This is a genomic window from Pseudomonas sp. YuFO20, from assembly GCF_035064975.1.
In the GTDB taxonomy this organism is placed as follows: domain Bacteria; phylum Pseudomonadota; class Gammaproteobacteria; order Pseudomonadales; family Pseudomonadaceae; genus Aquipseudomonas; species Aquipseudomonas putida_AE.
Map to the genome: position 1 here is coordinate 1 of NZ_JAXDEO010000055.1, position 44,638 is coordinate 44,638.

Here is a 44,638-nt window from a genome sequence, read left to right on the forward strand (position 1 = left end):
CGTCGAGATGAAAGAGTTCGAACTGGCCAAAGACAAGATCATGATGGGCGCCGAGCGCAAATCCATGGTCATGTCCGAGAAAGAAAAGCAGAACACCGCTTATCACGAAGCCGGCCATGCCATTGTCGGTCGCGTCGTGCCTGAGCATGATCCGGTGTACAAGGTCTCGATCATTCCGCGCGGTCGTGCGCTGGGTGTGACCATGTTCCTGCCGGAAGAAGATCGCTACAGCCTGTCCAAGCGCGCACTGATCAGCCAGATCTGCTCGCTCTACGGTGGCCGTATCGCTGAAGAAATGACCCTGGGCTTCGATGGCGTCACCACCGGTGCGTCCAACGACATCATGCGTGCCAGCCAGATTGCGCGGAACATGGTGACCAAGTGGGGCCTTTCCGAGAAGCTCGGTCCGCTGATGTACGCCGAAGAAGAGGGCGAAGTGTTCCTCGGTCGCGGCGGCGGTGGCCAGAGTGCAAGCTTCTCCGGTGAGACAGCCAAGCTGATCGACTCCGAAGTGCGTAGCATCATCGACCAGTGCTATGGCACGGCCAAGCAGATTCTCACGGACAACCGTGACAAGCTCGACGCCATGGCCGATGCCCTGATGAAGTATGAAACCATCGATGCCGAGCAGATCGACGACATCATGGCTGGGCGCACCCCTCGCGAACCTCGCGACTGGTCGGGCGGTACCGGTACATCCGGCACTCCTCCGGCGGTGCAGGGCGAACGTCCGGAAACACCTATCGGCGGTCCCGCTGCTGACGTTTAAGGTTTGAAATGACTTTTGTTCAGTCCTCGACCCGGTTGCCTTGCGGCAACCGGGTTCTTGATTTGGCCCAGACGCATGTCATGGGCATTCTCAATGTCACTCCCGATTCTTTCTCCGATGGTGGCAAATTCAGCCAGCTCGATGCGGCGTTGCGCCATGCGGAAGCCATGGTTGCGGCCGGCGCCACATTGATCGATGTCGGCGGCGAGTCCACTCGCCCGGGCGCCAGGGCGGTTTCTCCGCTCGAAGAGCTGGAGCGCGTGGCGCCGATCGTCGAGCGGATCCACCGTGAGCTGGATGTGATCATCTCGGTTGATACCTCCACACCCGCGGTCATGCGCGAAACAGCGCGACTCGGTGCCGGCTTGATCAATGACGTGCGTTCGTTGCGCCGCGAAGGAGCGCTGGATGCGGCGGCGGCTACCGGCTTGCCCGTGTGCCTGATGCACATGCTCGGTGAGCCGGGTGACATGCAGGACAACCCGCACTACCAGGACGTCACCCAAGAGGTGGGCCAGTTTCTTGCCGAGCGCATGGCTCAATGCGCAGCGGTGGGCATTCCGGCTGAGCGGATCATTCTCGATCCGGGTTTTGGCTTCGCAAAAAACCTGCAGCACAATCTAAGCTTGTTCAAGCACATGGAGGCCTTGCATGCCTTGGGGCGCCCGCTGTTGGTTGGGGTGTCGCGCAAGAGCATGATCGGTCAGGCGTTGAATCGTCCCGTCGGGGAGCGCCTGTACGGCGGTCTTGCCCTCGCGGCGCTGGCATCGCACAAAGGTGCGCGTATATTGCGTGTCCATGACGTAGCTGAAACAGTTGATGTGGTGAAAATGATCACCGCCGTGGAATCAGCCGAATAAGAAAGATGGAGTAATTATGACTAAGAAATATTTTGGCACCGACGGTATTCGTGGTCGGGTCGGCGTTTATCCGATCACTCCTGACTTCATGCTCAAGCTGGGCTGGGCTGCCGGCATGGCGTTCCGCAAGATGGGTGCGTGCAAGGTGCTGGTAGGCAAGGACACGCGGATTTCCGGGTACATGTTCGAATCGGCACTCGAGGCCGGGCTGACGTCGGCGGGTGCCGACGTGATGCTCCTGGGCCCGATGCCGACGCCGGCCATCGCTTACCTGACGCGTACCTTCCATGCTGAAGCCGGCATCGTGATCAGTGCGTCGCACAATCCCCACGACGACAATGGCATCAAGTTTTTCTCCGGGAAGGGCACCAAGCTTCCCGATGAAATCGAGCACATGATCGAAGAGCTGCTCGATACCCCGATGACCGTGGTTGAGTCGAGCAAAATCGGCAAGGTCTCGCGAATCAACGACGCCTCCGGTCGCTACATCGAATTCTGCAAGAGCAGCGTGCCGACCGGCACCAGCTTTGCCGGCCTGAAGGTCGTCATCGACTGCGCCCACGGTGCCACGTACAAGGTGGCGCCGAGCGTATTCCGCGAGCTGGGTGCCGAGGTCGTGGTCCTGTCCGCGCACCCCAATGGCCTGAACATCAACGACAACTGCGGTTCGACCCACATGGGCCAGCTGCAGGCTGCCGTGCTGGCCGAGCATGCCGACCTGGGTATCGCGTTCGACGGTGACGGCGATCGCGTGCTGATGGTCGATCACACCGGTGCCATCGTCGACGGCGACGAACTGCTGTACATCATCGCTCGCGATCTGCATGAGCAGAACAAGCTGCAAGGCGGTGTGGTCGGTACATTGATGAGTAACCTGGGGCTGGAGCTCGCCCTGGCGGACCTGGCGATTCCCTTCGTGCGCGCCAACGTCGGTGACCGTTATGTGATCGCTGATCTGCTGGAACGCAACTGGCTGGTGGGTGGCGAGAACTCGGGGCATATCGTGTGCTTCCATCACACCACCACCGGTGACGCAATCATTGCCGCGCTGCAGGTGCTGATGGCATTGAAGACTCGCTCCCAGGGCCTGGCAGAGGCACGCCAGGCATTGCGCAAGTGTCCTCAGGTGTTGATCAACGTGCGTTTCGGTGGCGGTGCAAACCCGCTCGAGCATGCGTCGGTCAAGGAGGCCAGCGAGCGTGTTACCCAGGCCATGGCGGGTCGCGGGCGGGTTCTGTTGCGCAAGTCCGGGACAGAGCCGCTGGTGCGTGTAATGGTCGAAGGCGAAGACGAAACCCTGGTTCGCGGCTACGCCGAAGAGCTGGCAAAACTGGTTACTGAAGTTTCTGCCTGAATTCGGCTTGCCAGCCTCGATTGTGTTGGGTAACATCTGCGCCCACTTTGACCGACGAGGTACAGCATGCGTCGCCCTATGGTAGCTGGTAACTGGAAGATGCACGGTACCCGCGCCAGCGTCGCTGAGCTGATCGACGGCCTATGTGACTTGGCCTTGCCGAGCGGTGTTGAGGTAGCGGTATTCCCGCCTTTGTTGCATATCAGCCAAGTGGTTGATGGCTTGAAAGGAAAGTCGATTTCGATCGGCGCGCAGAATTCTGCGGTGGAATCCGGACAAGGTGCACTGACCGGTGAGGTCTCGCCAAGTCAGTTGGTGGATGCAGGTTGTTCCCTGGTGCTTGTCGGGCACTCCGAGCGCCGCCAGATAATGGGCGAGCAGGACGAAATGCTGATTCGCAAGTTTGCAGCGGCACAGGCAAGCGGCCTGGTTCCGGTGTTGTGCATAGGGGAAACCCTGGAGCAGCGTGAAGCCGGCAAGACCCTTGAAGTTGTCTCGCAGCAACTGGGCAGCATCATCGACGAGCTGGGTGTCGGTGTGTTTGCCAAGGCAGTAATCGCTTACGAGCCGGTCTGGGCCATTGGCACCGGGCTGACTGCTTCGCCGCAACAGGCGCAGGATGTGCACGCAGCCATTCGCGCGCAGTTGGCGGCAGAGAATTCTGAAATCGCACAAGGTGTGCGGCTTCTATACGGCGGCAGCGTGAAGGCGGCCAATGCGGTCGAACTGTTCGGCATGCCGGATATCGATGGGGGCCTCATTGGTGGGGCTTCCCTGAATGCAGATGAGTTCGGTGCGATTTGTCGCGCCGCGGGAAACTGAAAAAATGCTGGAAACAGTCGTAGTCGTTTTTCATCTGCTGGGTGCATTGGGCGTAGTAGCTCTGGTTTTGCTGCAGCAGGGTAAAGGTGCGGACGCTGGCGCGTCTTTCGGAGCAGGTGCTTCAAATACTGTGTTCGGAAGCCAAGGTTCCTCTACCTTTCTTAGTAAGTTTACTGCTATACTTGCCGCAGGTTTCTTCATAACCAGCTTAGGGTTAGGTTACTTTGCTAAAGAGAAAGCTCACCAGCTGACTCAAGTAGGTTTGCCAAACCCGGCAGTGTTGGAAGTTCCAAAGCAACAACCGGCTTCTGATGATGTACCGGTGCTTCAAGAGCAAAAGTCGGCTACTCCAGCGACTGACGTACCTCCAGCTCAAGAGCAGAAGTAAGAAGGGTTTCAAACGTAGTATTGCCGAGGTGGTGGAATTGGTAGACACGCAACCTTGAGGTGGTTGTGCCCATAGGGTGTAGGGGTTCGAGTCCCCTTCTCGGTACCAATTAGTCAGGAGAGCCCGCTGTTGCGGGCTTTCTTGCAGGTGGAAGGTTACATTGACCCTGTAGGGGATCGGTCGTATACTTCCGCCCCAGCTTTGTCGCGGGGTGGAGCAGTCTGGTAGCTCGTCGGGCTCATAACCCGAAGGTCGTCGGTTCAAATCCGGCCCCCGCAACCAGTTTAAGGAGCCCCTTTTAAGGGGCTTTTTGTTAGCTGGACACTTCCAGCGCCGCTGTTCGACGGCGTTTCAAGGATGGGCGTTTCGCCCATTTTTTTATTTTGCACAGCATGCACATACATGCACGAGGGGGTTCAGGTGTCGAGCAAGCTAGAAGAGTTGCAGGCCTTGCTGGCCCCGGTGGTCGTGGCCCTAGGCTATGAATGCTGGGGTATCGAGTTTTCGGCTCAGGGTCGTCACTCGATGTTGCGCGTTTATATCGATAAAGAGGGCGGTGTGCTGGTGGACGATTGTGCCATCGTCAGCCGTCAGATCAGCGGTGTACTGGATGTTGAAGATCCGATCTCCGTTGAATACACCCTCGAAGTTTCCTCGCCAGGCATGGAACGCCCGCTGTTCACTCTTGAGCAGTTTGCAAAATTTGCCGGTGAACAAGTGAAGATCAAGCTGCGCTCGCCTTTTGAAGGACGACGCAACTTTCAGGGCCTTCTGCGCGGTGTAGAAGAGCAGGACGTCGTGGTGCAGGTAGATGACCATGAGTTCCTGTTGCCGATCGATATGATCGACAAGGCCAACATTATTCCCAGTTTTGACTGAGGCGTGCCAGATACTGCGGATCCCGCGGATCCAATGGCTTGCGAAAGGCGAGGCGTACGATGAGCAAAGAAGTACTGCTGGTTGTTGAGTCGGTATCCAATGAAAAGGGTGTACCGGCAAGCGTAATTTTTGAAGCGCTGGAGCTGGCTCTGGCCACGGCTACCAAAAAGCGTTTTGAAGACGAAGTTGATCTGCGTGTGGAAATCAACCGCCACACCGGTGCTTACGAAACCTTCCGTCGCTGGACGGTCGTCGAAGAAGAAAACCTGGACGATCCGGCCATCGAAACCTGGCCGAGCAAGGTTGCTGAAACGCACCCTGGCGCCAAGGTCGGTGACGTTGTAGAAGAGAAGATCGAATCGATCGAGTTCGGCCGCATCGCTGCACAGACTGCCAAGCAAGTCATCGTGCAGAAGGTTCGCGAAGCCGAGCGCGCCCAGGTTGTTGACGCTTACCGCGAGCGCCTGGGTGAAATCATCTCCGGCACCGTGAAAAAAGTCACCCGCGACAACGTGATCGTCGACCTGGGTAACAACGCTGAAGCGTTGCTGGCCCGTGAAGACATCATTTCTCGCGAAACTTTCCGGGTTGGCGTGCGCTTGCGTGCGCTGCTCAAGGAAATCCGCACCGAGAACCGCGGCCCACAGTTGATCCTGTCGCGTACCGCGCCGGAAATGCTGATCGAGTTGTTCCGCATCGAAGTGCCGGAAATTGCCGAAGGCCTGATCGAAGTAATGGCTGCGTCCCGTGATCCGGGTTCGCGCGCCAAGATCGCCGTGCGCTCCAAGGACAAACGCATCGACCCGCAGGGCGCTTGCATCGGTATGCGCGGTTCGCGCGTCCAGGCAGTGTCGGGCGAGTTGGGCGGTGAGCGTGTGGACATCGTCCTGTGGGACGATAACCCGGCTCAGTTCGTGATCAACGCCATGTCCCCGGCCGAGGTTGCGGCAATTATCGTTGACGAAGATGCCCATGCAATGGACATCGCCGTTGGCGCAGACAATCTGGCTCAGGCCATCGGTCGTGGTGGTCAGAACGTGCGTCTGGCCAGCCAGTTGACTGGCTGGACCCTGAACGTGATGACCGAATCGGACATCCAGGCTAAACAGCAAGCAGAAACCGGCGACATCCTGCGCAACTTCATCGACGAGCTGGAAGTCGACGAAGAGCTGGCACAGGTGCTGGTCGATGAAGGCTTCACCAGCCTGGAAGAGATTGCCTACGTACCGTTGGAAGAAATGCTCAACATCGACGGCTTTGACGAAGAAATCGTCAACGAGCTTCGCGCTCGTGCCAAGGATCGTTTGTTGACCAAAGCCATCGCTACTGAGGAAAAGCTGGCAGACGCCCATCCGGCCGAAGACCTGCTCTCGCTTGAGGGTATGGACAAGGATTTGGCGATGGAACTGGCGGTGCGCGGCGTAATTACCCGCGAAGACCTGGCCGAGCAGTCTATTGACGACCTGCTCGACATCGACGGCATTGACGATGATCGTGCCGGCAAGTTGATCATGGCCGCCCGAGCCCACTGGTTCGAGTAATTAGGCGCGGCCTGAGGAGAGAAGTGCATGACGCAAGTCACGGTGAAACAACTGGCCGATGAGGTCAAAACACCGGTAGAGCGCCTGTTGCAGCAGATGCGTGAGGCAGGTCTGCCGCACACCGCCGCCGAAGAAAGTGTGACTGACAGTGAGAAGCAATCGTTGCTGACTCACTTGAAAAGCAGCCACAAGGCGAAAGTGGAAGAACCACGCAAGATTACGCTGCAGCGTAAAACCACCAGCACCCTGCGTGTTGCTGGCAGCAAAAGCATCAGCGTTGAAGTACGCAAGAAGAAAGTCTTCGTACAGCGCAGCCCGGAAGAAATCGAAGCCGAGCGCAAGCGTGAACTGGATGAACGTCGCGCAGTAGAAAATGCTGCACGTCAGAAGGCTGAAGAAGAAGCCAAGCGCCGCGCCGAAGAAGAAGCGCGTCGCCAGCCTGCTGCTGCGCCGACCGCTCCAGCCCAACCCGTTGCAGCGCCCGCTGCGGTGGCCGAGCCTGTGCGCGAAAGCGCACCGGTCGTGGCAGCCGCTCCGGCACCTGCAGCCGATGCCCGCAAGCGTGACGAACAGCGTCGTCCGGACAAACCACGTGCCGACGACAGCAATCGTCGCGGTAGTGGCGATGGCGAGCGCAAAAACGCTCCGCATCGTGCTTCGGTCAAGGAAAAGGCGCCAGCGCCACGTGTTGCCCCACGTACTACCGACGAAGAAAGCGATGGCTTCCGTCGTGGTGGTCGCGGCAAGGCCAAGCTGAAGAAACGCAACGCCCACGGTTTCCAGAGCCCAACCGGCCCTGTCGTGCGCGAAGTGAAGATCGGCGAAACCATCACTGTTGGCGATCTCGCCCAGCAGATGTCGGTGAAGGCTGCTGAAATCATCAAGTTCATGTTCAAACTGGGTACCCCAGCGACCATCAACCAGGTACTGGACCAGGAAACTGCCCAGCTGGTTGCCGAAGAGCTGGGCCACAAAGTGACCCTGGTCAGCGACACCGCCCTGGAAGATTCCCTGGCCGAGTCCCTGAAGTTTGAAGGCGAGGCTGTTTCCCGTGCACCAGTCGTGACCGTAATGGGCCACGTTGACCACGGTAAGACTTCCCTGCTCGACTACATCCGTCGTGCCAAGGTAGCTGCTGGCGAAGCCGGTGGTATCACCCAGCACATCGGTGCCTACCACGTTGAAACCGACCGTGGCATGGTGACGTTCCTCGACACCCCTGGTCACGCCGCGTTTACCGCCATGCGTGCCCGTGGTGCCAAGGCGACCGACATCGTGATCCTGGTGGTTGCAGCGGACGACGGCGTGATGCCGCAGACCATCGAAGCTGTTCAGCACGCCAAGGCTGCTGGCGTTCCGCTGGTTGTCGCGGTGAACAAGATCGACAAGCCAGGTGCTGACCTCGATCGCATCCGTAGCGAACTGTCGGTACACGGCGTGACCTCGGAAGAGTGGGGTGGTGACACTCCATTCGTACCGGTTTCGGCGAAGATGGGTACTGGCGTCGACGAACTGCTCGAAGCCGTTCTGTTGCAGGCCGAAGTCCTGGAACTGACCGCTACCCCATCGGCTCCTGGCCGTGGTGTCGTGGTTGAGTCCCGCCTGGACAAGGGCCGTGGCCCGGTGGCTACCGTGCTGGTTCAAGACGGTACCCTGCGTCAAGGCGACATGGTTCTGGTCGGTTCGAACTACGGCCGTGTACGTGCCATGCTCGACGAGAACGGCAAGCCAATCAAGGAAGCCGGTCCGGCCATCCCTGTCGAGATCCTCGGCCTGGACGGTACCCCGGACGCTGGCGACGAGATGAGCGTGGTTGCCGACGAGAAGAAAGCCCGTGAAGTGGCTCTGTTCCGTCAAGGCAAGTTCCGCGAAGTCAAGCTGGCCCGTGCTCACGCCGGCAAGCTGGAAAACATCTTCGAGAACATGGGCCAGGAAGAGAAGAAGACGCTCAACATCGTCCTCAAATCCGACGTCCGTGGTTCGTTGGAAGCGTTGAACGGCGCCTTGAACGGCCTGGGTAACGACGAAGTGCAAGTGCGCGTGGTCGGTGGCGGTGTCGGTGGTATCACCGAATCCGACGCCAACCTGGCACTGGCCTCCAACGCTGTACTGTTCGGCTTCAACGTGCGTGCCGATGCTGGCGCGCGCAAGATCGTCGAGCAGGAAGGTCTGGATATGCGTTACTACAACGTGATCTACGACATCATCGAAGACGTCAAGAAAGCCCTGACCGGCATGCTCGGCAGCGATGTTCGCGAGAACATCCTGGGTATCGCCGAAGTGCGTGACGTGTTCCGTTCGCCGAAGTTTGGCGCGATCGCCGGTTGCATGGTGATCGAAGGTGTCGTTCACCGTAACCGTCCAATCCGTGTACTGCGTGAAGACATCGTTATCTTCGAAGGCGAGCTGGAATCCCTGCGCCGCTTCAAGGATGACGCGTCGGAAGTACGTGCCGGCATGGAATGCGGTATCGGCGTGAAGAGCTACAACGACGTCAAGGTCGGTGACAAGATCGAAGTCTTCGAGAAGGTTCAGGTTGCTCGCAGCCTCTAACTCGCGCACTTCAAGAGCCGTGATGGCCAGCCGCATGCAATTGCGCGGCGCATCGCCCGGACTCTAAACGCAACGCCCGGTCTGGCTTTTGTCAGGCCGGGCGTTTGCCGCTTTCAGACCACACGGGTTTCACCGTGGGGCAGTAACAGGTAACAAGACATGGCAAAAGAATACAGCCGTACCCAACGTATCGGCGATCAGATGCAGCGCGAGCTGGCACAACTGATCCGTCGTGAAGTCAAAGACCCGCGCGTCGGCCTGGTCACCATTACCGCTGTGGAAGTCAGCCGTGACGTCGGTCACGCGAAGATCTTCATCACCGTAATGGGCCAGGACAGCCACGAAGACATCGCGCAAAGCATCAAGGTGCTCAACTCCGCCGCCGGTTTCCTGCGCATGCAGCTGGCTCGCGAGATGAAGCTGCGCAGCGTTCCGCAGTTGCACTTCCACTACGATGAAAGCGTCGTGCGCGGTGCTCATCTGTCGGCCTTGATCGAGCGTGCAGTAGCCGAAGACAACCAGCACTCGGTTGCGGCACAAGCCGAAGACACCAAGGAGTAATCGGTGGCTCAGGTCAAACGTATCCGTCGTAACGTCAGTGGCATCATCCTGCTCGATAAACCGCTGGGGTTCACCTCCAACGCGGCCTTGCAGAAGGTCCGCTGGTTGCTCAACGCCGAGAAGGCCGGGCACACCGGCAGTCTCGATCCGCTGGCCACTGGCGTGTTGCCGCTGTGCTTCGGTGAGGCCACCAAGTTCTCGCAGTACCTGCTCGATTCCGACAAGGGTTACGAAACCCTGGCGCAGCTGGGCAAGACCACCACCACGGCCGATGCCGAGGGTGAGGTTTTGCAGGAGCGCCCGGTGACCGTTGGTCAGGCCGATATCGAAGCCGTACTGCCGCAATTTCGTGGGCAAATCAGTCAGATACCGCCGATGTACTCGGCCCTCAAGCGTGACGGGCAGCCCCTGTACAAGCTGGCCCGTGCAGGTGAAGTAGTGGAGCGCGAAGCGCGTTCTGTTACTATTACGCGCTTGGAATTGCTGGCCTTCGAAGGGGATACTGCGCGGCTTGCGGTGGATTGCACCAAAGGCACCTATATCCGCACCCTGGTGGAGGATATCGGTGAGCAACTCGGTTGTGGCGCTTACGTTGCAGAACTGCGACGTACCCAGGCCGGGCCTTTCACCCTGGCGCAGACCGTTACCCTCGAAGAGCTGGAAGCGGTACATGCCGAAGGCGGCAACGAGGCGGTCGACCGCTTCCTGATGCCATCGGACAGCGGCCTTCTGGATTGGCCACTGTTGCAGTTCTCGGAAGCGAGTGCGTTCTACTGGCTCAACGGCCAGCCGGTACGCGCCCCGGATGCCCCGAAGTTCGGCATGGTACGGGTACAGGATCACAATGGTCGCTTCATCGGTATCGGTGAAGTGAGCGAAGACGGGCGCATCGCGCCGCGTCGACTGATTCGGTCAGAATGACCGAACGAGTGTGGCTGTTAGCAGGCACGGTCACTACTCATTTTTAGATACAGGGATTTGTCCCTGGCCTGTTGAAACTGTTTTTGAAACAGTTTCCTGATAAAAGGATTGCCACATGGCTCTCGACGTTCAAGAAAAAGCTCAAATCGTAGCTGACTACCAGCAAGCTGTTGGTGACACTGGTTCGCCAGAAGTGCAAGTTGCACTGCTGACCGCCAACATCAACAAACTGCAAGGTCACTTCAAGGCTAACGGTAAAGACCACCACTCCCGTCGTGGTCTGATCCGCATGGTTAACCAGCGTCGTAAGCTGCTGGACTACCTGAAAGGCAAAGACGTGAGCCGTTACAGCGCTCTGATCGGTCGCCTGGGTCTGCGTCGCTAATAAGCGATTGCGCTAGAGGTTGGTTGTCTGTCGTGCGTCAGCGGTTTTCCGCCGGCGCGTGGCAGGCTCCCAGCCTCAAGTTTTATCTGGATATCCGTTTTGCCTGTGTGACACCCAGGACAACCGGTCGGGCCGATTCCCGGCGTTGCCCAAGAATTTCGCAAGAACCCAGTTTCCCCAAGAGCCACAAAAGAAGGTAGGACACCGTGAACCCGGTAATCAAAAAGTTCCAGTTCGGTCAGTCGACCGTCACCCTCGAGACCGGCCGTATCGCCCGTCAGGCCTCCGGCGCAGTATTGGTCACCGTTGACGACGACGTCAGCGTATTGGTGACCGTCGTTGGTGCCAAGCAAGCCGATCCAGGCAAGGGCTTCTTCCCTCTGTCTGTTCATTACCAGGAAAAGACTTACGCTGCCGGTAAGATCCCTGGCGGTTTCTTCAAGCGCGAAGGCCGTCCTTCCGAGAAAGAAACCCTGACTTCCCGACTGATCGACCGTCCGATCCGTCCGCTGTTCCCTGAAGGCTTCATGAACGAAGTGCAGGTCGTCTGCACCGTCGTGTCCACCAGCAAGAAGACCGATCCGGACATCGCTGCGATGATCGGTACCTCGGCTGCCCTGGCCATCTCCGGCATTCCTTTCGATGGCCCGATCGGCGCAGCCCGCGTTGCTTTCCACGAAAGCACCGGCTACCTGCTGAACCCGACTTACGAACAGCAGGCTGCTTCTAGCCTGGACATGGTCGTTGCCGGTACTTCGGACGCCGTGCTGATGGTTGAATCGGAAGCCAAAGAGCTGACCGAAGACCAGATGCTGGGCGCGGTACTGTTTGCTCACGACGAATTCCAGGTTGTGATCAACGCTGTTAAAGAATTGGCCGCTGAAGCTGCCAAGCCAACCTGGACCTGGGCTCCTGCGCCAGAAGCCACCGAACTGCTGGGCGCTATCCGTGCCGAGTTCGGCGAAGCGATCTCCCAGGCCTACACCATCACCGTCAAGGCCGACCGTTACGCTCGCCTGGGCGAGTTGAAGGACCAGGTCGTTGCCAAGCTGTCCGGCGAAGAAGGCCAGCCTTCCTCCAGCGAAGTCAAAGCGGCTTTCGGCGAGATCGAATACCGCACCGTTCGCGAAAACATCGTAAACGGCAAGCCACGTATCGACGGTCGCGACACCAAGACTGTACGTCCGTTGAACATCGAAGTCGGCGTTCTGCCAAAGACCCACGGTTCGGCTCTGTTCACCCGTGGCGAAACCCAGGCCCTGGTAGTCGCGACCCTGGGCACCGCCCGTGACGCACAACTGCTGGACACCCTGGAAGGCGAGAAAAAAGACCCGTTCATGCTGCACTACAACTTCCCTCCGTTCTCGGTGGGCGAGTGTGGTCGCATGGGTGGCGCTGGTCGTCGCGAAATCGGTCACGGCCGTCTGGCCCGTCGTTCGGTTTCGGCCATGCTGCCTGCCGCTGACGTGTTCCCGTACACCATCCGTGTAGTGTCGGAAATCACCGAATCCAACGGCTCGAGCTCGATGGCTTCCGTTTGCGGCGCTTCCCTGGCCCTGATGGACGCTGGTGTGCCGATGAAGGCGCCGGTTGCCGGTATCGCCATGGGCCTGGTTAAAGAAGGTGAGAAATTCGCCGTCCTGACCGACATCCTGGGTGACGAAGACCACCTGGGCGACATGGACTTCAAGGTAGCCGGTACCGCCAAAGGCGTCACCGCGCTGCAGATGGACATCAAGATCAAGGGCATCACCGAAGAGATCATGGAGATCGCTCTGGGCCAAGCCCTGGAAGCGCGCCTGAACATCCTCGGCCAGATGAACCAGATCATTGGCCAGTCGCGTACCGAACTGTCGGCCAACGCTCCGACCATGATCGCGATGAAAATCGACACCGACAAGATCCGTGACGTCATCGGTAAAGGCGGCGCGACCATTCGTGCGATCTGTGAAGAGACCAAGGCTTCGATCGACATCGAAGACGACGGCTCGATCAAGATCTTCGGCGAAACCAAGGAAGCTGCAGAAGCTGCTCGTCAGCGCGTCCTGGGTATCACCGCTGAAGCCGAAATCGGCAAGATCTACGTCGGTAAGGTTGAGCGCATCGTCGACTTCGGCGCATTCGTCAACATCCTGCCTGGCAAGGACGGTCTGGTTCACATCTCCATGCTGAGCGATGCTCGCGTTGAGAAAGTGACCGACATCCTGAAAGAAGGTCAGGAAGTGGAAGTACTGGTACTGGACGTGGACAACCGCGGCCGTATCAAGCTGTCCATCAAGGACGTAGCAGCAGCGAAGGCTTCGGGCGTTTAATTACTCCCGCGTCTGACCGCTGAACAACAAAACGCCCCGACTGGTTCGGGGCGTTTTGCTGTGCGCAGATCGCAGCTTATGCAGGAGCTGCCGCAGGCTGCGATCTTTTGATTTTAAACGTGTTCGAAGTTGCCTGACTCCATGGTCAGTGCTAGGTTTAGCCCACTGCCCGTGTAGCTCAGCCGGTAGAGCAGCGCACTCGTAACGCGAAGGTCGCAGGTTCGATTCCTGTCTCGGGCACCAGCGACACGTTGTTTTCAGATGATCCCGAATGGTTCTGAAGGCCAGAAAAACCGGGTTTCAAGCGGTTTTTTTGCGTCAGAGAGATCCTTGATGATCCAGATCCATCTTCCATTCCCCCGATCTAAGAGAACGCCATGACCGTTAAAGAGATGTCCCAGGAAGCAAGGCACGTAGAAGCACTGAAGAAATACGTGTTGGATGCGCCAGAATTGATGGACGAGATCAAGGACCTGCCCGCCGACGATCAGAAAGACCAGATCCAGTGGGCGTTCGAGGATGAAGCCGAAGCCCAGGGCTTGCAGCCGTGGGAACTGACGCTCAAATACACATCAACCCCCGAAGAGTACGAGGCCGAGCGCCTGAAACTGCATAAGGAAGCGGCTGAAGTGTTGGGTGTCGAGTGGGATGAGTACTGCGAGATGAACAATCTCGTCGTTTGACGAGAGCTACTAGCTCCAAGCCGCAAGCTACAAGTCAAAGCGGGACCGCTTTAAGCTTGTAACTTGCCGCTTGTGGCTCGCAGCTCCTCAGAGGCTCAGTCGCATCGACAGATCCACAGCCTTCACATCCTTGGTCATCGCCCCAATCGAAATGTAATCCACCCCGGTTTCGGCAATCGGCAGCAATGTGCTTTCGTTGATCCCGCCGCTGGCCTCCAGCTTTGCCTTGCCATCGTTCAGGCGCACGGCTTCGCGCATGTCATCCAGGCTCAGTTCGTCGAGCATGATGATGTCGGCCCCGGCCGCCAGGGCTTCCTTGAGTTCATCCAGGCTTTCCACTTCGATCTCTACCGGCTTGCCCGGTGCAATCTTGTGCGCGGCGGCGATGGCCTGGGGGATGCCTCCGCTGGCGGCGATGTGGTTTTCCTTGATCAGGAAGGCGTCATACAGGCCGATGCGGTGGTTGTGGCAACCGCCGCAGGTGACCGCGTACTTTTGCGCCAGGCGCAGCCCCGGCAAGGTCTTGCGGGTGTCGAGCAGTTTCACCCGGGTTTCGGCAACGAAGTCTGCCAGTTGCTGCGCGCGAGTGGCGACACCAGAGAGCATTTGCAGGAAGTTCAGCGCGCTACGTTCGCCCGTCAGCAGCGAGCGCGCCGGCCCTTCGAGGTGGAACAACACCTGGTTGGGCTTTACGCGCTCGCCATCGGCGACCTGCCAATGCACCGCCACCCGTGGGTCCAGCTGCCGGAACACGGTATCGACCCAGGCAGTGCCACAGATGACGGCGGCGTCGCGGGTGATGATGGTGGCTTTGGCCAGGCGTTCGGCCGGGATCAGCTGCGCGGTGATGTCGCCGCTGCCGATGTCTTCGAGCAGCGCGCGGCGCACGTTGGCTTCGATTTCGGCGTTCAAATCGGCGAGACGTAGATTCGGCATAAGCAACTCCACAAACAAAGTGGTCCGATTATAGGGCCATGCTACCGGGCAACCCAAGGCATCCGCATTGTTCCCGGTCGATTCCGTGCCTGATCGACATCCGTGAGACTGTTCTTTTCATGCGCAGCGAGCGTCGGGGTGGCGTTAGGGCTACCTTTATCCGATAATTCGCCTTGGATTTGACGTCACGACTTTGACGGCTGCAGATTTCAGGAGGCTGGATGCACAACGACGGGAATGTGGTGCCTTTGCGCAGGGTCGCTACCGACCAGACGACGCACCCGCCACTCGCCCGCCTGCCTGTCATCGTCCTGCAGGTTCGCGACAAGGCTACTCAACAGCTCAGGCAGGGCTTGCAGGCGCTGTTCGATAATGCCGACGATAGCCTCTTCGAAATGGCTGACCGGGCACTCGATGACGTCGAGCAGAACCTGTTGTTTGAGGCGATGCGCGATTTGCGCTTGAAGCGCAAAAGCATCGAGCGGTTGTTTTTCGAGCAATTCTTCGAGGCGTTCATCAGCCTCGGTCACTGCGACCTCGCTTACAGGGCCCTGCCTCGGTCATTGTCTGCCGATACCCGTGGGGCGCTGCCGGATGACGGGCTGGAGCGTAACCAGGCTTTGGATGCGATGGTCAATCAGGTGCTCTATCGCGACGGATTTGCCCTTGACCAACTCACCGCCCGCCTCAGCACGTTGCTGGGCAGGACGCTGATCGAGCAGAACAATCCCCTGGGGCCGACGATGCTCTGCCAGTGCTTCCTTGGGGCCGGACGCCACCTGGGCGTGGACATCAAGGTCAAGCTGATTATCCTCAAGCTGTTTGATCGCTATGTGCTCAGTGGCGCCGGCCAGCTTTACGCCCAGGCCAACCAACTGCTGGTCGCCACCGGTGTTCTGCCTGGCCTCACGCCCGCCCCGACCATCTCCACAACGGATAACGCCAGCGCCGGTACGGTTGCCACGCCAGCAGATCCGCAGGCTGATGAGATCGTGCCCGCGGTACTGGCGGCGCTGCAGGACCTGTTGTTGCAGGTGCGCGCGAGCATTGCCAATTCTCCTGGGGCCGAGGCCGGTGATCATGAGCGCGACAGTCTGTACCGGCGCATCGAGCAAGTGGTGCAGCGTTTTTTGGACGAGTTTGTCGACGACCCGGCGATATTTTCTGAACTGCTGAATGAGTTCCTTGCGTTCGCCCGTGACGAACGCCGTCGCAGGGAATTGCTTGAGCAGCGGATTCGTGATGCCGAGGAAAGTCTCGGCAGAACCGCTTTGGCCCGCCAGCGAGTCGAGCAGGCTTTGAATCAGGCGCTGCTGGGCAAGAAATTGCCACAAAGTGTGCTGGGGTTCGTGCAAGACGCCTGGAGCAACGTTTTGCTGATGACCTGCCTCAAGCATGGCCATCTGTCGCTGCCGTGGCAGGCTGATGTGCAGACCATGGTGCAATTGATCTGGAGCGTCCAGCGTCATGACCTGCCCGATGCACGAGAGCATTTGTTGACGCTGGTCCCGGGGTTGCTCAAGTCATTGCGCGAGGGACTGAGCAGTTCGGCGTTCGATCCGTTTGCCACGAGCAAGTTTTTCAGCGAGCTGGAACGCTTGCACGTTCAATTGTTCGAGCATCCAGGGCATTCAGCAGGTGCGACGGCGATGGTCGAGGTGTTGGAGCCATTCACTCTGCCTACGGCTGGGGAAAGTCCCGCCGACACTGCTCGCGTGCTCGAGGATAGCGCATTGTTTGAACGCGCCCTGGCGTCGGTGATCGCAAAACTGCAGCGCCTCAATCGCGTCTAGTGATCGCCCCCGGTGGGCTATCGCGGCATACTGGGTGCCAACACAGTCGTCGTGAAGGAACCTGTATGCAGCTGGACCCCGCGAGCGGTTGGTGCAAGGGTGTGCATTTATGCCCCTCGCCCAACTTCAATGCGCGCCCCGAGGGCGAAATTTCCCTGCTGGTGATTCATAACATCAGCCTGCCGCCAGCGCAGTTCAAGACTGGCAAGGTGCAGGAGTTTTTCCAGAATCGTCTGGATGTCACGGAGCATCCCTACTTTGCAGGGATTGCCGATTTGCGGGTGTCTGCGCACTTCCTGATCGAGCGTGACGGGACCGTCACTCAGTTTGTCTCTTGCCTTGAGCGTGCCTGGCATGCGGGTGTTTCGAGTTTCGAGGGGCGGGAAACCTGTAACGATTTTTCCGTAGGCATCGAACTCGAAGGCACGGATGATCTGCCATTCGACGATGCGCAATACCGAGCGTTGACGACCCTGACGCGCCAGCTGCAGTCGGCGTTTCCGGCAATCACCACGCAACGTATCTGCGGGCACAGCGACATCGCCCCCGGGCGCAAGACTGATCCGGGGCCCGCGTTCGACTGGGCACGCTATCGGGCAGCCCTGGCACAAGAGGAAGGATAATGAGTTTTCTGGTGTTGCTGTTGGCGGTGTGGATCGAGAAATTTTCGGCCCTGCGCCATCGGGTTCAACGCGACGCTGGCTGGATTCGCGAGCTGCACAAGCTTGAACTCGGCCCGCGCCTGGTGAACCGTCCGTGGCTGGTCCTGGCGGTGCTGGTGTTGTTTCCGGTGGCGTTGCTGGGCTTGCTGCTGGTGGTGCTCGACCCAGTCGCCTACGGCCTGTTGGCGCTGCCGGTGCATTTGCTGGTGGTGATCTACAGCCTGGGTCGCGGTGATCTGCTGGCCGGTCTCGGTCCCTTCCGCGATGCCTGGCGTCGCGAAGACCTGCAAGCGGCGGCCCATGTGGCCAAGCGTGACCTGGACATCTGCGCCGACAATGCCGAGCAACTGCTGGAGCGGGTCGAAGGGCATTTGCTGTGGGAGGCCTACCAGAGCTTTTTCGCGATCATTTTCTGGTACTTCCTGCTGGGGCCGGTCGCCGCGCTGAGCTATCGATTGCTGGCCCTGGCCGAAGAACACGGGCAAAACCCCGCCGTGGTCGAGCGCGCCGCGCAACTGCGCCATGCATTCGACTGGGTGCCGGTGCGTTTGTTGGCTGCGAGCCTTGCCCTGGTTGGCAATTTTGTCGCGGTGAGTCGGGTGATGTTGCACGAACTGCTGAACTGGAACATCAGCGCCGCCCAACTGATCGAAAGGGTCGGACTGGTGGCCGGAGAAATCCCCGCCCCGGTGGTCGGGCCTGAGGGCATCCACAATCTTGACCGTATCTGGGAGTTGCTGCTGCGGGCGGCAGTGCTCTGGTATGCGGGGTTTGCGTTGTGGACGGTGTTGCCGTAGGAGCCGGCTTACCGAGTCGCCGCATGCTCGCGGATGCACCCGACCCACTGTAGGAGCTGGTTTGCCAGCGATGGAGGTCAACGATGACGCGTGGAGCCTGACACCCTGCGGTGTTCTCAGGTTTTTCGCGAGCAAGCTCGCTCCTACAGAGTTAACCGGGTTGCCCACAGCGCAGAACCTGGTACACGGTTCCCTGCCTGCGCCAGCAAGAATTTGTGCGCACCGTTAACCTTAAGTTACAAAACATCCCCCTGATTTACGCTATACAGAGATAGCGCCGAATAGTGGCTATCTGCTCTCTCGCTGCGCCCACCCATAAAAATAAGAAATCCAAGGGAGACTTCCAGTGAAGAGCTTGCTCTATCCCGCCGTCGCGCTGATGAACCGCCTGAGTTTTGGCATGAAGTTCAGCCTGATCAGCGTACTGTTCCTGGTGCCAATGCTGGTCACCAACTTCTACCTGGTGCGTGACTCCTATCGCGAATTCCAGGGCACCCGGGTCGAACTGCAGAGCCTGGACCTGTTGGGCAGTAGCCTCGCACTGCGGCGTGATCTGGAGACCCTGAACAATCTTGTGCAGATCAACGTCGCCCTGGGCCAATCCGGCAAGGCGGCGAATCTCGAGGCGCAGATCAATACGCTGGAACAAGGCGTTCTGGCACGCTTGCAGGGGTTGACGGCGATGGCCACCGACCCCGAGCAGATCGCATTGTTCGATGGCAAACGCGATGAAATGATCAGCGCGTTCAAGGCCCAGCAGACGGAAAAATCCCTGCAAAGCAAAAGTGCACTGATCGGCAAACTGGTCGGCAATGCCCAGGTCTTCGGCCAGATTATCGCCAGCCAGGCCGGCCTGAGTCACGACAGCCAGAGTGACATGCGCCAGCTGAGCGAACTCGTCACCAACATCACCCCGCGCATCACCCAGATGCTCGGCGAAGGCCGTGCATTGGGCTCCGCTTCGCTGGGCCAGGGGTTTCTCAATTCGTCGTCGAGTACGCGTTTCGATGAATTGCTCGCGCAAATCGAAAAGCTCCAGGCCGAGTATGGCCTGAAGCTGCAGGACGCCACGGGCTCCAGCAATGCCGCGCGTGAAGCCCTGGCTACCCCGGCTGACAGCAGCAAGGCCTCGTTGAAAAAGGCCAGTGAACTGTTCGAAGAGCAAGTGGTGATGGCCGACACGCTCGATGCACCGTGGCTGGCCTTTTACGATCAGGTCTCGACGCTGATGGGCCAGACCTACCAGCTCAATGAAGCCACCTTGAAATTTCTCGGTACCCAGTTGCAACAGCGCCTGGACCAGAACCGCACGCACATGATCCTGCAGGCCGTTGCGCTGTCGGTGGTGTTCGTACTGATCTTTTATCTTTACGGCGCCTTCTACGCCTCCACCCGCACCACCCTCAAGCGCCTTGGCGCGGTCATGGACAAGGTGGCGGCTGGCGACATGACGGTCACCTTCAATGCCCACAGCCGTGATGAACTGGGTGAGTTGGGCGAGGTGTTCAACGGTACCGTGAAAAAGATCCATGACTTGATCGAGCGTGTCGGGCAGACCGTCGGCGAAGTCGAGCGCCAGGCCGGGCAAGTCGAGAGTGTCTCGGCGCAAAGCAACCAGGCCGTGGCCGGGCAGCGCTCGCAGATCGAGCAGGTCGCCACGGCGATGAACCAGATGTCGGCCACTTCCCTGGAGGTGGCGCGCAGCGCGGCCGCCGCTGTCAGCAGCGCCCACAGTGTCAACGACGAAACGGTGAGCGGTCGTGGGCTGGTGCAGTCGCAGCAGGGCAGCATCGCGGCACTGGCCAGCGAAATCGACCAATCGGTGCAGGTGATCAACCAGTTGGCCAGCGACAGTCAGTCCATCAGCCGTGTGCTGGAGGTGATAAAGAGCATCGCCGAACAGACCAACCTGCTGGCGCTCAATGCCGCCATCGAGGCTGCCAGGGCGGGTGAGCAGGGTCGCGGGTTTGCGGTGGTGGCGGATGAAGTCCGCACGCTGGCCAAGCGCACCCAGCAATCGACCGAAGAGATCGAACAGATGATCGCCAAGCTGCACGGCGGTGTCGGGGCCGCGGTCAAGGCGATGGGCGTCAGCCATGAGATGGCCAGCGGCACGGTGGGGCAGTCGGAAAAGGTCCAGCAGGCCCTGGAAAATATCCTTGGGGCGGTCGGCATGATCGTCGACCAGAACCAGCAGATCGCCGCGGCTGTGGAACAGCAGACCGCAGTCGCCCATGACATTGACCAGAACATCGTCGAGATCAACCGTGCCGGAGAACGCACGGCCGAAGGTGCGCACCAGACCGAGGATGCCAGTCGAGCGCTTTCGGCGCAGGTGGTGGAGCTCAAACAGCTGATCAGCGCGTTCCGGGTCTGAAAGCTCTGTAGTACCTCTTCCCAATGCCTGGAGGAAACCTCCTGTTTTCCTCCGGGCTCTGGTTTTTCGGCTTCAATGAAGGAGTATCCACTTCACTGACCGCTTGGAGGAGGCACGGTTATGGCTGTTGCAACACTTGGAATCCAGGGTCGCTGTGCACATTGCCAGCGCACGCTGTTGCTTAAACCCTGGCAACTCAATGCCATTGCAATCAACGAAGCATTCACCTGTTCGCACTGCCAGAAAACCCTGCAACTGTGCGACCCGAAACAGATCAGGCGCTTCAAGTCCCTGGACTCGATAGCCATGTTGAAGGCAAGCCTGTTGGTCACGATTTGCACCACATTGCTGGTGGTGCTGGTACTGGAATGGATCGGTATATTCAGCGTCGTGGAACAGCTGAATTTTTCGCTGGGCGCGATTTTCGTCTACTTCGTTGCCCTTCGATTTGCCCGTCAGCGTCAGCACATGACGCTGATTCTCGAGGCCGCCAAGGCCCACGTCGACTGATCACCAGTTGAACAGTTCACGGGCATTGGCGGTGCTGGCGGCGGCCAGTTGTTCGGGGGCGAGCGACATGATTTGCGCCAGCGCCGTGCAGATCGCCGGCAAGTGCGCCGGGCTGTTGCGCTGGCCGGGGAACATCGCCGGTGCCATGTCCGGCGAGTCGGTTTCCAGCACCACCGATTCCAGCGGCAACCGCGCGAGCACCCGGTGCATGCGCAGTGCCTGGGGCCAGGTCGCCGCGCCTCCGAGACCGAGCTTGAAACCGAGCTTGATGTATTCGCGGGCTTCTTCCTGGCTGCCGGCGAAGGCATGAATGATCCCGGCGCGTTTCAACTTGAAGCGTTTGAGCGTGGCAATCACGGCCGCATGACTGCGGCGCACATGAATCAGCGCGGGCAGGTGGAAATCCACCGCCAGTTGCAGTTGCGCGTCGAACAGCGCTTGCTGACGTTCGCGATCCAGGGTTTCGATGAAGTAGTCCAGGCCGATCTCGCCCACAGCACACAGCTGGCGATGGCCAGCCAATCGCGTCAGCCAGTCGCCCAGCTCGGTAAGGTGCTCAGGAAGATGATCCTCCAGATACACCGGGTGCAAACCCAAGGCCGCATGCAGGTCCGGATCGTTTTGCACCAGGTCCCAGACACGCTGCCAATTGCCCTGATAAACCCCCAGCACCACCATCTGCCGCACCCCGAGTGCGCGGCTTTCGGCCATCAGCGCCTGACGATCCGCGTCGAAGTCGGGGAAGTCCAGGTGAGTGTGGGTGTCGATCAGGTCCATGGCTCAGTCCTGGCGAATACGTTGTTTGAACGTCCGCGCGATGGCCTGCACACCGGGTTGGTAATCGGATTGCTCGATGGCCGCCAGGGCGAGCGCGAGTGCCTTGTCGGCAATCAATTGGTGTTGCTGCGCCATGGCATTCACCGGCAGCGGCAGGAAATCCAGCAACTGGGTGTCACCAAATGTGCCGAGGCGCAGCGGGCGGGTTTTCAGCGGGAAGTCGTGCAATGCATCGAACACGCCCTGCAGCAGGACATAGGACGTGGTCACCAGGGCTTCTGGCAAATGCCCTACGCGCTGGAGCAATTCTTCCATCAACTGTTTGCCGCATTCACGGCTGAACGAATCACCGTGTTCGATCAGGACCTCGCCGTCGTACCCGATCAAGGCCTCCTTGAAGCCGGCGGCCCGTTCCTGGCTGATGCTCAACTCGGGGCGGGCACCGATCAAGGCGATCTGTTTGGGCAGCGGATCAAGCAGGCTCTGGGTCAGGTGCAGGCTGGCCTCGCGGTCGTCGCTGATCACCGAGCAGAAATACTCGGGCTCCATGACCCGGTCGATGGCGATGATCGGAATGCCTTTGGCTTGCAGCAGGCGATAGCTGTCGTCGCCCGGCGGCAGGCAACTGGCGACGATCAGGGCATCACAGCGACGGGCGCGGAACAATTGCAGCAGTTGCCGTTCACTGTCGGGTGCATCGTCGGAGCTGGCGATCAACAGCTGATAGCCACGCGCCCGGGCACCTTGTTCCAGGAGCTTGGCGATCCGCGCGTAACTGGGGTTTTCCAGGTCCGGCAGAATGAAGCCCAAGGTTCGGGTGTGGCGACTGCGCAGGCCGGCCGCCTGGGGATTAGGCGTGAAGCCATGTTCTTCGACCACCGCGCGCACGCGCTCGACGGTAGCGCTGCTGATGCGTTGCTGTTCGGCCTTGCCATTGATGACGTAGCTGGCGGTGGTGACAGACACACCGGCCAGCTGGGCTATATCACTGAGTTTCAACCCGCTATTCCTTGTTTTCTCGAGCTAGCCTCGACATTTTCACCAATCCTACCCGATTCAGGCAGGCGACCTTTGTCACAACGCATCCGACAAGTTGGGCTTCAACGATGCAACATTATCGAGTAACGTGCCAATCACTCTAGATTAAACGATTCAGCAAGCGTATTTTCTACATTAATGGCTGCTTTGGCCGGTTCTGCCGCGAAACCACCAAAGATTGTTTAAAGACAAAGGCCTAAGCTGAATCATTCAAAAACAATACCTGGCGCCCCAAGGGTGCCAACAGGAGAAAGCATGCTCGAGCTCACCATAGAGCAGATATCCATGGGCCAGTCGGCTGTGGATAAGTCCGCCGCGCTGCAACTGCTGGCCCGGCACCTGGTTGCCGATGGCCTGGTTGACGAGGGCTACCTCGCCGGCTTGCAGGCACGCGAAGCCCAGGGCTCGACCTTTCTCGGACAAGGTATTGCCATCCCCCACGGTACGCCCGAAACCCGCGATCAGGTGTTTTCCACAGGCGTACGCCTGATGCAATTCCCCGACGGCGTGGACTGGGGCGACGGACAGATTGTCTACCTGGCGATTGGTATTGCCGCCAAGTCAGACGAACACCTGCGCCTGTTGCAACTGCTGACCCGTGCCCTCGGAGAAACTGATCTGGGCCAGGCCTTGCGCCGCGCCGGTTCCGCCGAGGCCCTGCTGAAATTGCTGCAAGGGGCGCCGCAGGAGCTGGCGCTGGATGCGCAGATGATCGGCCTGGGCGTTGCCGCCGAAGATTTCGAGGAGTTGGTCTGGCGCGGCGCGCGTTTGCTGCGCCAGGCCGACTGCGTCAGCAACGGTTTCTCCGCCGTGTTGCAGCAGGTTGAAGCGCTGCCGCTGGGCGATGGCCTGTGGTGGCTGCACAGTGAGCAAACGGTCAAGCGCCCGGGCCTGGCGTTCGTCACCCCGGACAAACCGCTGCGTTACCTCGGCCAACCGCTGAACGGTTTATTTTGTCTGGCCAGTCTTGGCGAGGCCCATCAAGCGTTGCTCGAACGGCTGTGTGCGTTGCTGATAGAAGGTCGCGGCCATGAGTTAGGCCGCGCCACCAGTTGCCGCGCCGTGCTGGAAGTGCTGGGTGGTGAGCTGCCAGCCGATTGGCCGAGCGCGCGCATAACGCTGGCCAACGCCCACGGCCTGCATGCCCGTCCGGCGAAAATCCTCGCGCAACTGGCGAAGAGTTTTGAGGGTGAGATTCGTGTCCGCATCGTCGATGGCCAGGACAGCGCGGTGTCGGTCAAGAGCCTGAGCAAACTGCTCAGCCTCGGCGCCCGTCGTGGCCAGGTGCTGGAAATCATCGCCGAGCCAGGCATTGCTGCCGACGCCTTGCCCGCCTTGTTGGCCGCCATCGAAGAAGGCCTTGGTGAAGAAGTCGAGCCGCTGCCACCGATGAGTCAGCCGCGTGAAGAGATTGTCGAGGTGGCCCAGGTGCTGCTCGCCCCGGCGTCCGGCAGTCTCGTGCAGGCCATCGCGGCCGCCCCGGGAATCGCCATCGGCCCGGCGCATATCCAGGTGCTGCAAACCATCGATTACCCGCTGCGCGGAGAATCCGCCGGCATCGAGCGTGAGCGTCTCAAGCAAGCATTGGCGCACGTGCGTCAGGACATCGGCGGCTTGATCGAGCGCAGCAAGGCCAAGGCGATTCGCGAGATTTTCATCACCCACCAGGAAATGCTCGACGATCCGGAATTGACCGATGAAGTCGACACCCGTCTCAAGCAGGGCGAAAGCGCGGAAGCGGCGTGGATGTCGGTGATCGAAGCCGCCGCCCGGCAACAGGAATCCTTGCAGGACGCCCTGCTCGCCGAGCGCGCCGCCGACCTGCGTGATATCGGTCGACGGGTGCTGGCGCAACTCAGTGGTGTCGAAACCCTGAGTGAACCTGAACAACCGTACATTCTGGTGATGGACGAAGTCGGTCCGTCCGACGTGGCGCGGCTTGATCCGACCCGGGTCGCCGGCATTCTCACCGCCCGGGGTGGCGCCACCGCCCACAGCGCGATTGTGGCACGGGCCCTGGGGATTCCAGCGCTGGTCGGCGCCGGTGCCGCGGTGTTGCTGCTGGCGCCGGGTACGCCGTTGTTGCTCGATGGCCAGCGCGGTCGCCTGCATGTAGACGCTGATGCCGCCACGTTGCAACGCGCCACCGTAGAGCGCGACACCCGCGAACAACGCCTGAAAGCCGCCGCCGAGCAACGCCATCAACCGGCGTTGACCACCGACGGTCACGCCGTCGAAGTGTTCGCCAACATCGGCGAAAGCGCCGGCGTCACCAGCGCGGTGGAGCAGGGCGCCGAAGGCATCGGTCTGCTGCGCACCGAGCTTATTTTCATGGCCCACCCGCAAGCGCCCGACGAGGCGACCCAGGAAGCCGAATACCGCCGCGTGCTCGATGGCCTGGCCGGTCGGCCGCTGGTGGTGCGCACTCTGGATGTGGGCGGCGATAAACCGCTGCCGTATTGGCCGATCGCCAAGGAAGAAAATCCGTTCCTCGGCGTGCGCGGTATTCGCTTGACCCTGCAACGGCCGCAGATCATGGAAGCGCAGTTGCGCGCCTTGCTGCGCGCCGCCGACAACCGCCCGCTGCGGATCATGTTCCCGATGGTCGGCAGCGTCGACGAGTGGCGCCAGGCGCGAGACATGACCGAGCGCCTGCGCCTGGAAATCCCGGTGGCGGACCTGCAATTGGGGATCATGATCGAAGTGCCATCGGCCGCCTTGCTGGCGCCGGTGCTGGCCAGGGAAGTCGATTTTTTCAGCGTCGGCACCAATGACCTGACGCAATACACCCTGGCCATCGACCGTGGCCATCCCTCCTTGTCGGCCCAGGCGGATGGCTTGCATCCGGCGGTGCTGCAACTGATCGACATCACCGTGCGCGCGGCCCATGCCCATGGCAAGTGGGTGGGCGTGTGCGGCGAGCTGGCGGCCGATCCGCTGGCGGTGCCGGTGCTGGTCGGCCTGGGTGTGGATGAGCTCAGTGTCGGCGGGCGCAGCATTGCCGAGGTCAAGGCGCGGATTCGCGAGCTCAGTCTCGCCCAGGCCCGCACGCTGGCCCAACAAGCCCTGCTCGTGGGCAGCGCCAATGAAGTACGTGAATTAGTGGAGGCCCTGTAATGGCCAAGATTCTGACCCTGACCCTGAACCCTGCGCTGGACCTTACGGTCGAGTTATCGCGCCTGGAGGCCGGTCAGGTCAACCGCAGCGACGCCATGCACACCCACGCCGCCGGTAAAGGGGTGAACGTGGCGCAAGTGCTGGCAGACCTGGGGCATCAACTGACGGTCAGCGGCTTCCTCGGCGAAGACAATCCGCAGGCGTTTGAAACCCTGTTCGCCAAACGCGGTTTTGTCGATGCCTTTATCCGGGTTCCCGGTGAGACTCGCAGCAATATCAAACTGGCGGAAAGCGATGGGCGCATCACTGACCTCAATGGTCCGGGCCCGCTGGTCAGTGCTGAGGCGCAGCAGGCCTTGCTCGAGCGACTCGAGCGGATTGCACCGGGGCATGACGCGGTCGTGGTGGCCGGCAGCCTGCCCCAGGGCATCAGCCCGCAGTGGTTGCAGGCGTTGATCGTGCGCTTGAAAGGCCTGGGCCTGAAGGTGGCCCTCGACACCAGTGGGCCGGCCTTGCGTGCCGCGCTCAAGGCCGGTCCATGGTTGATCAAGCCCAATGCCGAGGAGCTGGCTGAAGTGCTCGGTGGCGAGGTGGTGTCGGTGATGGCCCAGGCGCAAGCCGCCAGCCGTCTGCACGGCCAAGGCATTGAACATGTGGTGATCTCCCACGGCGCTGAAGGCGTGAACTGGTTCAGTGTCGGATCGGCGTTGCACGCCACGCCCCCCAAAGTCAGTGTCGCCAGCACGGTCGGAGCGGGTGATTCGCTGCTGGCCGGCATGCTGCATGGCCTGGTCAGCGCCGACACGCCGGAGCAGACGTTGCGCACCGCCACGGCGATCGCCGCGATGGCGGTCACCCAGATCGGTTTCGGTATCAGCGATGCGGCGCAACTGGCGCAGCTCGAACAGGGTGTGCGCGTGCGCCCCCTGACAGAACAATAAGAGGGTTGGTCATGAAGTTAGCCATTGTTACTGCCTGCCCGAACGGCATGGTCACCAGTGTGCTGTGTGCCCGCTTGCTCGATGCGGCGGCCCAGCGTCAGGGCTGGAGCACCAGTGTCGAGATCAGCGATGCGGCGCACCCCGAACGGCAATTGTCGGCGGCCACGATCGACGCGGCCGAATGGGTGTTGCTGGTGACCAGCGCGCCTGTGGATATGTCGCGCTTCGTCGGCAAGCGCTTGTTCCAGAGCACCCCGGCCCAGGCGCTGCAAGATGTCGAAGCGGTGCTGCGTCGTGGCGCTGAAGAGGCTCAGGTGTATGTCGCACCTCAAACCGTGGTCGAGCCGGTGGCCGTGGTCAAGAACGCGCCGCGACTGGTTGCCGTGACGGCCTGTCCGACCGGTGTCGCCCACACCTTCATGGCGGCCGAAGCCTTGCAGCAAGCGGCCAAGCGCCTGGGCTATGACTTGCAGGTGGAAACCCAGGGCTCGGTCGGCGCACGCAACCCGCTGAGCAGCGACGCGATTGCCGACGCCGATGTGGTACTGCTGGCGGCGGACATCGAAGTCGCCACCGAGCGTTTTGCCGGCAAGAAGATTTACCGTTGCGGCACCGGCATTGCTCTCAAGCAGGCTGAGGCAACGCTGAATAAAGCGCTGGCCGAAGGCAGGCAGGAAACCGCTTCGACCGGTGCCAAGGGGCCGGCCAAGCAAGAGAAGACCGGGGTCTACAAACACCTGTTGACCGGCGTGTCGTTCATGTTGCCGATGGTGGTGGCGGGCGGCCTGATGATCGCCTTGTCGTTCGTGTTCGGCATTACCGCGTTCAAGGAAGAGGGGACGCTGGCGGCGGCGCTGATGCAGATCGGCGGCGAGACTGCGTTCAAGCTGATGGTGCCGTTGTTGGCGGGTTATATCGCCTACTCGATTGCCGACCGTCCGGGCCTGGCGCCGGGGATGATTGGCGGGTTGCTGGCGAGTACCCTGGGCGCCGGGTTCATCGGCGGGATCATCGCCGGTTTTATCGCCGGTTACGCGGCGCAGGCGATCAATCGTTATGCACGGTTGCCGCAGAGTCTTGAGGCACTGAAACCGATCCTGATCATCCCGTTGCTGGCGAGCCTGTTCACCGGCCTGGTGATGATCTACGTGGTCGGCAAACCGGTGGCGGGCATGCTCGCCGGGCTTACGCACTTCCTCGACAGCATGGGCACCACCAACGCGATTCTGCTCGGCGTGTTGCTGGGCGGCATGATGTGCGTCGACCTCGGCGGGCCGATCAACAAGGCTGCCTATGCGTTTTCGGTCGGGTTGCTGGCGTCGTCGAGTTATGCACCGATGGCGGCGACAATGGCCGCCGGCATGGTGCCGCCGATCGGCCTGGGCATCGCCACTTTCATCGCCCGGCGCAAGTTCGCCCAGACTGAACGCGAGGCGGGTAAGGCGGCGCTGGTGCTGGGGCTGTGCTTCATCTCCGAAGGCGCAATTCCGTTTGCCGCGAAGGACCCGCTGCGGGTGATCCCGGCGAGCATTGCCGGCGGTGCGCTGACCGGTGCGTTGTCGATGTATTTCGGCTGCAAGTTGATGGCGCCCCATGGCGGGTTGTTCGTGTTGGCGATTCCGAATGCGATCAACCATGCGCTGCTGTATCTGCTGGCGATTGTTGCCGGGAGTTTGTTGACGGCGGTGGTGTATGCGCTGGTCAAGCGGCCGGAGGTGGTGGAGTTGGCGTTGGAGCCCGTCAAGGCATAGATCAAAAGATCGCAGCCTTCGGCAGCTCCTACATTGGAATGCTTTCCCCTGTGAGCTGCCGAAGGCTGCGATCTTTTTTCCGGGAGAACACCATGAGCGAATTCGACTCCGGTCGGCGGCGTGTCATCCAGGCGCTCGGTGCCGGTTTGTTGATGCCGAGCCTGGCACCGGCGGTGATCGCTTCGGTCAAGGATCGTCCGCAACTCACCGATGGCGTGCAGTCCGGCGACTTGCAGGGCGATAAAGCGATCGTCTGGAGCCGCTGCGATCGCCCCGCACGCATGGTGGTGGAGTGGGACACCCGCAGTCTTTTTCCCAACCCCCGGCGCTTCGTCTCGGCGCTGACAGACGCCCGCAGCGACTTCACGGCGCGGGTCGATCTCACCGGCCTGCCCGCCGGCCAGGCGATTTTCTATCGCGTGCAATTCGAAGACGCCCAGAGCGGCGTCGCCAGCGAGCCGTGGTTCGGCCACCTGCGCAGCGTGCCCCAGACCCGGCGCGACATTCGTTTCGTCTGGAGCGGCGACACTGCTGGCCAGGGCTACGGTATCAATCCAGACATCGGCGGCATGCGCATCTACGAAGCGATGCGCCTGCGCCTGCCGGACTTTTTTATCCACAGCGGCGACACCATCTATGCCGACGGCCCGATACCGGCGCAGCTCCTCACCGAGGGCGGCCGGGTGTGGCGCAACATTACCAGCGAGGCGAAGAGCAGGGTCGCCAAAAGCCTCGACGATTTCCGTGGCAACTACCGCTACAACCTGATGGACGAAAACATCCGCCGCTTCAACGCCGAAGTCCCGCAGATCTGGCAATGGGATGACCACGAAGTGGTGAACAACTGGTCTCCGGGCACAGCGCTGGGTGTACGCTACGCCAACAAAGATATCCACAGCCTGGTCAGTCGTGGACGTCAGGCCTGGCTTGAATATGCACCGATGCGCTGGCAGTCCGCCGAGGGCGGCAAACGGATTTATCGTCAACTGAGTTACGGCCCGTTGCTCGATGTGTTCGTGCTCGACATGCGCAGTTATCGCGGGGCCAATGACGCCAACCTTGGCGATGCCAAGCCGTTTCTTGGGCGCGAACAACTGGACTGGCTGAAGGCTTCGTTGAAAGCGTCCAAGGCCCAATGGAAAGTCATCGCCGCTGACATGTCGATTGGCCTCGGCGCACCGGATGGCAAGGTCAGCCCCGGCGTGACGCGCTGGGAAGCGGTGGCCAACGGTGACCCCGGACCGGCTCAGGGGCGGGAGCTGGAAATCGCCGAGCTGCTGGGTTTTCTGCGGGCGCAGCAGGTGCGCAATTTTGTCTGGCTGACGGCGGAGGTGCACTATTGCGCGGCGCATCACTATCACCCTGACCGTGCCGCGTTCCAGGACTTCGAACCGTTCTGGGAGTTTGTCGCGGGGCCGCTGAATGCGGGGAGCTTCGGCCCGGACACGCTGGACAGAACCTTCGGTCCTGAAGTGGTGTTCGAGAAAGCGCCACCGGTGCACAACATGTCGCCGTTTGGCGGATTCCAGTTTTTTGGCGAGGTGAACATCGACGGGCAGAGCGGGGAGTTGAGTGTGGTGTTGCGGGATCTGGAGGGGGTGGGGGTGTTCGAGCAGAAGTTGCAACCTCTGTAACAACACCAATCCCATCCTCCTGTATGAGCTGCCGCAGGCTGCGATCTTTTGATGTTGAAAAAAAATCAAAAGATCGCAGCCTGCGGCAGCTCCTACAAGGGCGTGCGGGTCAGTAGACGTCGCGGCGGTAGCGGCCCTGTTCGATCAGGCGCTCGACCTCGGCAGCGCCGAGTACATCGTTGAGCACTTGATCGACGCCTGAGGCCATGCCCTGCAGGCTGCCGCAGATGTAGATCACCGCACCGTCCGCCAGCCATTTCTTCAGCTCATTGGCCGATTCGCGCAGGCGATCCTGCACGTAGATCTTCTCGGCCTGGTCCCGGGAAAACGCCAGGTCCAGGCGCTCGAGATCGCCGGCAATCAACCACTCTTGCAGTTCATCGCGACACAGGTAGTCGTGCTCACGATTGCGCTCGCCGAACAACAGCCAGTGACGCTGTTGGCCATCGGCAATGCGCGCCTTGAGCAGGCTGCGCAAGCCGGCGAGGCCGGTGCCGTTGCCCAGCAGGATCATCGGCACCGGTTCATTGGGCAGGTGAAAGCCGCTGTTGCGCCGCACCCGCAGGCTGATGCTGCCGCCCACGGGGGCGTGTTCGGTCAGCCAGCCGGAACCGACGCCAAGGCTGCCATCGGGATGCAGCTCCTGGCGCACGATCAGCTCCAGGACACCATCGGCGGCAATCGAGGCGATGGAGTATTCGCGCATCGCCAACGGCACCAGCGCATCCACCAGCGCCTGGGCATGCAAGCCGACTAGGTGCGTACGGTTCTCGGGCAGTTGGCGACCGGCGAGGGCCTGCTCCAGGGTTTGCGCCAAGCCATCGAGTTCAATCGTGGCGCGGCCGTCGATCCCCAGGCCGTCGAGGAAGTGTTCGATGGCCCAAGGGCAATTGCGTGGCAGCACTTCCACCAGGTCACCAGCCAGCCAACTGCTGGTGGTGGGGGCGGCCAGGCCAAGCAGGTACACCGGGGCACCGCTGCTGTCCGGGTTGAGCAGCTCGCGACGGGTCAGGGTCCAGTTGTCGTAACGCGGGGCCTGCCAGGTGTCGATCGGCGCCTGGCCGGTCAGCTGGCCGAGTTGCTGCTGCCAGTGACGCAAGGCATAGGGGTCGCCACTGTCGACTTCCACCGGTGCGAACAAGGTCTTGCCGCCGTGCTCGCCCAGCCAGTTGTGCAGGCGGTGGGCGAACCCGCAGAAGTGCTGATACTGCCGGTCGCCGAGCCCAAGCACGGCGTAGTTCAGGCTCTCGAGGCTCAACGCACGGCCCAGCACCTTGCGTTCGAAACCGCGGGCGCTGTCCGGGGCCTCGCCGTCGCCAAAGGTACTGACCACGAACAGCGCATTGCTTGAGCCCTGCAGATCCTGCTCGCTGACAGTGGCCAACGGCTGCACGTTGACTGGCAGGCCAGCAGCCTGCAACTGGCCGGCGGTCTGCCAGGCCAGTTGCTCGGCAAAGCCACTCTGGCTGGCGAAACCGATCAGCCATGCCGGGGTGTCGACGGCGGGTTGGGCCAGGCCTTTGCGGGCGTCCTTGATCTGGCGTTTCTTGCGCCGGCGATCCAGGTACAGCAGCCAGCCGGTGATGAAGAACAGCGGCATGCTCAAGGCCGTGAGGGTCAGGATGATGCGTCCGACGATGCCGAAGTAGCTGCCCACGTGCAGCGCATAGATGCTGGTCAGCAGTTGCGCTTTGACGCTCTTGTCGCTGTAGCGGTCATGGCGTTTGATCGCGCCGGTCACCGGGTCGAGGCTGATCTGGTTCAGCGCACGGTCGTGGGGCGAGTTTTTCAACAGGTAGAAAACGGTCGCCGGTTGCCCGGCCACGGGGGGCATGCGCGTGTTGTAGAAGCTAAGGTCGGGACCGGCGGCGCTGTAGATGCTGCTCCACATCGCCGAATAATCGGCCGTCGGCGCCGGACCGCTTGGCCCAGGGCCGCGTCCGCCGCGCACACGTTCGTTCTGTGGCGAATCGGAGAGCAATCGGGTCAGGCCCTTGTTGTACCACTCGTAGGACCAGGACAGCCCGGTCAACGCGGCCAGGAGGTAAAACACCAGGCACCAGGTGCCGGCAATCGAGTGCAGGTCCCAGTTGAAGCTGCGGCCTTTTTTCTTCCAGTCGAGGGTCAGCCAGGCGCGCCAGCTTTTCCACTGGCGAGGCCAGCGCAGGTACAGGCCGGACAGGCAGAAGAACACCAGGATCAGGGTGCAGGCACCGGTGATCTGCCGACCGGTATCGCCCATGGCAAGGAAGCGGTGCAGTTGCAGCATCAGGCCGAAGAAGCCCTGGCCGGTGGCGTCGCCCAGCAGTTCACCGGTGTAGGGGTCGAAGTAACGCATGGGGCCGCGCCGCTCGCCCGCTGGCGGAGTGAAGAACACTTTGGCGGCAGTGTCGCTGTCGATGCCCACCGAGAGCATTGCGACTTTCATGCCCGTCGTCGCTTCGATCTTTTCCACCAGATCGGCGGGTGGCAGCACGCCAGCGACTTGCTTCTGGACTTGCAACACGGAAGGGTTCAGCGCGGACAGGATCTCATCCTGAAACGAGACCGTCGCACCGGTGATGCCCATCAGGGCCAGGACCAGTCCGGCAGTGATGCCAAAAAACCAGTGCAACTGGAACAGGGTTTTCTTCAACACGTCGCTCGCCTTGTTCGTTCAAAAGTAATCATCACGGCGCGCATTATGCCGTGGGTTGTCGAGAAACATTCCCTTTGCACACAAAAGCCCCGTTCACCTGGATGAACGGGGCTGGCCCCCTGTGAGCTGCCGAAGGCTGCGATCTTTTGATCTTGAAAAACAAAATCAAAAGATCGCAGCCTGCGGCAGCTCCTGCAGGTGAGTACGCATTGCCCTGTAGGAGCTGTCGAGTGCAACGAGGCTGCGATCTTTTAAAAGGCAGCGCCTACAGGTTTCAGTTATCAGAAGTGGAAGTTGGTACTCAGCAACGCAGTCCGGCCCGCCGCCTGGTTGGCGAAGTGCGTGGAGAACGCCTTGTCGTAGTAGGTGACGTCGGTCAGGTTCTGCACGTTCAGTTGCAGGTCGATGTTCTTGGTCAGCTTGTAGGCGGCCATCGCGTCGTAACGCACATAGTCGTTGACCATGGTGGTGTTGGCCACGCTGCCGAACACGTCGTCGACATAGAACGCACCGCCACCGATGGTCAGCTTCGGCGTGACCTGGTAGGTCGTCCACAGGCTGGCGCTGTTTTTCGGCGTGTTAGGCAGTTCGTTGCCATCGTTGGCCGCACCCAGCGGACCACCGTCAACCTGCTCGCTGTCCATGTAGGCGTAACCGGCGAAGACTTGCCATTTGTCGGTGAGCTTGCCGGTGGCCGACAGCTCGACACCTTGCACGCGGGTCTTGCCGGCGTTTTCGTACGAGGTGGTATCGACCTGCACACGGGCGTTGTCTTTCTCGGTGCGGAAGATATCCGCGGTCAAGGACAGACGATCGTTCAGCAGATCCCACTTGGTACCGATTTCGTAGTTCTTGGTGGTTTCCGGCTCCATGTCGCTGCTCAGCAGGTTGCCGTTACGATCCGGAGTGCCGCCCAGCGGGTTGCCGTCCTGACCTTCGCCAAGCGTGGAGCCCGGAGGCGTCGCGGACGTTGCGTAGGACGCATAGATACTGCCGTTTTCCGCGGGTTTGTAGACCACACCGAACTGACCGGTAACGAACTCGCTGACGTCATCGCCCTTGGAAGTCGTGGTGCCGGCGGCATTATAGGTCTTGTAGTCGGTGTCGAAATGGTCGTAGCGCAGGCCCATGTTCACCAACCACTGATCGGACAACGTCAGGGTGTCGAACACGTAAAGCGCGTAGGTTTTACCCGTGGTGTCGGTGCCGGCGTAGTTGCGGCTGATCGAACCGTTCCATGGATCGTTCGGGTTCGGGTTCGCCAGCGAGGTGCAGTTGTAGCCACTTGGTGCGCCGATGATTGCCGGGTTGCAAGTGGTGGTGGCTGCGGGTGTCCCCGGCGTGGTGTCGGTGTTGACGGTGTACGAGGACTTCTTGCTTTCCTCGCGGCTCAACTCGATACCGGTCGCGAAGCTGTTCTTGAAGCCGGCGATGTAGACATCACCGAACAGGTCGGTCTGGTTGGTGGTGGTATCGGTGTTGCTGACACGGGTGTTGGCCCGACGCCAGACGGTGCCGTTGTTGACGTTGCCCTTGCTGTCGTCCGGCTGGGTCAGGATGTAGTCCTGCATGCTGCTACCGTGGCGCAGGGTGTTCTTGACGGTCAGTGCGTCGTTCAGGTCGTGCTCGACGGCGATGGTCGCGGTGTCGGTACGGCCCTTGCGGAAGTCACGATCGGTCAGGCCGTAGAAGTTGCTGCTGTCGCCGCCGGCGTAAGGCTTGTCCGGATTGGACTTGGTACGGGCAGCGGAGCCACCGGCCGGGATGGTGTAGGGAATACCCGAGTCCGGCGTGTCGTTGCTTTCCAGGTGGTAGTAGTCAAGGTTGACGCGGGTGTCGGTGCCAAGGCCAAAGGCCAGCGATGGTGCGACGCCCCAGCGATCGTAATCGACGCTTTCACGGCCGGCGACGTTGCTTTCGTGGCTCATCAGGTTCAGACGACCGGCAGCGGTGTCGGAGAACTGGTAGTTGCCGTCCATGGTGTAGCGCTGGGTCTGGTCCGAACCCCAGGTAAAACCACCGTCGAACGAGTCGCCCAGGTGCGCTTTCTTGCTCACCAGGTTGATGCTGCCGCCGGCAGCGCCGCGACCGCCAATGGCCGAGTTCGGGCCCTTGCTCACTTCGATCGATTCAACGGCGAAGATTTCGCGGCTCTGCGAACCGGTATCGCGCACGCCGTCCAGGTAGGTGTCCCCCTGGGCATCGAAGCCACGGATGAAAGGACGGTCGCCCTGTGGGTTGCCGCCTTCGCCAGCACCGAAGGTGATGCCTGGAACGGTACGCAGTGCGTCCTGCATGTTCAGGGCACCGGTGTCCTTGAGGACCTGCTGCGGGATGACGGTGATCGAGCGCGGAGTGTCTACCAGCGGCGCGGTGTACTTGGGCGAGGAGGCTTTCTCGACGTTGTAGGAGGTCTCGTCCTGGGCTTCGCCGGTGATCGCGGTAGCGCCCAGCGAAATGGTGTTGCTCGGCGCTTTCTCGTCGGTTTTTTCAGCGGCGAAAGCCATGTGGCCCGCAGAGCCGGCCGTGATTGCCACGCCAATGGCGCAAGTGAGCAGACGCGGTGAACTGACCGGTAGTTGTGGGTGCTGACGTGACATTTTTTATTCCCCTCCCCAAGGATTTGAGGCGGCGGAATATAGGGTAAACACGTATTCGTATCAATTGCGAAACATTACTATTCGCACTGAATTTACATTCTTTACAATTTAACCTTACGGTTTTTGCTGTTTCATTCGTCTGGCGGGTTTTACACAGGCAATAAGAATCAATACCATTGGCACCCTTTTGCTTTCAGGTGCTTGCCCCATGCTGCTGCACATTCCCGGCTTGTTCGAAAAAGAAGAAGTGCAGCGCATTCGTGAGGCCCTGCAACAGGCCGATTGGGCCGATGGCAAGATCACCGCCGGCTATCAATCGGCCAAGGCCAAGCACAACCTGCAGCTGCCGGAAGGTCATCCGCTGGCCAAGGAAATCGGCGCGGCCATGCTGGAGCGGCTGTGGAAGAATCCGCAGTTCATGTCGGCGGCATTGCCGCACAAGGTGTTTCCGCCGTTGCTGAACTGTTACACGGCCGGCGGCAGTTTCGACTTCCACATCGACAACGCCGTGCGCCAGCCCAAGGGCAGTATCGAACGGGTGCGCACCGACCTTTCTGCCACGCTGTTCTTCAGCGAACCCGAGGACTACGACGGCGGCGAACTGGAAATCCAGGACACCTACGGCACCCAGCGCGTGAAGTTGCCGGCTGGGGACATGGTGCTGTACCCCGGCACCAGCCTGCACAAGGTCAATGCGGTTACCCGAGGTACACGTTACGCCTCGTTCTTCTGGACCCAGAGCCTGGTGCGCGAAGACAGCCAGCGTGCCCTGTTATTCGAGATGGACGGGGCGATCCGGCAGTTGACCGAGGACGTGCCGGATCACCCTTCGCTGATTCGCCTGACCGGTACCTATCACAACCTGTTGCGTCGCTGGGTCGAGGTATGAGTTTTCAATTGCGTCGCGAGGAAGTCTTCGACGGCGATGCGCTCAAATCCATGCTTGATGAAAGCCCGGCCCGTGCTGCCCAAGCCATTTTGATGGCTGCCCGCGAAAACCTCCTCGATGCCCAGGCGTTGCTCGGGCAGATTCTGCTGGACGGGCAGGGGATCGCCCAGGATCAGCCGCTGGCCGTGCGCTGGTTTGACATCGCCGCCCGGCGTGGACATCTGATGGCGCGCAACATGCTCGGGCGTTGTCATGAGCATGGTTGGGGCTGCGAGGCGGATGCCGCTGTTGCCGCCGTACACTATCGCCAGGCTGCAGAAGCCGGGCTGGATTGGGCGATGTACAACTACGCCAATCTGCTGGCGACCGGGCGTGGGGTGGTTGAGGATCAACTGCAGGCGCTCAACCTCTATCGCCGCGCGGCTGAGCTGGGCCACGCGAAGTCGATGAATCTGCTGGGGCGATATCTGGAAGAAGGGCAGGTGTGCCCTGCGGACCCGGCGGCGGCCCGTGACTGGTATCGGCGTTCGGCCGAGGGTGGGGATTTTCGCGGGCAGTTCAGCTTTGCGGCGGTGTTGGCTGATGAAGGGAATGTCGATCAAGCGCTGGTTTGGCTACGTAAGGCGCTGATCACCGGGAATCTGAATTTTCTGCGGGTGGCGAGCGGGGCGCTGATGAGCGCCACGGATCCGCGCATCCAGATGCTGGCGAACGATTACCGCCGCCGCTGCACCGAACTCGCCTCGGTCCTGTAGGAGCCGGCTTGCTGGCGATTAACGGTCACGCGGTATATCTGGTTAACCGCGGTGCCTGGATCGCCAGCAAGCCGGCTCCTACAGGGTTGTGGTGGGTCGATATTTTGTAATCACCCACAAAAAAGCCCATGACACGTCATGGGCTTTTTGATTTCTGCGTGCAGTCTTACACGTAGAACGACTTCAGCGGCGGAAAGCCATTGAACTCGACGGCGCTGTAGCTGGTGGTGTACGCACCGGTCGACAGCCAGTACAGGCGATCACCGATGGCCAGGTTCAGCGGCAGGCCGTACTTGTAGTTCTCGTACATGATGTCGGCGCTGTCGCAGGTAGGACCGGCGATGACGACTTCTTCCATCTCGCCTTTCTTTTCGGTCCAGATCGGGAACTTGATGGCTTCGTCCATGGTTTCGATCAGGCCGGAGAACTTGCCCACGTCCGTGTACACCCAACGCTCGACGGCGGTACGGGATTTACGCGCGACCAGCACCACTTCGCTGACCAGGATTCCGGCGTTGGCGATCAGCGAACGGCCCGGCTCCAGGATGATTTCCGGCAGGTCGTCGCCGAAATCTTCCTTGAGGAAGCGAATGATTTCTTCGGCGTAGGTTTCCAGGCTGTTGGTGCGGGTGATGTAGTTGGCCGGGAAGCCACCGCCCATGTTGATCAGCTTCAGGACGATGCCGTCTTCTTCCTTCAGGCGCTCGAAGATCACCTTGACCTTGGCGATCGCGGCGTCCCAGACGCTGATGTCGCGCTGCTGCGAGCCAACGTGGAAGGAGATGCCGTACGGCACCAGGCCCAGGTCACGGGCGAGGATCAGCAGGTCCATGGCCATGTCGGTCTGGCAGCCGAATTTGCGCGACAAAGGCCAGTCGGCGGTGGTCGAGCCTTCGGTCAGGATACGTACGTAGACTTTCGAACCCGGTGCGGCCTTTGCGATGTTGCGCAGGTCGGCTTCGGAGTCGGTGGCATACAGGCGCACGCCCTTCTCGTAGAAGTAGCGGATGTCCTTGGATTTCTTGATGGTGTTGCCGTAGCTGATCTGGTCGGCGCTGACGCCGCGGCTCAGCACTTTGTCCAGCTCGTAGATCGAGGCGATGTCGAAGCTCGAGCCTTTCTCTTTGAGCAGGTCGATGATTTCCACGGCCGGGTTGGCCTTGACCGCGTAGTAGACCTTGGCGAATTCGAAACCGGCGCGCAGGTCATCGTAGGCCTGGCTGATCATCGCGGTGTCGATCACCACGAACGGGGTTTCTTGCTTGTCGGCGAACGCCTTCATTTTCTGAAAGGTTTCGCGCGCGAAATAATCTTCGACCTGGATCGACATGCTGGGAACTCCTACTGGCAAACTGAAATTATCAATGGGTGCAAATGAACGTCCTCCGTATCCCCACTTTGGTTCGCCTACTTCCCAAGGCATGTCGCCGAAAGCAAAAAGGCCATGGGGAAGCGCTGCTTTCCCTTGGCCTTGCTGTCTCGTCGTCAGTACTTGAGCCGGATGGATCGTTTCCAGCATGGACGTTCGGCGCGAACTTTAGGGCGTGAGGGGCTTGAGATCAACAAAAAATGTCGCGTTTTTACACGCATCCGTCGTGCGGTCCCCGACAGCTACTGGTGTAAAGGACCTATGTGACGGTGTGATGTTCCCGTTGCAGGGAGATTTGAGGTGTTTCAGGGGGATTTGTGGTGTGCCATTCGCGAGCAAGCCCGCTCCCACACTCAACCGCGTTCACTCATCGGAGTGCGGGCGAAATGTGGGAGCGGGCTTGGTCCGGGCGGCGTTCCGACGAAGGCGTCAGATCAGGCGACAGCAGTTTCTGCTGGCGAAACAATACTGGTCTTGCCCCCACGGGACTTGCCAGAGCTCAAGTATTCGGCAATCGACTCCTGAGTCACCTCACCCAAAAACACCCGCTCGGCATCCATCACCGGCAACCACGAGCGATTGAACTCATACATGCGCGACAACAGGATGCGCAAATGCTCGTCATACGCCGCCGTGGCGTTGAACTCACGCAGATACTGCCCGCAAGTGCCGCTCTGACGGTGCAGGTCGCGACGACGCACATAACCCAGCGCCTTGTTCTCGGCACAGGTGACCACCACATAGCGACGGTCATGCTCGTCCATCAATTCCAGCGCATCGGCCACCGGCGTTTCCGGGCTTACCGACGGCGCGTTGTCCGCCGCATCTTCGGCTTTCACCAGCAACAGACGCTTGAGGGTGCTGTCCTGGCCGACGAAATTGCTGACGAAATCGTCCGCCGGGTGCGCCAACAGGGTGTCCGGATGGTCGATCTGCAGCAGTTTGCCGGCGCGGAAGATCGCGATCTTGTCGCCCAGCTTGATGGCTTCGTCGATGTCGTGGCTGACCATGATCACGGTCTTGTTCAGCGCTCGCTGCATCTCGAAGAACTCGTTCTGGATCATCTCGCGGTTGATCGGGTCGACCGCGCCGAACGGTTCGTCCATCAGCAACAGCGGTGCATCGGCGGCCAGTGCGCGAATCACGCCGATCCGCTGTTGCTGGCCACCGGACAGTTCCCGCGGGTAGCGATGCAGGTACTGCTTGGGTTCCAGCTTGATCATGCTCATCAACTCGCGGGCGCGGTCGTGGCATTTCTGTTTGTCCCAGCCAAGCAGCTTGGGCACCACGACGATGTTTTCTTCGATGGTCATGTTGGGGAACAGGCCGATCTGCTGGATCACATAACCGATGTTACGGCGCAGGGTCACTTCGTCGAGGCCGGTGGTGTCTTCGCCATTGATCAGGATCTTGCCCGAGGTCGGTTTGATCAGGCGGTTGATCATCTTCAGCGTGGTGCTCTTGCCGCAACCCGATGGCCCGAGGAACACGCAAATCTCGCCTTCATTGACGGTCAGGCTCACCGAGTCCACGGCTTTCACGTCTTTACCGTTGCTTTGGAAGGTCTTGCTGAGGTTTTGAAGTTCGATCATTTGAGCAGTCCTTTTGGAGTCAGCGAGCGTTGCAGCCATTGCAGAAGCAGGTCGGCGAAGATGGCCAGGAGGCTGACCAGCACGGCGCCGACGATCAGCATCGACATGTCGCTGCGGCTGATGGAAGCGAGGATGAGTACGCCGAGGCCACCGGCGCCGATGGTGGCGGCGATGGTCATGACGCCGATGTTCATGACCACGGCGGTGCGCACACCGGCGAGGATCACCGGCACGGCAATCGGCAGTTCGACCATGCGCAGGCGTTGGCCGAAGGTCATGCCGATGCCGCGCGCGGCTTCGCGGATGCCCGGTTCGACGTTGGTCAGGGCCAGGTAGGTGTTACGCATGATCGGCAGCAGCGAATACAGGAATACCGCGGTGATGGCCGGCATCGGGCCCAGGCCTTGGCCGAACTTGGAGTAGAACGGCAGCAGCAGGCCGAACAGGGCAATCGACGGCACGGTCAGCAGCACCGTGGCGCTGGCCTGGAGCGGGCCGGCGAGCGTCGGGAAACGCGTCATCAACACGCCCAGCGGCACACCGACCACGATCGCCAGGGTCACGGCGATGCCCACCAGGGTGATGTGTTGTCCGGTCAGGTGCAGTACCTGTGCCCAGTCGAGGTGGGAAAAGGCGTTGAGAAATTCCATGGCTTTTCCTCCTTATTTGATTGGATGCTGGCGCAGGAAATCTGCGGCAACGGACGAAGGACTTTGGTGATCCACGTCGACCCGTGCATTGAGCTCGCGCATGGTGTTGTCGTCGAACAGTTCAGCCAGCGGCTTGAGCTGTTCGGCCAATTGCGGATGCGCATCGAGGTAGGCCTGGCGCACCACGGGCGCGGCGGTGTAGTCGGGGAAGTAGTGCTTGTCGTCTTCCAGCAGCTTGAGCTTGAAGGCGTTCAAGCGACCGTCGGTGGTGTAGACCAGACCGGCGAATACTTGACCGTTGCGCAGGGCGGTGTAGACCAGGCCGGCGTCCATCTGGCGGATGTTCTTGCGGGTCAGGCTCATGTCGTACAGCTTGACCATGCCATCCAGACCGTCGGAACGGTTGACGAACTCGGTGTCCAGCGCCACCAGATTGTTGGTCCTGGCTTCATCGCGCAGCACCTTGTTCAGATCGCTGATGCTGTGGATCTGCGGGTATTTATCCGCGACGTTTTTCGGCAGGGCGAGGGCATAGGTGTTGCTGAATTTCGACGGGGTCAGCCAGACCAGGCCTTTTTTCCCGTCGAGTTCTTTCACCCGGGCGTAGGACTGTTCGCTGTCGAGTTTTTCCGTCACATGGTTGTAGGCCACCAGCGACACGCCGGTGTATTCCCAGAGCATGTCCAGCTGTCCGCTTTCGTGGGCGCTGCGGGCCAGATTGCTGCCCAGGCCGCCGGTCACCTGCACGTCATAACCCTTGGTGCGCAGGTACTGGGAGGTGATCTCCGCCAGCAGCGTCTGTTCGGTGAACACCCGGGCGCCGATGCGGATCAACGGTTTTTCCGCGGCTTGGGCAAATCCTGCGAACAGCAGGACGCAGCCCAGTAAAAAGCTTGAAGTCTTCATGATGATTCCTTTGCCGAGGCTTAAGACGGGCGCAAACCGCGTTCGAGCCAGAGACGGCTGGCGATTGTCACCAGGCCATCGAGCAGCAACGCCAGCAGGGCGGTGCAGGCCGCGCCCAGCAGCAGTTGCGGCTGGTTGTTCAGGGCGATGCCGGGGAAGATCAGGCTGCCCAGGCTGTTGGCGCCGATCAGGAACGCCAGTGGCGCGGTACCCACGTTGATCGCCAGGGCCACGCGCACGCCACCGATGATGATCGGCACGGCATTCGGCAGTTCGACCCGCCACAGCACTTGAGACGGGGTCATGCCGATGCCGACGGCGGCTTCCTTGAGCGAACCCTGGACGTTTTTCAGGCCTTCGTAGGTGTTGCGCACGATGGGCAACAGTGAAGCGAGGAACAGGGCGAAGATCGCGGGGCCGCTGCCGATGCCGAGGATGCCCAGGGCGATGGCCAGTACGGCGAGAGGCGGCACGGTGTTGCCGATGTTGAAGAGCTGCATGAAGCGCTCGGCGCGGCCCACCATGCTCGGGCGGCTGAGGAAGATGCCGGCGGGGATGCCCACAACGAGGGCGGCCAGCATGGAAGCGAGGACGAGAATCAGATGAGCTTGCAGGTAAAACAACAAATCGTCGCGGTAGTGTTCGATCGTGTTGATGCCGATCCAGTGGATCAGCAGGGCCAGAAGGGCGATTACCAGCGCGCCTCCTATCAGCCCTTTGCCATAGCGAATAGCCACAGGCGGACTCCTTTTTTTCAGTCGGCGAACACTTTCCCGTGTGGCAACGCCATTCCTGGCTGCCGAAAAAGTGATCGCGAGATGCAGCTCATGCCGAGCGCTTTCCACTGTAGGAGCGAGCTTGCTCGCGATGGGCGTCAACGATAACGCTGGGTACCTGAATGTACGCGTTGTCTGGACGTTTTTCGCGAGCAAGCTCGCTCCTACAGAGGGCTAGCGCACGGCTATCGAGCCATGAGCACAGCCTCGTCAGGCTGAAATGCGGGTGTTTCAGGCCCCCGACGAGTGGTCGTTACGGGGGAGTGGACGTCTCCGTGCTTTAAAAGGTTCCCATCTACGGCAGCATTTGGCCACCCCTGATGTGCTCAACGGTTCGGTTATTGACTCAACTTGGGCTATAATCTGCGCCCTTTTTTGAATCACCTGCCAGGCGATTTCCCATGACCAAACAGGCCGCCGAAGTCGCGAAACGCCGCACTTTCGCCATTATTTCCCACCCCGATGCCGGTAAGACCACCATCACCGAGAAGCTCTTGCTGATGGGCAAGGCGATTGCGGTAGCCGGTACGGTGAAATCTCGTAAATCCGACCGCCATGCCACCTCCGACTGGATGGAAATGGAAAAACAACGGGGTATTTCCATTACTACGTCGGTCATGCAGTTCCCGTATCGCGAGCACATGATCAACCTGCTCGACACCCCGGGCCACGAAGACTTCTCCGAAGATACCTACCGCACCCTGACGGCAGTGGACTCGGCCTTGATGGTCCTCGACGGCGGTAAGGGCGTTGAGCCACGGACCATCGCCCTGATGGACGTCTGCCGTCTGCGCGACACGCCGATCGTCAGCTTCATCAACAAACTCGACCGTGACATCCGCGACCCGATCGAACTGCTCGACGAAATCGAAGCGGTCCTCAAGATCAAGGCCGCGCCGATCACCTGGCCGATCGGCTGCTACCGTGACTTCAAAGGCGTGTATCACCTCGCCGACGACTACATCATCGTCTACACCGCCGGTCACGGCCACGAGCGCACCGAAACCAAAATCATCGAGAAGCTCGATTCCGATGAAGCCCGCGCGCACCTGGGTGACGAATACGAGCGTTTCATCGAGCAGCTGGAGCTGGTGCAGGGTGCCTGCCACGAGTTCAACCAGCAGGAATTCCTCGATGGCCAGCTGACCCCGGTGTTCTTCGGTACCGCACTGGGCAACTTCGGTGTCGACCACGTACTCGACGCCGTCGTTGACTGGGCGCCACGCCCACTGGCACGGGTTGCCAACGAGCGCACCGTGGAACCGGTGGAAGAGAAGTTCTCGGGCTTCATCTTCAAGATCCAGGCGAACATGGACCCGAAACACCGCGACCGTATCGCCTTCATGCGCATCTGCTCCGGCAAGTACGAAAAAGGCATGAAGATGCGCCACGTGCGCACCGGCAAGGACGTGCGCATCGGCGATGCGCTGACCTTCTTCTCCTCCGAGCGTGAGCAACTGGAAGAAGCGTTTGCCGGGGACATCATCGGCCTGCACAACCACGGCACCATCCAGATCGGCGACACCTTCAGCGAAGGCGAAGTCCTGGGTTTCACCGGCATCCCGCACTTCGCGCCGGAACTGTTCCGCCGCGTACGCCTGAAGGACCCGCTGAAATCCAAGCAACTGCGCCAGGGCCTGCAACAGCTGGCCGAAGAAGGCGCGACCCAGGTGTTCTTCCCGGAACGCAGCAACGACATCATCCTCGGCGCCGTCGGTGTGCTGCAGTTCGACGTGGTCGCCAGCCGCCTGAAGGAGGAATACAAGGTCGAGTGCTCCTACGAGCCAATCACCGTTTATTCCGCGCGCTGGATCGAATGCAGCGACAAGAAGAAGCTTGAGGAATTCTCCAACAAGGCCGTGGAAAACCTGGCACTGGACGGCGGCGGTCACCTGACCTACCTCGCGCCTACCCGGGTCAACCTGGCCCTGATGGAAGAGCGCTGGCCGGACGTGAAATTCCGCGCGACGCGCGAGCATCACTAAGCGCTACAGCAAAGGCGAAGCTTTCTGGCTTCGCCTTTTTTACAATCAAAAGATCGCAGCCTCCGGCAGCTCCTACATTGATCCGTGTAGGAGCTGCCGAAGGCTGCGACCTTTTGA

The 44,638-nt window shown here is 60.5% G+C and carries 34 protein-coding genes, 3 tRNA genes and 1 pseudogene; 28 read left to right on the forward strand and 10 right to left on the reverse strand.

What is annotated here, in order from left to right; genetic code table 11:
• The 16 genes and pseudogenes from SOP85_RS25045 to SOP85_RS25120 form a co-directional block, all read left to right on the forward strand.
• Nucleotides 1-769, forward strand: a pseudogene (locus tag SOP85_RS25045) (ATP-dependent zinc metalloprotease FtsH); the annotation flags it as partial.
• Between the two features lie 8 nt (nt 770-777).
• Complete coding sequence (folP, locus tag SOP85_RS25050) at nt 778-1,629, forward strand: dihydropteroate synthase (protein ID WP_274074070.1); 852 nt, start codon at nt 778-780, stop codon at nt 1,627-1,629.
• 16 nt (nt 1,630-1,645) lie between these two features.
• Nucleotides 1,646-2,983: a phosphoglucosamine mutase gene (gene glmM, locus SOP85_RS25055; protein WP_274074069.1), complete on the forward strand. Its 1,338-nt coding sequence runs from the start codon at nt 1,646-1,648 to the stop codon at nt 2,981-2,983.
• A 66-nt stretch (nt 2,984-3,049) separates the two neighbouring features.
• Nucleotides 3,050-3,805, forward strand: a complete 756-nt coding sequence (gene tpiA, locus SOP85_RS25060; protein WP_323628574.1) for a triose-phosphate isomerase — start codon at nt 3,050-3,052, stop codon at nt 3,803-3,805.
• A 4-nt stretch (nt 3,806-3,809) separates the two neighbouring features.
• Nucleotides 3,810-4,193 carry a preprotein translocase subunit SecG gene (secG, locus tag SOP85_RS25065; protein WP_017336473.1) on the forward strand — a complete coding sequence of 128 codons (384 nt, stop codon included), beginning with the start codon at nt 3,810-3,812 and terminating at the stop codon, nt 4,191-4,193.
• Nucleotides 4,194-4,215: 22 nt separating this feature from the next.
• A tRNA-Leu gene (locus SOP85_RS25070) sits at nt 4,216-4,301 on the forward strand.
• 97 nt (nt 4,302-4,398) lie between these two features.
• Nucleotides 4,399-4,475: transfer RNA gene (locus tag SOP85_RS25075), tRNA-Met, on the forward strand.
• A 138-nt stretch (nt 4,476-4,613) separates the two neighbouring features.
• Nucleotides 4,614-5,072, forward strand: a complete 459-nt coding sequence (rimP, locus tag SOP85_RS25080; protein ID WP_007915250.1) for a ribosome maturation factor RimP — start codon at nt 4,614-4,616, stop codon at nt 5,070-5,072.
• Nucleotides 5,073-5,131: 59 nt separating this feature from the next.
• Nucleotides 5,132-6,613: a transcription termination factor NusA gene (gene nusA / locus SOP85_RS25085; protein WP_274074067.1), complete on the forward strand. Its 1,482-nt coding sequence runs from the start codon at nt 5,132-5,134 to the stop codon at nt 6,611-6,613.
• 27 nt (nt 6,614-6,640) lie between these two features.
• The gene (infB, locus tag SOP85_RS25090) at nt 6,641-9,166 is read left to right on the forward strand and encodes a translation initiation factor IF-2 (RefSeq protein ID WP_274074066.1); all 2,526 of its coding nucleotides are present in this window, start codon (nt 6,641-6,643) and stop codon (nt 9,164-9,166) included.
• A 159-nt stretch (nt 9,167-9,325) separates the two neighbouring features.
• The gene (gene rbfA / locus SOP85_RS25095; protein ID WP_008057429.1) at nt 9,326-9,727 is read left to right on the forward strand and encodes a 30S ribosome-binding factor RbfA; all 402 of its coding nucleotides are present in this window, start codon (nt 9,326-9,328) and stop codon (nt 9,725-9,727) included.
• 3 nt (nt 9,728-9,730) lie between these two features.
• On the forward strand, nt 9,731-10,648 hold the full coding sequence (gene truB / locus SOP85_RS25100; RefSeq protein WP_274074065.1) for a tRNA pseudouridine(55) synthase TruB: 918 nt from the start codon (nt 9,731-9,733) through the stop codon (nt 10,646-10,648).
• A gap of 115 nt (nt 10,649-10,763) precedes the next feature.
• Nucleotides 10,764-11,033, forward strand: a complete 270-nt coding sequence (gene rpsO, locus SOP85_RS25105; RefSeq protein ID WP_046820615.1) for a 30S ribosomal protein S15 — start codon at nt 10,764-10,766, stop codon at nt 11,031-11,033.
• Between the two features lie 206 nt (nt 11,034-11,239).
• Nucleotides 11,240-13,345, forward strand: a complete 2,106-nt coding sequence (gene pnp, locus SOP85_RS25110; RefSeq protein WP_007915263.1) for a polyribonucleotide nucleotidyltransferase — start codon at nt 11,240-11,242, stop codon at nt 13,343-13,345.
• A gap of 167 nt (nt 13,346-13,512) precedes the next feature.
• Nucleotides 13,513-13,588, forward strand: a tRNA-Thr gene (locus tag SOP85_RS25115).
• Between the two features lie 134 nt (nt 13,589-13,722).
• Nucleotides 13,723-14,028, forward strand: coding sequence for a DUF6388 family protein (locus SOP85_RS25120; RefSeq protein ID WP_274074064.1), 306 nt, complete (start codon nt 13,723-13,725; stop codon nt 14,026-14,028).
• 87 nt (nt 14,029-14,115) lie between these two features.
• On the opposite strand, the gene nadC is transcribed toward SOP85_RS25120, so the two are convergent.
• The gene (gene nadC / locus SOP85_RS25125; protein ID WP_274074063.1) at nt 14,116-14,964 is read right to left on the reverse strand and encodes a carboxylating nicotinate-nucleotide diphosphorylase; all 849 of its coding nucleotides are present in this window, start codon (nt 14,962-14,964) and stop codon (nt 14,116-14,118) included.
• A gap of 221 nt (nt 14,965-15,185) precedes the next feature.
• Here nadC and SOP85_RS25130 point away from each other — a divergent pair, with 221 nt between their 5' ends.
• The 5 genes from SOP85_RS25130 (at nt 15,186) to SOP85_RS25150 (ending at nt 21,103) form a co-directional block, all read left to right on the forward strand.
• Complete coding sequence (locus SOP85_RS25130; protein WP_323628575.1) at nt 15,186-16,757, forward strand: DUF1631 family protein; 1,572 nt, start codon at nt 15,186-15,188, stop codon at nt 16,755-16,757.
• Between the two features lie 65 nt (nt 16,758-16,822).
• Entirely contained in the window at nt 16,823-17,380 is a 558-nt protein-coding gene (ampD, locus tag SOP85_RS25135) for a 1,6-anhydro-N-acetylmuramyl-L-alanine amidase AmpD (protein WP_323628576.1), read from the forward strand.
• Entirely contained in the window at nt 17,380-18,216 is an 837-nt protein-coding gene (ampE, locus tag SOP85_RS25140; protein ID WP_274074060.1) for a regulatory signaling modulator protein AmpE, read from the forward strand. Before ampD ends, ampE begins: the two co-directional genes overlap by 1 nt.
• A 1,672-nt stretch (nt 18,217-19,888) precedes the next feature.
• Complete coding sequence (locus SOP85_RS31480; protein ID WP_408601058.1) at nt 19,889-20,593, forward strand: methyl-accepting chemotaxis protein; 705 nt, start codon at nt 19,889-19,891, stop codon at nt 20,591-20,593.
• Between the two features lie 120 nt (nt 20,594-20,713).
• Nucleotides 20,714-21,103: a hypothetical protein gene (locus SOP85_RS25150; protein ID WP_274074058.1), complete on the forward strand. Its 390-nt coding sequence runs from the start codon at nt 20,714-20,716 to the stop codon at nt 21,101-21,103.
• On the opposite strand, the gene SOP85_RS25155 is transcribed toward SOP85_RS25150, so the two are convergent.
• Both SOP85_RS25155 and cra read right to left on the reverse strand, forming a co-directional pair.
• Nucleotides 21,104-21,880, reverse strand: a complete 777-nt coding sequence (locus tag SOP85_RS25155; RefSeq protein ID WP_323628580.1) for a TatD family hydrolase — start codon at nt 21,878-21,880, stop codon at nt 21,104-21,106.
• A 3-nt stretch (nt 21,881-21,883) separates the two neighbouring features.
• The gene (gene cra / locus SOP85_RS25160) at nt 21,884-22,879 is read right to left on the reverse strand and encodes a catabolite repressor/activator (protein WP_323628581.1); all 996 of its coding nucleotides are present in this window, start codon (nt 22,877-22,879) and stop codon (nt 21,884-21,886) included.
• Nucleotides 22,880-23,173: 294 nt separating this feature from the next.
• Between cra and ptsP the strand changes: the two genes are divergently transcribed.
• The 4 genes from ptsP to SOP85_RS25180 all read left to right on the forward strand — a co-directional run bounded on the left by ptsP (nt 23,174) and on the right by SOP85_RS25180 (nt 30,361).
• Nucleotides 23,174-26,035, forward strand: coding sequence for a phosphoenolpyruvate--protein phosphotransferase (ptsP, locus tag SOP85_RS25165; protein ID WP_323628582.1), 2,862 nt, complete (start codon nt 23,174-23,176; stop codon nt 26,033-26,035).
• Nucleotides 26,035-26,976 carry a 1-phosphofructokinase gene (pfkB, locus tag SOP85_RS25170; protein WP_323605499.1) on the forward strand — a complete coding sequence of 314 codons (942 nt, stop codon included), beginning with the start codon at nt 26,035-26,037 and terminating at the stop codon, nt 26,974-26,976. Before ptsP ends, pfkB begins: the two co-directional genes overlap by 1 nt.
• 11 nt (nt 26,977-26,987) lie before the next feature.
• The gene (locus SOP85_RS25175; RefSeq protein ID WP_323628583.1) at nt 26,988-28,727 is read left to right on the forward strand and encodes a PTS fructose-like transporter subunit IIB; all 1,740 of its coding nucleotides are present in this window, start codon (nt 26,988-26,990) and stop codon (nt 28,725-28,727) included.
• Nucleotides 28,728-28,819: 92 nt separating this feature from the next.
• Nucleotides 28,820-30,361 carry an alkaline phosphatase D family protein gene (locus tag SOP85_RS25180; protein WP_323628584.1) on the forward strand — a complete coding sequence of 514 codons (1,542 nt, stop codon included), beginning with the start codon at nt 28,820-28,822 and terminating at the stop codon, nt 30,359-30,361.
• Nucleotides 30,362-30,470: 109 nt separating this feature from the next.
• On the opposite strand, the gene SOP85_RS25185 is transcribed toward SOP85_RS25180, so the two are convergent.
• Together SOP85_RS25185 and SOP85_RS25190 are read right to left on the reverse strand one after the other, a co-directional pair.
• Nucleotides 30,471-32,999: a sulfite reductase flavoprotein subunit alpha gene (locus SOP85_RS25185; RefSeq protein WP_323628585.1), complete on the reverse strand. Its 2,529-nt coding sequence runs from the start codon at nt 32,997-32,999 to the stop codon at nt 30,471-30,473.
• A gap of 281 nt (nt 33,000-33,280) precedes the next feature.
• Nucleotides 33,281-35,599: a TonB-dependent receptor gene (locus SOP85_RS25190; protein WP_323605504.1), complete on the reverse strand. Its 2,319-nt coding sequence runs from the start codon at nt 35,597-35,599 to the stop codon at nt 33,281-33,283.
• Between the two features lie 208 nt (nt 35,600-35,807).
• On the opposite strand from SOP85_RS25190, the gene SOP85_RS25195 reads away from it, so the two are divergent.
• Nucleotides 35,808-36,488 (forward strand): Fe2+-dependent dioxygenase, encoded by a 681-nt coding sequence (locus tag SOP85_RS25195; RefSeq protein ID WP_046820599.1) that lies wholly within the window; start codon nt 35,808-35,810, stop codon nt 36,486-36,488.
• Nucleotides 36,485-37,243 carry a tetratricopeptide repeat protein gene (locus SOP85_RS25200; RefSeq protein WP_323605505.1) on the forward strand — a complete coding sequence of 253 codons (759 nt, stop codon included), beginning with the start codon at nt 36,485-36,487 and terminating at the stop codon, nt 37,241-37,243. Before SOP85_RS25195 ends, SOP85_RS25200 begins: the two co-directional genes overlap by 4 nt.
• Nucleotides 37,244-37,409: 166 nt before the next feature.
• Here SOP85_RS25200 and SOP85_RS25205 read toward each other — a convergent pair whose 3' ends face one another.
• From SOP85_RS25205 to SOP85_RS25225, 5 genes are all read right to left on the reverse strand, one after another.
• Nucleotides 37,410-38,573 (reverse strand): type III PLP-dependent enzyme, encoded by a 1,164-nt coding sequence (locus tag SOP85_RS25205; RefSeq protein WP_046820597.1) that lies wholly within the window; start codon nt 38,571-38,573, stop codon nt 37,410-37,412.
• A gap of 473 nt (nt 38,574-39,046) precedes the next feature.
• Nucleotides 39,047-40,204: an osmoprotectant ABC transporter ATP-binding protein OsmV gene (locus tag SOP85_RS25210; protein ID WP_323628586.1), complete on the reverse strand. Its 1,158-nt coding sequence runs from the start codon at nt 40,202-40,204 to the stop codon at nt 39,047-39,049.
• Nucleotides 40,201-40,854: an ABC transporter permease gene (locus SOP85_RS25215; protein WP_046820595.1), complete on the reverse strand. Its 654-nt coding sequence runs from the start codon at nt 40,852-40,854 to the stop codon at nt 40,201-40,203. The genes SOP85_RS25210 and SOP85_RS25215 overlap by 4 nt, the downstream gene beginning before the upstream one ends.
• Before the next feature lie 12 nt (nt 40,855-40,866).
• The gene (locus SOP85_RS25220) at nt 40,867-41,760 is read right to left on the reverse strand and encodes a glycine betaine ABC transporter substrate-binding protein (protein WP_323628587.1); all 894 of its coding nucleotides are present in this window, start codon (nt 41,758-41,760) and stop codon (nt 40,867-40,869) included.
• A gap of 20 nt (nt 41,761-41,780) precedes the next feature.
• Nucleotides 41,781-42,497 carry an ABC transporter permease gene (locus SOP85_RS25225; RefSeq protein WP_323605508.1) on the reverse strand — a complete coding sequence of 239 codons (717 nt, stop codon included), beginning with the start codon at nt 42,495-42,497 and terminating at the stop codon, nt 41,781-41,783.
• Nucleotides 42,498-42,937: 440 nt separating this feature from the next.
• On the opposite strand from SOP85_RS25225, the gene SOP85_RS25230 reads away from it, so the two are divergent.
• Nucleotides 42,938-44,521 carry a peptide chain release factor 3 gene (locus tag SOP85_RS25230; RefSeq protein ID WP_060541686.1) on the forward strand — a complete coding sequence of 528 codons (1,584 nt, stop codon included), beginning with the start codon at nt 42,938-42,940 and terminating at the stop codon, nt 44,519-44,521.
• The last annotated feature ends 117 nt before the right edge of the window (nt 44,522-44,638 follow it).

Bases quoted from the DNA above. Each gene is read 5' to 3' on its own strand.
- SOP85_RS25205 (WP_046820597.1), bottom strand. From the start codon at position 38,573: ATGTCGATCCAGGTCGAAGATTATTTCGCGCGCGAAACCTTTCAGAAA.
- rbfA (WP_008057429.1), top strand. From the start codon at position 9,326: ATGGCAAAAGAATACAGCCGTACCCAACGTATCGGCGATCAGATGCAG.
- nusA (WP_274074067.1), top strand. From the start codon at position 5,132: ATGAGCAAAGAAGTACTGCTGGTTGTTGAGTCGGTATCCAATGAAAAG.
- SOP85_RS25215 (WP_046820595.1), bottom strand. From the start codon at position 40,854: ATGGAATTTCTCAACGCCTTTTCCCACCTCGACTGGGCACAGGTACTG.
- infB (WP_274074066.1), top strand. From the start codon at position 6,641: ATGACGCAAGTCACGGTGAAACAACTGGCCGATGAGGTCAAAACACCG.
- SOP85_RS25175 (WP_323628583.1), top strand. From the start codon at position 26,988: ATGAAGTTAGCCATTGTTACTGCCTGCCCGAACGGCATGGTCACCAGT.
- SOP85_RS25210 (WP_323628586.1), bottom strand. From the start codon at position 40,204: ATGATCGAACTTCAAAACCTCAGCAAGACCTTCCAAAGCAACGGTAAA.
- secG (WP_017336473.1), top strand. From the start codon at position 3,810: ATGCTGGAAACAGTCGTAGTCGTTTTTCATCTGCTGGGTGCATTGGGC.
- SOP85_RS25150 (WP_274074058.1), top strand. From the start codon at position 20,714: ATGGCTGTTGCAACACTTGGAATCCAGGGTCGCTGTGCACATTGCCAG.
- SOP85_RS25155 (WP_323628580.1), bottom strand. From the start codon at position 21,880: ATGGACCTGATCGACACCCACACTCACCTGGACTTCCCCGACTTCGAC.
- SOP85_RS25120 (WP_274074064.1), top strand. From the start codon at position 13,723: ATGACCGTTAAAGAGATGTCCCAGGAAGCAAGGCACGTAGAAGCACTG.
- ptsP (WP_323628582.1), top strand. From the start codon at position 23,174: ATGCTCGAGCTCACCATAGAGCAGATATCCATGGGCCAGTCGGCTGTG.
- glmM (WP_274074069.1), top strand. From the start codon at position 1,646: ATGACTAAGAAATATTTTGGCACCGACGGTATTCGTGGTCGGGTCGGC.
- SOP85_RS31480 (WP_408601058.1), top strand. From the start codon at position 19,889: ATGTCGGCCACTTCCCTGGAGGTGGCGCGCAGCGCGGCCGCCGCTGTC.
- ampE (WP_274074060.1), top strand. From the start codon at position 17,380: ATGAGTTTTCTGGTGTTGCTGTTGGCGGTGTGGATCGAGAAATTTTCG.
- SOP85_RS25190 (WP_323605504.1), bottom strand. From the start codon at position 35,599: ATGTCACGTCAGCACCCACAACTACCGGTCAGTTCACCGCGTCTGCTC.
- SOP85_RS25220 (WP_323628587.1), bottom strand. From the start codon at position 41,760: ATGAAGACTTCAAGCTTTTTACTGGGCTGCGTCCTGCTGTTCGCAGGA.
- ampD (WP_323628576.1), top strand. From the start codon at position 16,823: ATGCAGCTGGACCCCGCGAGCGGTTGGTGCAAGGGTGTGCATTTATGC.
- SOP85_RS25195 (WP_046820599.1), top strand. From the start codon at position 35,808: ATGCTGCTGCACATTCCCGGCTTGTTCGAAAAAGAAGAAGTGCAGCGC.
- tpiA (WP_323628574.1), top strand. From the start codon at position 3,050: ATGCGTCGCCCTATGGTAGCTGGTAACTGGAAGATGCACGGTACCCGC.
- SOP85_RS25200 (WP_323605505.1), top strand. From the start codon at position 36,485: ATGAGTTTTCAATTGCGTCGCGAGGAAGTCTTCGACGGCGATGCGCTC.
- pfkB (WP_323605499.1), top strand. From the start codon at position 26,035: ATGGCCAAGATTCTGACCCTGACCCTGAACCCTGCGCTGGACCTTACG.
- SOP85_RS25230 (WP_060541686.1), top strand. From the start codon at position 42,938: ATGACCAAACAGGCCGCCGAAGTCGCGAAACGCCGCACTTTCGCCATT.
- rpsO (WP_046820615.1), top strand. From the start codon at position 10,764: ATGGCTCTCGACGTTCAAGAAAAAGCTCAAATCGTAGCTGACTACCAG.
- nadC (WP_274074063.1), bottom strand. From the start codon at position 14,964: ATGCCGAATCTACGTCTCGCCGATTTGAACGCCGAAATCGAAGCCAAC.
- folP (WP_274074070.1), top strand. From the start codon at position 778: ATGACTTTTGTTCAGTCCTCGACCCGGTTGCCTTGCGGCAACCGGGTT.
- SOP85_RS25130 (WP_323628575.1), top strand. From the start codon at position 15,186: ATGCACAACGACGGGAATGTGGTGCCTTTGCGCAGGGTCGCTACCGAC.
- SOP85_RS25180 (WP_323628584.1), top strand. From the start codon at position 28,820: ATGAGCGAATTCGACTCCGGTCGGCGGCGTGTCATCCAGGCGCTCGGT.